Here is a 56,050-nt window from a genome sequence, read left to right on the forward strand (position 1 = left end):
CGCATCATGCGTGCCGGGCCCTCTCCGTTTTCCCGTGCTGTGTACGTGCTGTGTACGTGCTGTGTGCCGGCTGGATCAGCCGGCGGCCTTACCGGTGGAGACCCAAATGGTGATCTTGCCGGCGTCGCCCTTCTGCGTGGTGTTGTAGTCCGCCAGCGCCTTGGGATTCTGGTCGACGATGGCGCCCTTGCCCCACTGCTGCTCGTCCGTGTACTTCACCGTGTACTTCCAGCCGGCGGCCTTGAGGCACGCTTCGACGGAGTCCCGGTACTTGGTGTTGAACTGCGGGAACAGGACGACGTTCGGGTTCGACTCGGTGAAGCTCTGAGTGGCACCGGTGCACGCGGACGAGTCCAGGGTGCGGGTCTTGTCGCCCTCGACGACGCCGTTGCTGTTCGGCGCGTTCGAGGGCTGGTACGAGCCGCCGGTGGATCCGGACGGGGATGCGGACTGGCTCGTGGACGATCTCTGGCCGCCCCCGTCGGCGGTGTTGTTCTTCTTCGTGTTCATCGAGATGACCAGGCCGACGACCAGGGCGATGGCGGCCACCGCCACCGTGGCCCCGATCGCGATGGTCTTCGTCGACCGGCCGCCGCCGTTGCCCCCGCCACCGCGCCCACCGGTGTGGCCGGTGTTGTGCCCGCCGCCGGCGCCGGGCTGCATCGCGTACGAGGACGGCGGAGCCGGCGTCTGGTACTGCTGCTGCGGTGGCTGCTGCTGGAGCTGCTGCGGGTAGCCGTACGCGGCCGGGGCCGGGGTGGCGGGCGGCGGGGTGCCGGGACCGTAGGCGCTCTGCTGCGGCGTGGGCGTCTGGTACGGGCTGTGGACGTTCGGCGGCGGGGTGTGCAGGCCGCCCGATGCGGGCGGGAAGACCGTCGCCGAGACGCCCTCGCCTCGGCTGCGGGCGTGCGGGCCCTCGCCGATGATCAGCGGGGTGGTGCCGGGCTGAGTGGAGGCGCTGACGCGCTCCAGCTCGTCGTGCATGGCGTCGGCGGTCGGGAATCGCTCCGCCGGGTTCTTCTTCAGCGCCCGCGCGATCAGCGCGTCGACCCCGGGCGAGATCGCCCGGTTGAACTGCGACGGTGCGGGCGGGATCTCCTGCACGTGCTGGTACGCCATGCCCAGCGGCGAATCGGACTCGAACGGGATCCGGCCCGTCGTCAGCTCGAAGAGCATGCAGCCCACCGAGTACAGATCGGAGCGCTCGTCGACGCCGCGCCCCAGCGCCTGCTCGGGCGACAGGTACTGCGGAGTGCCGACGACCATGCCGGTCTGGGTCATCGAGGTGACGCCGGACTGCATGGCCCGCGCGATGCCGAAGTCCATGACCTTGACCACACCACGCTTGGTCACCATCACGTTGCCGGGCTTGATGTCGCGGTGCACCAGCCCCATCTCGTGGCTGACCGCGAGCGCCGCCAGCACATCGCCGGTGATCTTCAGTGCCTTCTCGGCCGGCATCGCGCCGAACTGGGCGACGTCCTCGGCCAGCACCACGTTCAGCGGCTTGCCCTCGACGTACTCCATGACGATGTACGGGACCATCGCGCCGTCGAGGGTGTCCTCGCCGGAGTCGAAGACCGAGACGATGTTCGTGTGGTTCAGTTTGGCCACAGCCTGCGCCTCGCGGCGGAACCGCTCGCGGAAGGACTGCTCGTTCCCCAGGCTCGTGTGGAGTGTCTTGATGGCCACCGGGCGGTCCAGGACCGTGTCGTGTCCCAGGTGCACTGAGGCCATGCCGCCCTCGCCGAGCAGATCGCGCAGCACATAGCGTCCGCCTCCGACCGAGCGCCCCGCGTAATCGGCCTGCGCGCCGTCCCCGCTGCTCATCTGTACCGCTTCCCCCTAGAGAAGACCCTCGTCCCGCAGCTTGCCCGCCAAGTCTGGCTTATCGCTCGGGCACGTCAAGTTCGTTGACCATCTCGTCACCTGATGCGCATGGAGCCCATACACGAGCGGCCCGGCACCGTCCCCGGAGACGGTAGCGTGGCCGACCAGAAAACATGTAAGGCGAGGAACAAGCGACGGCGAGGACTGATGGTCGACCCCCATGAGACGACCGCAGGCACTGGAGCGTCCGATTCGCCCGAACTGTGGGGCGCGCAAGGACTGGTCGGTGACGGCCGCTACCGGCTGACGTACCGGCTGGGCCGTGGCGGTATGGCCGAGGTGTTCGCGGCCGAGGACGTACGGCTGGGCCGGATCGTGGCGATCAAGCTGCTGCGCTCGGATCTGGCGGAGGATCCGGTCTCCAAGGCGCGCTTCACCCGCGAGGCGCAGTCGGTCGCCGGGCTGAACCACCATGCCGTCGTCGCCGTGTACGACTCGGGCGAGGACCGCACACCCACCGGCACGGTTCCGTACATCGTCATGGAGCTGGTCGACGGGCACACCATCCGCGACCTGCTGACCGGCGCCGAGGCGCCGCCCATCGACCAGGCGCTGATCATCATCTCCGGTGTGCTGGAGGCCCTGGCCTACAGCCACCAGCACGGCATCGTGCACCGTGACATCAAGCCGGCCAACGTCATCATCACCAACACCGGCGCCGTCAAGGTCATGGACTTCGGCATCGCCCGCGCCCTGCACGGCGCGGCCAGCACCATGACCCAGACCGGCATGGTCATGGGCACGCCCCAGTACCTCTCCCCCGAGCAGGCGCTCGGCAAGGCCGTCGACTACCGCTCCGACCTGTACGCGACCGGCTGCATGCTCTACGAGCTGCTGGCGCTGCGTCCGCCGTTCATGGGCGAGACCCCGCTGTCGGTCGTCTACCAGCACGTACAGGACGAGCCGCAGGTGCCGTCCACGGTCAGCGACCGGGTGCCGCCGGAACTCGACGGCCTGGTGCTCCGGGCGCTCGCCAAGCACCCGGACGACCGCTTCCAGAGCGCCGAGGAGATGCGCGGCGTGGTGCAGTACGCGCTGCGCATGCTGCAGGAGCAGGGCGGCTGGACCAACATGTGGGACACCGGCGTCGTGTCCCACACCGCCCCGATCCCCTCGCAGACGGGCGCGGGCCTGGGCATGGGCCCCGGCACGGGCGGCGGACGGCCGGGGAACTCCACCACCGCGGAGCTGAACCGGCCGATGCTGCTGGGCGCGTCCGGCCGCGGGGCCGACGACACCCACGGCTACGACGAGCGGCGGCACGGCGGCGGGCAGGACAACAAGTGGCTCAAGCCGGTGCTCTTCGTGCTGGCCGCGGTGCTGGCGATCTCGATGGGCGTGTACTTCGCGATCGGGCACCCGGGGCAGAAGAAGGATCCGAGCCAGAACGTAGCGCCGTCGACCTCGCAGAGCGCGTCGGCGCAGAGCACCGAGCCGAGCCAGGACACCTCGACGGATCCGGGCCAGGGCGGCGGGAACACGTCGGAGGCACCGAGCCGCACTCCCTCGCGCACCCCGTCGCACACCCCGTCCCGGACGCCGTCCGGGACGCCCAGCAACACGCCTTCGGACACGCCGTCGGACACACCGTCCGGCACCCCGTCGTCGTCGGCTCCGACACCAACGACGCCCACCACACCGCCGAGCGGCACTCCGTCCGGCGGTGGCACCGCGAAGCCGGGCCACTGACCCACGACGCGTTCACCGGCCCCGACGTGCCCCAGGGCCCGCCCTAGCCGGTGAACGCGTCGCTGACGGCCTCGTACTCGCGGGTCCACCACACCGCGAGCGCGGAGGAGGCCGGGAACAGCGGGTCGGAGCGCCGGTCGCGCTCCTGGTAGCGCCAGCGGAGCATCCAGAAGTCGTTCAGGCGCTCCCACCAGACCCGGTGCACGGCCGCCGCGAGCTCCTGGGCGGGTACCCCGGCCGCACGCCGGTAGGCGCACGCGTAGGGCCGTACCTTCGCCAGGTCGAGCTGTCCGTCGCCGGGCCGGACGAAGAAGATCGCGGCGGCCCGCACCGCCTCCTCGGCGCGCGGCTGCACCCCGAGGCGGTCCCAGTCGACGATGGCGACGGGTTCGTCGCCGCGGTAGAGCAGATTCAGCGGATGGAAGTCGCCGTGCACCCAGCCGGTGGCGGGCACGGCCGGGTCGGGCGGCCTGCGGTGGGCATGGCGCTCGAGCAGGGCGCGGCGTTCCAGCAGCCGGTGCTCGGCCAGCTCGTCGAAGGTCTCGCGCGGCTCGTTCGCGTGGGCCAGCCCCAGGAGCTCGTCGATGAGCGTGTACGTCCGCTCCGGGTCGGCGCTCGGGTGCCGGCTCCTGTCCGCCCCCGGCGGGGGCTGTACGCGCGCCAGTCCGGCGTGCACGCGGCCGAGGAGCGTGCCCAGCCGCCGTGACTGGGCGGCGGTCAGCTCGGTGCCCTCCCGGTGTACGCCCTCGACCCACGGGTAGAGCGCGTAGCAGCGCCCGCCGACGACGGCGACGGTCCGGCCGTCCGCGTCGGCGACGGGCGGCGCCACGGGCAGGCCGAGCCGGTCCAGGAGCAGCGTCGCGCGGTGCTGGCGGGCGATGGTGCCGGCGTCCGCGGTGTCCGGCGCGAGGTAGTGCTTGAGGAAGAACCGGCCTCGGGTGGTGGCCAGCCGGTAGCCGCGGTTCAGCAGTCCCTGGGGGACCGGATCGCAGGCCAACGGGGTGCCGGCGCCGTCGTAACGGCGCAGCAGTGTGCCGAGCGTGCGCTCAGCGAGCGGCTCCGTTGCCGTGCCCGTCACGCGGGAAAGCGTAGATCACGCGGCGTGCAGCTCCGGCCACCCTGCGACACCCTTCACGAACTGGACGTCCACGAACTGCGGGTCGATGCGCAGGTAAACGGGGTCAAAGGCCTGCTCGTCCACGAAGGAGGGCAGCGGTCCGAAAAGTTCCTCCGCGTCCTCCGGGCCGGGGATGACGCGTGCGGTGCCGGTCAGGTGCACGGCCCAGATGGAGTCCGTGGCCGTGTTGAGGTTGTCGGCCTGGTAGCCGACCACGGAGGCGCTAGCCGTCTGCGTGCAGCCTGGCGACATAGGCCGCCGCCTGGGTCCTGCGCTCCATGCCGAGCTTGGCGAGCAGCGAGGAGACGTAGTTCTTCACGGTCTTCTCCGCGAGATGCAGCCGCTCGCCGATCTGTCGGTTGGTGTGGCCCTCGCCGATCAGATCGAGGATCTTCTTCTCCTGCTCGGTGAGGTTCGCGAGCCGGTCGTCGCCCTTGTCCGCGCCGTGCCGCAGCCGTTCCAGGACGCGGGCGGTGGCGACGGGGTCCAGCAGCGACTTCCCGGCGGCGACGTCACGGACGGCGCTGAGCAGGTCGGTACCCCGGATGGCCTTGAGCACGTATCCGGCGGCGCCCGCCATGATGGCGTCGAAGAGCGCCTCGTCGTCCGCGAAGGAGGTCAGCATGAGGCACTTGATGTTCGGGTCGTTGGAACGGATCTCCCGGCAGACCTCGACGCCGCTGCCGTCGGGCAGCCGGACGTCCAGGACCGCGACATCGGGGCGGGTGGCGGGGATCCGGGTGAGGGCCTCGGCAGCCGTTCCGGCCTCGCCGACGACTTCGACGTCGTCCTCCACGGAGAGCAGCTCATGGACGCCCCGGCGGACCACTTCGTGGTCATCGAGGAGGAATACATGGATTTTTCCGTCTTCGCGCACGAATCGAGCATCGCACACGATTCGATCCCCAGACCTCTTACGCACATGCGATCCGCGAGATACCGTTCCTCTGTCCCGGTGGCCTGCGACAACGCCTATTTACTAGGTAATCCAAGCAAAACCGCAGGTCAGAAACCTGTCTCCGCGTCGGCGGAGAAGAGCCGCAGTAGGTAACGTCTTTCTTGCAGGCCACTCGCCGGGGCACTGTCACGCCTGGCTCGGCCATGCCGCACATACCCCGTGCGACGCGTCGGACCAGGTGAGCCGCAACTGGCCTTCCGGCGGATCCCGGGGGCCGGACAGACGGAGGAGCGAACGTGAGCGTGAAAAGCACTGCCGCGCGGAGGACCACCCGCGGCGGCGCGAAGCGCCGTGGGGGCGAGCCCGAGCTCGTACAGCTGTTGACCCCCGAGGGCAAGCGCGTCGAGCACAGCGAGTACTCCATCGATCTGACCCCGGAAGAGCTGCGTGGCCTGTACCGCGACATGGTGCTGACCCGCCGCTTCGACGCCGAGGCGATCACACTGCAGCGGCAGGGCGAGCTGGGCCTGTGGGCCTCGCTGCTCGGCCAGGAGGCGGCACAGATCGGATCGGGCCGGGCCACCCGTCCGGACGATTACGTCTTCCCGACCTACCGCGAGCACGGCGTGGCCTGGACCCGCGATGTGGACCCGTTGAACCTGCTGGGCATGTTCCGTGGGGTCAACCACGGCGGCTGGGACCCGAACGAGAACAATTTCCACCTCTACACGATCGTGATCGGCTCGCAGACGCTGCACGCGACCGGGTACGCGATGGGTGTCGCCAAGGACGGCGCGGACTCCGCCGTCATCGCCTATTTCGGTGACGGCGCCTCCAGCCAGGGCGATGTCGCGGAGGCCTTCACCTTCGCGGCCGTCTACAACGCCCCTGTGGTGTTCTTCTGCCAGAACAACCAGTGGGCGATCTCCGAGCCGACCGCGATGCAGAGCCGGGTGCCGATCTACCAGCGCTCGGCCGGTTACGGCTTCCCGGGCGTCCGGGTCGACGGCAATGACGTGCTGGCCGTACTGGCCGTCACCAAGGCCGCCCTGGAGCGGGCCCGCACCGGCCAGGGGCCGATGCTCGTCGAGGCGTTCACATACCGCATGGGCGCGCACACCACGACCGACGACCCCACCCGCTACCGCGCCGACGAGGAGCGCGAGCAGTGGGAGCTCAAGGACCCGATCCTGCGGCTGAAGACGTATCTGGAGGCCGAGGGGTTCGCCGACGAGGCGTACTACGCCTCGATCGAGAAGGAGAGCGACGCGCTCGCCAAGCGGGTACGGGACGGCGTACGGACCATGCCGAACCCCGACACCATGGCGATCTTCGAGAATGTCTACGCCGACGGGCACGCGCTCGTCGACGAGGAGCGCGCCCAGTTCGCCGAGTACCTCGCGTCGTTCGCCGACGAGACTGAGGAGCACTGACCATGACCACCATGACCATGGCCAAGGCCCTCAACGAGGCGCTGCGCCAGTCGCTGGACACCGATCCCAAGGTCCTGCTCATGGGCGAGGACATCGGGAAACTCGGCGGCGTCTTCCGCATCACCGACGGTCTGCAGAAGGACTTCGGCGAGGAGCGGGTCATCGACACGCCGCTGGCCGAGTCCGGCATCGTCGGCACCGCGATCGGCCTGGCGCTGCGCGGTTACCGTCCGGTCGTCGAGATCCAGTTCGACGGCTTCGTCTTCCCCGCGTACGACCAGATCGTCACGCAGCTCGCCAAGATGCACGCGCGGGCGCTGGGCAAGGTCAAGATGCCCGTCGTCATCCGCATCCCGTACGCCGGCGGCATCGGCGCGGTCGAGCACCACAGCGAGTCCCCCGAGACGCTCTTCGCCCACATCCCGGGCCTGAAGGTGGTCTCGCCGTCCAACGCGCAGGACGCCTACTGGATGCTGCGGCAGTCCATCGACTGCGACGACCCGGTGATCTTCTTCGAGCCGAAGCGCCGCTACTGGGACAAGGGCGAGGTCGACACCGAGGCCATTCCCGGCCCGCTGCACAAGGCCCGGGTGACCCGGGAGGGCACGGATCTCACTCTGGCGGCGTACGGTCCCATGGTGAAGGTGTGCCTGGAGGCCGCCGCGGCGGCCGAGAGCGAGGGCCGTAGCCTGGAAGTGGTTGACCTGCGGTCCCTGTCCCCGATGGACTTCGACACGATCCAGGCGTCGGTCGAGAAGACCCGCCGTCTGGTCGTCGTGCACGAGGCCCCCGTCTTCCTGGGGACCGGCGCGGAGATCGCCGCCCGGATCACCGAGCGGTGCTTCTATCACCTCGAGGCTCCCGTGCTGAGGGTCGGCGGCTTCCACGCCCCGTACCCGCCGGCCCGGCTCGAGGAGGAGTACCTGCCCGGCCTGGACCGCGTACTCGACGCCGTCGACCGCGCGCTGGCGTACTGAGAGGCGAGGAGAGCGTGACTGTGACCGACATTGCGCAGCGCTTCCGCGAGTTCAAGATGCCCGATGTGGGCGAGGGACTCACCGAGGCCGAGATCCTCAAGTGGTACGTCAAGCCGGGTGACACCGTCACCGACGGGCAGGTCGTGTGCGAGGTCGAGACGGCGAAGGCGGCCGTCGAGCTGCCGATCCCGTTCGACGGCGTCGTGCACGAGATCCGTTTCCCCGAGGGGGAGACGGTCGACGTGGGCACCGCCATCATCTCGGTGGACACCACACCGGGCGCCCCCGACGAGGCCCCCGCGGCGGCACCCGCCGCTGCAGTGGCAGAGCCCGCGCCGGAGCCGCCCGCCGAGCCGGTGAAGCGGCAGGCGGTGCTGGTGGGCTACGGCGTCTCGCAGTCGTCGACCGTCCGCCGCCCGCGCAAGGCGGCGGGCGCGGTCCCGGCCCAGCCCGAGGACCGGGCCGCCGGCCGGCCCAAGGCCCCGTCCAAGGGCCGGACGCAGCCGGAGCTGAACGGCCACGGCGCCGGCGGCGCCACCGGCCTCGCCGGTCTCACCGGGGACCGGCCGCTGGCCAAGCCGCCGGTGCGCAAACTCGCGAAGGACCTCGGCATCGATCTGAACGCCGTCGTCCCGAGCGGCCGTGACGGGACCATCACCCGCGAGGACGTGCACGCGGCCCTCGCTCCGGCTCCCGCGCCGGAGCCCGCCGTGGCCGCGGCACCCGCTGTGGTCCCCGTTGCGGGCGCCGTCGCTCCCGCCGTAGCCGAGCCGGGCGCCCGTGAGACCCGCACCCCGATCAAGGGCGTGCGCAAGGCCACCGCTCAGGCGATGGTCGCGAGCGCCTTCACCGCGCCGCACGTCACGGAGTTCGTGACGTTCGACATCACGCGGACGATGAAGCTGGTCCAGGAGCTCAAGCTGGACCCGGCGTTCGCCGGCCGCAAGGTCAGCCCGCTGCTCCTCGTCGCGAAGGCGCTGCTGGTGGCGATCCGGCGCAATCCGGAGGTCAACGCGGCCTGGGACGAGGCCGGCCAGGAGATCGTCCGCAAGGACTATGTGAACCTGGGCATCGCGGCGGCTACCCCGCGCGGGCTGATCGTGCCGAACATCAAGGACGCCGGGGCGAAGACACTGCCCGAACTGGCCACCGCGCTCGGTGAGCTGGTGGCGACCGCACGGGAGGGCAAGACCTCTCCCGCGCAGATGCAGGGCGGCACGGTGACCATCACCAACGTCGGCGTCTTCGGCGTCGACACCGGTACGCCGATCCTGAACCCGGGGGAGTCCGCGATCCTCGCCTTCGGCGCGGTCAAGGACCTGCCCTGGGTCCACAAGGGCAAGGTGAAGGCCCGCAAGGTCACCACCCTGGCACTGTCGTTCGACCACCGCGTGGTCGACGGAGAGCTGGGCTCGAAGGTCCTCGCGGATGTCGCGGCGATCCTGGAGCAGCCGAAGCGGCTTCTGACCTGGGCGTAGTCCCGTTGGTGCGACAAGGTGGCCCGGACGCACAAAAGTCCGGGCCACTTTGCTGCGCGTCGCCAGTCATGAAAAGCCTGATGTGTGGCGATATATAGGGAGAAACTCAGTCTCCAGCCCGGAGGGACAGCCGTGGCCGTTTCCGTTTCTGCGATCCTGATTCTCCTGATCATGGCAGTGGTCTTCCTGCGCAGCGGGTCGCTGAAGGTCTCGCACGCGCTGGTCTGCGTCATCCTCGGCTTCTATCTCGCGAGTTCGAGCGTCGCCCCGACCATCCAGAGCGGGCTCACCGCGACCGCCAACGTCGTGAGCAGCCTGCGCCCCTGACCCCGGCCGGTCCGGATCGCGGACGCGGGTTTCTCGTGGATACATGATGTATCTATGATGCGTGCATCATGAATCCCGTCTCCGCGGTGGTCACCGCCACCAAGTCGCCGCCCGCCGCCGAGCGGGTCTACATCCACGTCAAACAGGGCGTCCTCGAACGCAGTTACGAGGGCGGCACGCTGCTCACCGAGGGCGATCTCGCCGAGGCCGTCGGGGTGTCCCGCACTCCGGTGCGCGAGGCGCTGCTCCGCCTGGAGGCGGAAGGGCTGATCAAGCTCTATCCGAAGAAGGGCGCGCTCGTCCTGTCGGTCTCCGCACAGGAGATCGCCGATGTCGTCGAGACCCGGCTGCTCGTCGAGCAGCACGCGGTGGCCCGCCTGGTGCCGGCCCCGCCGCCCGCGCTGCTGGCCCGGCTCGAGGAGCTGCTCGCGGAGCAGCGGGGCCACGCGGAGGCCGGTGACCTGGCGGCGTTCGCGGTCGCCGACCGCTGCTTCCACGCCGAGATCGTCCGCGCGGCGGGCAACCGCATCCTCGCCCACCTCTACGACCAGCTGCGCGACCGGCAGTTGCGGATGGGCGTGGCCACCATGCACGCCGAGCCCAGCCGTGTCGCCAAGAACCTGGCGGAGCACGGCGAGATCCTGGCGGCGCTCAGAGCCGGCGACGGTGAACGCGCCGCCGCCCTGGTGCACCGCCATGTCTCCTGGGTCAAGGTCATGGCCAGGGGGGACGCGTGAACGGCGAACCACCCGGTGGCAGGCGTGCCGCCGCGGTGTGGGGGATCGGCACGCTCGTCTACCTGGTCGCCGTGGTGCACCGCACCAGCCTCGGTGTGGCCGGCATCGACGCCGCGGAGCGCTTCCACATCGGGGCGTCCGCGCTGTCCACGTTCTCGATCCTCCAAGTGCTGGTCTATGCGGGGCTGCAGATACCCGTCGGCCTGATGGTCGACCGGCTCGGCACCAAGAAGGTGCTGACCATCGGCATCGTGCTGTTCACCGCCGGGCAGCTCGCGTTCGCGCTCTCGCACTCGTACGGGATGGCGCTCGCCGCCCGCGCGGTGCTCGGCTGCGGCGACGCGATGACGTTCGTCAGCGTGCTGCGGCTCGGCTCGCGCTGGTTCCCGGCCCGCCGGGGCCCGATGATCGCGCAGGCCGCCGCGCTCTTCGGCGTCGCGGGCAACCTGATCAGTACGGTCGCGCTCTCCCGGATCCTGCACTCGGCCGGCTGGACGGCCACGTTCACCGGCACCGCGATCGGCGGCGCGTTCGTCCTCGTCCTGGTGCTGCTGTTCCTCAAGGACCACCCCGACGGATTCGAGCCCGCCCCCGCCGAGCACGCCGGATTCGGCTATGTGCGCCACCAGATCGTCTCCGCCTGGCGCGAGCCGGGGACCAGGCTCGGCATGTGGGTGCACTTCACGACGCAGTTCTCCGGAATGGTCTTCCTGCTGCTGTGGGGGCTGCCGTACCTGGTGGAGGACCAGGGCATGTCGCGCGGGGCGGCCGGGTCGATGCTCACCCTCGTGGTGCTCGCCAACATGGTGTTCGGCACGCTCTTCGGGCAGTTGATCGCCCGTCACCACGGCGCGCGGATGCCGATCACGCTCACCGCGATCGGGACGAGCACCGTGGCCTGGGCGGCCGTGCTGTCCTGGCCCGGCGGGCACGTCCCGCTGTGGCTGCTGATCGGCCTGTGCGTCGCGCTCGGCGCCTGCGGGCCCGCGTCGATGATCGGCTTCGACTTCGCGCGCCCGGCCAATCCGCCGGAGCGCTTCGGCACCGCCTCAGGCATCGTCAACGTGGGCGGCTTCACCGCCTCGATGATCACGCTGCTGGCGATCGGCGTGCTGCTGGACGCGACGGGTGACAACTACCGGATCGCCTGGTGCAGCGTCTTCGTGCTCCAGGCGATCGGTACCGTCCAGATCCTGCGGCTGCGCGGCCGCGCGACCCGGCTGGAGAAGGACCGGATCGCGGTCAGCCGCGTCGAGAGCGTGCACGTGCCGGCGTAGCCGAACCGGCGGACCGGCCCGGCTAACCCGTCCGCCGGGCTCACGGAGTGAGAGCGATGCGCGCCAGGATCGCGCGCGCGAGGTCCTGGTCGCCCTCCACCTTCACCCGGTCCGCAACGGCCGCATGGCGCACCCGCCCGCTGACCAGCCGCAGGAACGTCTCCCAGTCGGTGCCGAAGGTCACGGCCGGACCCAGGGAGACCGCGGAGTCGATCGACCCGTTCCCCTCCTGGTCGACGCGGACCGTCCGCATGAACTCCAGCGGGCCGTGGATATCGAAGACCACCGCGGAACCGGGCTTCGCGCCCGCGTCCTTGGCGACCAGCTTCGGCAGCCCGCGGAGCAGGAAGTCCCGCGCGTACAAGGCCGCGGGGGACGCCAGATTCCCCGGTGCGTTCAGCGCCCGCCGCAGATCCTGCTCATGGACCCAGACGTCGAACGTCCGCATCCACAGCAGGTGTTCGAGGGTCATCTCCTGGCCCATCGGACCCCGCATGGGCTGCTCGGGACCGCGCGACTCGTTCCGCAGCTGCCGCGACCGCCGGATGATGGTGTATTCGAGCTCGGAGGTCATCTCCGGAGCCGTGTGGTGGCGCCGGGTGTCCACCGGCACCTCGATGTAGCGGGCGAACTCACTGGTGATGTGCCGCAGATCACTCGGCAACGTGTGGATCGGGCGCGGATCCCCGAGCATCTCGCACTCGTAGCCGATGACGTGTGACACGACGTCGCGCACCGACCAGTAGGGGCATTCGGTCGGCCGGTTCCATTCACCCTCGACGAGGGGGGCGACCAATTCGTTTATGGATTCTATGGAGTGGGTCCAGGCGTCGATGTACGGCTGGATCTTACTGTGGACGGTCACGGGACCCCTCGACGGATCGATGCGCGGTCGTAGTGGTGTGCGCCTAAGTTACGCTCCGCGCGGGTACCCACGCAGTGCTTTCGAGTGACGATGGTAGGCCCGACATGACGACCAAACGTATGGGCGGTGGGTGTATGCGCGCTTCTTTGCTGCAGATCGACGTTGACCTGAGCGAAACGGTCGCCGACCGGCGGGACCGGGTGGCCGCGCTGGTGCGCGCCCAAGCCGGTACGGATCTGGTCGTACTGCCGGAACTGTGGCCCGTCGGCGCCTTCGCCTCGGACACCTTCGCGGCGGAGGCCGAGCCGCTCGACGGGCCGACGGCCGACGCGATGTCGGCGGCGGCGCGCGACGCCGGCGTCTGGCTGCACGCCGGCTCCATCGTCGAGCGCGCTGCGGCGGACAGCGGCTCCGCCGCGGGTGACGGCCCGCTCTACAACACCTCGCTGGTCTTCGGACCCGACGGGGAACTGCGGCACACCTATCGCAAGATCCACCGCTTCGGCTTCGACCAGGGCGAGGCGGCCCTGATGGCTCCGGGCGAGGAGATCGTCACGGTGGCGCTCCCGGACACCGTGCTGGGCCTGGCCACCTGCTACGACCTGCGCTTCCCCGAGCAGTTCCGGTTGCTCATCGACGCCGGCGCCCAGATGCTCGTCATCTCGGCCGGCTGGCCGGCGAAGCGGCTGGAGCACTGGCGGCTGCTCGCGCGGGCCCGCGCGGTCGAGTCCCAGACGTACGTCCTGGCCTGCGGCACGGCCGGCACCCACGCGGGCGTCGAACTCGCCGGCCACAGCCTCGTCATCGACCCCTGGGGCGACATCATCGCCGAGGCCGGTCCCGACGCGCAGACCCTCACCGCCGACCTCGACCCGGCGCTCGTCACCAAGACCCGGCACGACTTCCCCGTACTCCGCGACCGCCGGCTGGGCTGAGCAGCGGGCCGATCCTCGGGCCGGGCCGGGCCGGAGCCTTGGCCGAACCGGCGCGCGGTGGGCGGCCCGGTACTTGACTGGTACGCGGAGCGACAACACGATCACGCACAGTAGTGATCGTCGTCTCTGCGTCAGGAAGTCCATCGTGCCCCGCATCGCCACTGTTCTCGCCGCCCTCGTGGCCGCCGTGCTGCTCAGCACCCCCACGGCCGGAGCGTCGGCTCCTCCGCCGCCCGTCCGCTACGCCGCCCTCGGCGACTCGGCCGCCGCCGCGCCCGGCGTTCCCGAGGAGGAGAAGGCGAGCGGGCTCTGTCAGCGCTCCACGCACAACTACCCGCACCTGGTGGCGGAACGGCTCGCGCCGGCCGCGTTCAAGGACGTGACGTGCACCGGCGCCGACACCGCCACCCTGGCCTCGGACGGCCAGTTCGACGCGCTCACCAAGGACACCACCCTGGTGACGCTCACCATCGGCGGCAACGACATCGGCTTCACGGAGATCATCGTCAAGTGCAGCGCCCTGGGCCTGCTCAACCCGCTCGGCCGGCCCTGCGCCGACAGCTACGGCAGCGGGCTCGACGACCGGGTCAAGGCAGCGGAGCCGAAGGTCGCCGCCGCGCTCCGGACGATCCATCAGCGCTCCCCGGGCGCCCGGGTGCTGCTCGTCGGCTACCTCAACCTCATCCCGGACGACGGCAGGACCTGCCGGCCGCGTGTCATGTTCACCAGCGGGGACATGGTCTTCCTCAACACCTTCGAGAACAGCCTCAACGTCATGTTCGCCCGCGTCGCCGCCGCCGAGGGCGCGGTCTTCGTCGACAACCACCCGGCGAGCGCGGACCGCGACGTATGCCGCGCCGATGACACCCGCTGGTCGGAGGGGCTGATCCCGACCAACCCGGCGATTCCCTTCCACCCCAACGCCCGGGGTGAGCGGGCCATGGCCGACGCGGTGCTCGCGGCCGCTCGCGCGTAATCCCGGAACGGGGCAGCGGGCTTCCGCCGCGCTGCCCCGTTCCGGCTCAGTCCTCGCCGTGCTCCCTCTCGTGCTCCTTGTCGACCAGCCGGTCCACGCACACCGCGATGGCGATGAGCATCCCCGCGTCCGCGTCCTCGCGTTCCACATCGATGGAGTAGGTGTCCCGCATCCGGAACCACTTCCGGGAGATCCGCGCGAGCCGCTCCCCCTCGTACTCGATGTCGAATTCCTTGTCGACGATGTCTCCGCGGACCTCCAGCTCCTCACCGGAGGCCAGCTCCGCCCGGAACACGTCCCGCAGCAGCGTCAGCCGCTTCTTCCGCACGGTGACCAGCACGTCCCCGCCGCGCTCCACCGTCATCGCGTCCCGCAGACTCACGAGCTTCTTCCGGATGACCGCGACCTCGGCCCCCCGCGCGTCCCGCAGCTCCAGCGTGTCCCGGATCCGCAGGACCTTCCCGTCCACATAGAACGCCCGCTCACCGCGCTCGTCCTCGATCCAGTAGTCGTCACCGATCGCGAACAGCTTCTCCCGCACCAGGTATTTCATGGGGGAATGTCTACCCACGGACATGCTGTTGGATGGGGATATGACTGCACGTGCGCGCGTCCGGGCCCCCGAGCTGGTCGGCAAGGGCGGCTGGCTCAACACCGGCGAAAACCAACTGACCCTCGCTGACCTGCGAGGACGCATCGTGATTGTTGATTTTTGGACATTTTGCTGTGTCAACTGCCTCCATGTTCTGGATGAGCTGCGCGAGCTGGAGGAGAAGCACCGCGACACCGTCGTGATCGTCGGCGTGCACTCGCCGAAGTTCGTGCATGAGGCGGAGCATCAGGCGGTCGTGGACGCGGTCGAGCGGTATGAGGTGCACCATCCGGTGCTCGACGATCCCGAGCTGACCACCTGGAAGCAGTACGCGGTGCGGGCGTGGCCGACGCTGGTGGTGATCGATCCGGAGGGCTACATCGTCGCGCAGCACGCGGGCGAGGGGCATGCCCACGCGCTGGAGACGCTGGTCACGGAGCTGGAGGCGGAGCACGCCGGCAAGGGGACGCTGCGGCGGGGCGCGGGGCCGTATGTGGCGCCGGAGCCGGTGGCGACCGATCTGCGGTTCCCGGGCAAGGCGGTGGTGCTGCCGGGCGGCGGCTTCCTGGTCTCGGACTCGACGCGGCACGCGCTGGTGGAGCTGGCGCCGGACGGCGAGACGGTCGTCCGGCGGTTCGGCGACGGCGAGCGCGGGATGATGGACGGCGGTCCTGACGAGGCGCGGTTCAGCGAGCCGCAGGGGCTGGCGCTGCTGGCGGACGGTTCGGTCGTCGTCGCGGACACCGTGAACCACGCGCTGCGCCGCGTCGACCTCGCCGACGGCAAGGTGACGACGATCGCCGGGACCGGCCGCCAGTGGTGGCAAGGGTCCCCGACGTCGGGCCGCGCGCTTGAGGTGGCCCTGTCGTCGCCCTGGGACGTGGCCTGGTTCGCCGGCCGGGTGTGGATCGCGATGGCTGGCGTGCACCAGCTGTGGACGTACGACCCGGAGACCGGGACCGTAGGGGTCGCGGCCGGCACCACGAACGAGGGGCTGGTCGACGGGCCCGCCGCCGAAGCGTGGTTCGCCCAGCCGTCGGGCCTGGCGGCCGCCGGGGAGCGGCTGTGGATCGCGGACTCGGAATCGTCCGCCGTGCGGTACGTGGAGCGAGCATCGGACGCGACCGGCGGATTCGTCGTGCGGACCGCAGTCGGCACCGGCCTCTTCGACTTCGGGCACCGGGACGGCGCCGCGGAACAGGCGCTGCTGCAGCACCCGTTGGGCGTCACCGCGCTCCCCGACGGCTCGGTCGCGATCAGCGATACGTACAACAACGCGCTGCGCCGCTTCGACCCGGCGACCGGTGAGGTGACCACGCTCGCGACCGATCTGCGGGAGCCGTCGGACGCCGTGCTGGTGGGCGGGGACGTGGTGGTGGTCGAGTCGGCCCGGCACCGGCTCACCCGGCTGCGGCTGCCCGAGGAGGCGGTGCGGGTCGAGTCGGCCGCGCACCGGACCCAGCGGCCGGCCACCGAGGTGGCCGCGGGACCGTTCCGCCTCGAAGTGGTCTTCACCGCGCCCGCGGGCCAGAAGCGCGACGAGCGCTACGGCCCCTCGACCCGGCTGCTGGTCAGCTCCACGCCGCCGGATCTCCTGGCGGAGGGCGCGGGCAAGGGGACGGATCTGGGGCGGGATCTCGTGCTGAATCCGGAGATCGCCGAGGGTGTTCTGCATGTGTCGGCGATGGCCGCGTCCTGCGACGACGATCCCGAGAACGAGTACCCGGCCTGCCATGTGCACCAGCAGGACTGGGGCGTCCCGGTCCTGCTGACCGCCGGTGGCACGGGCCGGCTGGCGCTGGTGCTGGCCGGGATGGACGAGTGAGACGAGTGAGACGAGCGAGCTAGTGAGCTGAGTGAGCTGACGGGCTGAGTGGCGCTACCGGGGCCGGGTGACGGCCTCGGCGCTGCCATCACTCGTAGTAGCGGCGCTCCTCGACGAGCGGGTCGCCGCCGCGGAGGCCGGGCTGCAGCCGCCGCCGCTTGAAGATGCTGACGTAGGCCGCGACGCCGATCGCTCCGACGGCCATCATGATCAGGCCCACCAGGTCGAGGTTGACGCCGGACATGTGCCAGTCGGTCGCGAAAGTGAGGATCGCGCCGACCGCGATCAGTGCGATGCAGCCGCCGATGCCCATAATGTCTGCCTCCGTGGTGCCTCTTGGCCGTTCCGGGTTGCTGTGGGGGCGCCTACCCCGGTTCGGAACGGCCATGCGGCATATGGGAGTTGGTACCTCAGCTCTCGATGAAGGACTTCAGCGCGCTCGCCAGCAGGTGCGGGTCGTCCGCGCCGCACAGTTCGCGGGCGGAGTGCATCGACAGGATCGGCACACCGACGTCCACCGTGGTGATGCCGTGCCGTGCCGCGGTGATCGGGCCGATCGTCGTGCCGCACGGCATGGCGTTGTTGGACACGAAGTGCTGGAACGGAACCCCGACCCGCTCGCAGGCGGCGGTGAAGATGCCGCGCCCCGAACCGTCCGTGGCGTACCGCTGGTTGACGTTGGTCTTGAGGATCGGACCGCCGTTGGCGCGCGGGTGGTGGGTGGGGTCGTGCCGCTCCACGTAGTTGGGGTGCACCGCGTGCCCGGAGTCGGACGAGACGCACACCGTGCCGGCCAGCGCGCGCTGCCGGTGCTCGAAGTCGCCGCCGCGCGCATGCACGGACCGCTCCAGGACGTTGCCGAGCAGCGGGCCCTGCGCTCCGGTGTCGGACTCGCTGCCGTTCTCCTCGTGGTCGAAGGCGGCGAGGACGGGGATGTACGCGAGCTCCTGCCCGGCGACGGCCGCCAGCGCGGACGTGGCGGCGTGCACCGACAGCAGGTTGTCCATCCGGGGTGCGGCCAGCAGCTCGCGGTCGCGGCCCAGGTGGGCGGGCGGCTGTACGTCGTGCGCCATCACATCCCAGCCGACGACATCGGACGCGGTCACCCCGGCCTCATCGGCCAGGAAGTCGATGAGGTCGCCGTCATTGACCTCGCCGAGGCCCCAGATCGGCTGCATGTGCCGCTGCTTGTCCAGCGTGAGGCCGTTGTCGTTGACGCCCCGGTCCAGGTGGATGGCCAGTTGGGCGACGCGCAGCAGCGGCCGGTCGACGTTCACCAGCCGCGAGCCGCCGTCGCGCAGCGTCAGCCGGCCCGAGAGTCCCAGGTCCCGGTCGAGCCAGCTGTTCAGCAGCGGCCCGCCGTACAGCTCCACGGCGATCTGCCGCCAGCCGGCCGAGCCCATGTCGGGGCGCGGCTTCACCCGCAGGTTCGGCGAGTCGGTGTGCGCGCCCATGATCCGGAACGGCGTCTCGGGACGGGCGCCCTCGGGGACGTACCAGGCGATGATCGCGCCGCCGCGCAGCACGTACTTCCCGCCCGTCTCGCCGTCCCACGCCTCGGTCTCCTCGACCCGCCGGAATCCGGCCTTCTCCAGCCGTTCCGCGGCGCTCGCCACCGCGTGGTAGGGCGACGGGCTGGCTTGTATGAAGGCCATCAGGTCATCGGTGTGGGCGCGGGTGAAGTGAGGGTGGACGCTCATGGGGCCAGCATACGAAGTCCCCGGATGCCGGGCGCCTCCGGCGGGGGGCCCGGGGACTACTCGGGGGTTCCCCCCCACCGAGCGGTACGACCACCGGGTAGGCGACGATCCGGGTCCGTGGCCGGGACGCGTCGCCCAAGTTCTGCCTGTCGGCCCGCTGTTGCCTCCCTGTGACAGAACCGGGAGGGCGGCGTCGCACAAGATCCGTAGATTTCGTTCTGCAGCCGGACTCCTTGGTCCCTACGAGGCGAACAGCGGCACATCTGCCCCACGTCATTCCTTTTGCTATTTGCCGGTCAGGCCAGGAGTCCGCCATGTCCGTACGTTTCGCACGCCGCCGTACCGCCTTCCGCGCCGCGCTCACCGCTGCCGCCGTCACCGGCGCCGTCCTCATCCCGGCCTCCGGCGCCTTCGCCGACACGGCTAAGCCGACCGCGACGAAGTCCGCCGCCGCGCAGGACGCCGGCAGCTCCAAGGGCTGCACCGTCACCAAGACCATCAAGTCTGTCTTCGGGGGCTGGACGGTCGAGCTCAGCGACGGTCCGGCCGGCCCCAAGGCGGTCCTGAAGGACGAGAAGGGAAAGACCGTCGCGACGGTGGACAAGCACAACAGCACCGACTCCAGGAACGGCCTGGAGATCATCGGCGCCGAGGGTCTCTCACCGGTCTTCCGGGACCGGAACCAGGGCGGTCCGACTCCCTGGCGCAAGACCGCGTTCCCGAAGCCCCCGAAGGGCTGCTTCGGCGAGCCCGGTGTGCCGGGAACCGTTACCCACGACGGTTGCACGGTCACCAGGACCATCAACTCGGTCTTCGGCGAGCTCACGGTCGACCTCAGCAACAGCCCCGCCGCCGGGCCCAAGGCCGTCCTGAAGGGCGGTCGCGGCGAGATCGTCGCGACGGTGGACCGCAAGCACCCGGAGAACCCGGCGATGGGACTCAAGATCACCGGCGCGTACAGCTCCTCGCCGAAGTTCCTCGACCGGACCCAGGGCGGTACCGCGTCCGCCTACCGCCAGACGGCCTTCCCGGCGCTCTCCAAGGGCTGCGCCACGACCGGTACCACCGGCACCACCCCCACGGGCGGCCAGACCAAGACCCTGCCCAAGGGCAGCGTCGCCGCGGGTGCGGAAGGGGTGACCCAGAACGACAAATCCGCCCTCGTCATCGCGGGCGGTGCGGCCGCCGCGGCGGCCGTGGCGGGTCTCGGGTTCGTGGTGCTGCGCCGCCGCTCGGCCGCCGCCACCGCCTGATCCGCGTTCAGCCAAGCGGAGAAGCCTTAGGCAGGAACCGCAGGAACTGAACGAACTGAACGAACCGCAGGAACTGAAGGAGCGAGCTGTCCGATGTCCATGCCCACCGGGTCCCGGCCGCGCTGGATCGTGGTCGCCTGTCTTCTGGCGCTGGTCGCCGGTGGCTGGATGCTCGTCTCCGGTATTCGCGGCGGCGGCCACACCGCCGCCGCGAACGCCAACATCTCCGCCACCACCCCGGCCGGTCCCGCCGGACACCCCAGCGCGGGCAATGCGGCGGGTACGGGCAAGCCGCCCGCCACCGCCCCCGCGCCGATGGCCGCTTCGAAGCCGGTCCGGGTACGGATCCCGTCCGCGGGTGTCGACACCGGTCCGCTGCTGGACCTGGGGCTGGCCGCCGACGGAACGGTCGAGGTCCCCTCGGTCCAGCAGGCGGACCGCATCGGCTGGTACAAGGAGGGCGTCACGCCCGGTGAACTAGGGCCCGCGGTCCTCATCGGTCACTTCGATACGGTCGATGGCCCCGCTGTCCTGAAGGACATCGCGAAGGTCAAAGCCGGTGACCGGATCACGGTGGACCGCGCGGACGGTTCGACCGCCGTCTTCACCGTCCGAGCGCTGGAACAGGTGGGCAAGGACACCTTCCCCACCCAGAAGGTGTACGGCGACACCGCCCGCCCCGAGCTGCGGCTGATCACCTGCGGTGGCGAACTGCGCGGCGGCCACCGCCCGGACAACATCATCGTCTACGCCGATCTGACGTCCTGACGGATCCGGTACAGCACGCTGGGGCGCAGCGGCCCCTCGGGGACCTCCGGGTCGTCGAAGTCGTCGGCGGGGTCGTAGGTCATGCCGATCCGGCGCATCACCGCCTGGGAGCGCACGTTGGTGGCGGTGGTCACCGCGAGGATCTCCGGCAGGGCGAGGGCCTCGAAGCCGAAGGCCAGGACGGCTCGGGCCGCCTCAGTCGCGTAGCCGTGGCCCCAGGCGGAGCGGGCCAGCCGCCAGCCGATCTCCACTCCGGTGAAGGGGAAGCCGTCGTCGACCTGGTCCAGCCCGGCGAAGCCGATGAACTCGCCGGTGGCGGACACCTCGACCGCCCACCAGCCGAAGCCCCGCTGATCGAAGTCGGTCTGGAAGCGGGCCACCGAGGCCGCGGCCTGTTCGGGTGTGAGCAGTCCGGTCGGGGCCCTTGTGCGGATTCAACTGCGGCTGCGGCTACGGCTTGGTGAAGTAACCGAACACGTCCGCCACCACATGCGTCCTGCCGTTGGAGTTGTACACGTCGAACATGCCGTTCGCACCCAGGGGGGTGGTGACGTGGTTCGGTACGGTCTGCCCGGCGGTGAAGTTGACGTTGGACGTGGCGGGCCGCTGGTTGCCGTCCGCCCACACCGTCAGGTAGCCGCCGGTCGGCGACCCGGTACTGGTCACGTTGAGCACGGCCCCGGACGCTCCGGCCGGCGCGCCGGACGGCACGCGCAGGGTGGCCCCGGAGCCGACCGGCTGACCGCTGCCGGTGCGGGTGTCCGTCACGCGGGTCGGGGTCACCGGGGTGAACAGCGCCTCGCCGTCCGGGCTGTAGTAGCCGAACAGATCGACAATGACGTCCGTGCTGCCCGTGTGGTTGTAGATCTTCACCATGCCGCTGCCGAGCTTTGTCGCACACCTGGATCAGGCTGCGGAGCAGGCCGCCGCGCAGAGCACGATCGCCCGGCTCCAGGGGTTCCTGCAGTGGTGGGGGGAGTACGTCGCCATCCACCGTTACCCGGCCCGGGCCGTCAGGCTGGATACGCTGGAAGCGATGGCGGAAGCCACGACCGACCGGGACGCGCTGCGCCCGGTGCTCGCTGCAATCCGGGAAATCGTCGAGGCCGCGCAGCGCGAGGCTTCCGTGTGAACGGCCGCGGGCTCCCCCGCCGGGTGGCGGGGGAGCCCGTAGCGCGATGGTGCCGTGCGGCTTAGAACGCGGCTTCCGGCAGGTCCATCAGGTCGAGGGTGACGGCCTCGGCCAGCGACCGCTGGACGCCGACGTTCGGCAGGATGTTGGCGGCGAAGAACTTCGCGGCCGCGATCTTGCCGGTGTAGAAGGCGGTGTCCTTCGGGCCGGCGGTCGGCAGCTTGTCCGCGGCCACGGCCGCGCCGCGCAGCAGCAGGTAGCCGATGACGACGTCGCCGGAGGCGAGCAGCAGGCGGGTGGAGTTCAGGCCGACCTTGTAGATGGACCGGACGTCCTTCTCGGTGCCGGCCAGGTCGGTCAGCATGGTGCCGACGATGGCCTCCAGGTCCACGGCGGACTTGGCGAGCTGCTCGCGGGCGGCGGCCAGCTCCTCGCCGCCGACGGCCTCGGCGAGGAACTTCTTGATCTCCTCGGACAGGGTGGTCAGTGCCTGGCCCTGGTCGCGGACGATCTTGCGGAAGAAGAAGTCCTGACCCTGGATCGCCGTGGTGCCCTCATAGAGGGTGTCGATCTTGGCGTCCCGGATGTACTGCTCGACCGGGTACTCCTGCAGGTAGCCGGAGCCACCGAAGGTCTGCAGGGACTGGGCGAGCTGCTCGTACGACTTCTCCGAGCCGTAGCCCTTGACGATCGGGAGGAGAAGATCGTTGAGGCTGATCAGGGACTTGGCGTCCTCGCCCGCGGCCTCCTGGACCACGATCTGGTCCTGGACCGAAGCGGTGTAGAGGACCAGGGCGCGCATGCCCTCGGCGTACGCCTTCTGCGTCATCAGCGAGCGGCGCACGTCCGGGTGGTGGGTGATGGTGACCTTCGGCGCGGACTTGTCCATGAACTGCGCGAGGTCCGGGCCCTGCAAGCGCTCCTTGGCGTACTCCAGCGCGTTCAGGTAGCCGGTGGAGAGGGTGGCGATGGCCTTCGTGCCGACCATCATCCGGGCGAACTCGATGATGCGGAACATCTGGCGGATGCCGTCGTGCTTGTCGCCGAGCAGCCAGCCCTTGGCGGGGTGCTGGTCGCCGAACGTCATCTCGCAGGTGTTGGAGGCCTTGAGGCCCATCTTGTGCTCGACGTTCGTGGCGTAGGCGCCGTTGCGCTCGCCCAGCTCGCCGGTCTCCCAGTCGAAGTCGTACTTCGGCACGATGAAGAGCGACAGGCCCTTGGTGCCGGGGCCGGCGCCCTCGGGGCGGGCCAGCACCAGGTGGATGATGTTCTCGGACATGTCGTGCTCGCCCGAGGTGATGAAGCGCTTGACGCCCTCGATGTGCCAGGAGCCGTCCTCCTGCTGCACGGCCTTGGTGCGGCCGGCGCCCACGTCGGAACCCGCGTCGGGCTCGGTCAGCACCATCGTGGCGCCCCACTGGCGGTCGACCATGAGCTTGGCGACCTTCGCCTGCTCCTCGGTGCCCTCCTCGAAGACGACGCCGGCGAAGGCCGGGCCGGAGGAGTACATCCAGATGGCCGGGTTGGAGCCGAGGATCAGCTCCGCGTACGACCAGATGAGGGAGGCGGGGGTCTTCGTGCCACCGATCTCCTCGGGGATGCCCAGACGCCAGTACTCGGAGTCCATGTAGGCCTGGTAGCTCTTCTTGAACGTGTCCGGCACCGGGGCGGTGTTGTCCGCCGGGTCGAAGACCGGCGGGTTGCGGTCGGCGTCGGTGAAGGACGCGGCCAGCTCGTTCTCGGCGAGGCGCGTGACCTCGCTGAGGATGCTCTTGGCGGTCTCCACGTCCATCTCGGCGAACGGGCCGGTGCCGTAGAGCTTGTCGCGGCCGAGTACCTCGAAGAGGTTGAACTCGATGTCGCGGAGGTTGGACTTGTAGTGGCCCATGACGACGGCTCCGTATCGCACTCGATCAGTTACGTGGCAGTAGTACAGAATGATGCTACCCGTCGGTAATAAGAAGCAACCCCTTACGGCCCGGATGTGACCCGACACTCGCTAGTCTTGGGTCTGTGTACGGCTACGACCAGACCTCGCATCCCGGCCCGCCGCCCGGCCATCCGCCCGACGCTGCCCCGATGCCGGGGGTGTACCCCGAGCCGTCCCCACCCTCCCTCGCGGACGCTGTGCGCGCATTCACCACCGGTTCTCTGTCGGCGGAGGACTTCCAGGCGGTCTTCTCGACGTCGAAGGTCTACTGCCCGCGCGGCGAGAACCCCGGCTTCCTGGCGCTGCACGACACGCAGCAGCCCGTGATCCCGATGTTCACCTCGCTCAAGGAGCTGCGCCGGTACGCGGGCAAGGAGTCCAAGTACTTCGTCATCACCGGCGCCGAGGTGCTCGATCTGCTGCCGACCGGCTACGGCTTCGTGCTCGACATCGACGGCCAGCACCGGATGGTGTTCGACGCCAAGGCTGTGGAACAGATGGTCGAATTCACGATGCGCCGGATGTATGGCTAGCCGCCACCACTGCGTGTACGGCTAGAGGACGGAACACCACCCCACTGACCTGCGGGAATATGTCACGCCTTGCCGACTGTTCACTATTCAACTAAGTTGGATGCAGAACATGAGGAGGACCGCCATGCCTGCCGTGACCGTCGAGAACCCGTTGACCCTGCCGCGCGTCTCCGCGCCCGCCGACGCGGTGCCACGCCAGGCGCTGGCCGTGTCCACCGCGCCGAGCGGTTTCGAGGGCGAGGGCTTCCCCGTCCGCCGCGCGTTCGCGGGCATCGACTACAAGCACCTCGATCCGTTCATCATGATGGACCAGATGGGTGAGGTGGAGTACGCGCCGGGCGAGCCCAAGGGCACCCCCTGGCACCCGCACCGCGGCTTCGAGACCGTGACGTACCTGATCGACGGCACCTTCGTGCACCAGGACTCCAACGGTGGCGGCGGCGTGATCAACGGCGGCGACACCCAGTGGATGACGGCGGGCAGCGGCCTGCTGCACATCGAGGCGCCGCCGGAGGAGCTGGTCGTGAGCGGCGGGCTCTTCCACGGCTTCCAGCTGTGGGTGAACCTGCCGAAGAGCGACAAGATGATGCTGCCCAAGTACCAGGACATCGGCGGCGCCCAGGTCAGGATGCTGACATCCGCGGACGGCGGGGCGCTCATCCGGCTGATCGCGGGCGACCTCGGCGGCCATGAGGGCCCGGGGGCGACCCACACCCCGATCACGATGATCCACGTCTCGCTCAACCCGGGCGCCGAACTGACGCTGCCCTGGCGGCCGGACTTCAACGCCCTCGCGTACGGTATGGCCGGGCGCGGCACGGCAGGCCTGACGGCCCGTCCGTTCCGCACCGGGCAGACGGTCGTCTTCGGGAAGGGCGACTCGCTCACCATCAAGGCGGACGAGACGCAGGAATCGCGCAGCCCGAACTTCGAGGTCGTGCTGCTCGGCGGCCGGCCGATCCGCGAGCCGATGATGCAGTACGGGCCGTTCGTGATGAACACCCACGCCGAGCTGGCGCAGGCCTTCGAGGACTTCCAGGCCGGTCTCCTCGGCCGGATCCCGGCGGGACAGGCCTCATCAAGCCTCATCAAAGCCTGATCAAGGCCTGATCAAGGCCTGATCAGGCACGGAACCGGCGGTCATCCGACGGCGGCGGCCTCGTAGATCTCGAACCAGATCGTCTTCCCGTCGCCCCGGGGATCGACGCCCCAGGCGTCGGCCAGTTCCTCGATCAGCAGCAGCCCACGCCCCGACGAGGCCATCTCGCCGGGGCTTCGGCGATGCGGCATGTCGTCGCTGCGGTCGCCGACGTCGATCCGCAGCCGCCGGGTGCCGGGCATGCCCATCAGGCGGGCGGTCAGCACCGCGTCCTCGTCGGTGTGCACCAGCACATTGGTGATCAGCTCGGACACCAGCAGCACCGCCGCGTCCACCTGGTCGGGGGCGGCCCAGTCGTGCAGCAGGGCGCGGATCTCGTGACGCGACTCGCGGATCTGCCGGGGCGCGCTCTGCGAGACGGTCAGCACCGTCCTGCGGACGGGCACCGCGCAGCTCGGCCCGTCGGGGTCGCGGCGCAGCAGCATCAGCGCGATGTCGTCCTCGCGGCGGTCGGCCAGCGGCCCGGTTGTGTGGTGCGAGGCGGGTCCGTGCACGGCCCCCACCAGATGGTCGGCGAGTGCCTCCAGATCGTCCGAGGGCCCGGTCTCCAGGGCGGCGCGCAGCCGCTTCCAGCCGGTGCCCAGATCGTGGCCGCCGGTCTCGATCAGCCCGTCCGTGCAGATCAGCAGTGTTTCGCCGGGCTCCAGCACCAGCCGGGTGGTCGGGTAGTCGCTGTCGGGGGCGATGCCCAGCGGCATGCCGCCCGCGGTACGCCGGACGATCGTCGTGCCGTCGCCCAGCCGGATGGCGGGTTCCGGATGCCCGGCCCGTACGACGTCGAGGGTGCCGGTCGCCGGGTCGGCCTCCAGATACAGACAGGTCGCAAACCGGTCGTCGTCGCGGTGGTCGGGGTCGGTGAGTCCGGCGAGGAAGCGCGAGGTGCGGGAGAGCACCGCGTCGGGATGGTGCCCCTCGGCGGCGTAGGCGCGCAGCGCGATCCGCAGCTGGCCCATCAGGCCGGCGGCGCGTACGTCATGTCCCTGGACGTCGCCGATGACCAGCGCGGTGCGGCCGGACGGCAGGCCGATCACGTCGTACCAGTCGCCGCCGACCTGCAGCCCGCCGCCGGTGGGGACATAGCGCGCGGCGACCGCCATGCCGTCGATGTCGGGACCGCGGGTGGGCAGCATGGTGCGCTGCAGGCCGTCGGAGAGTTCCCTCTCGGATTCGTGCAGATGGGCGCGGGACAGCGCCTGGGCGAGCATCCGGGCGACGGTGGTGAGGACGGAGCGCTCGTCCGGGGTGAAGCCGACCGGTTCGCGGAAGGCCGCCATCCAGGCGCCGATGGTGCTGCCCGCGACCACCAGCGGCAGAAAGGCCCAGGAGGAGCGGCCGAACGGTTCGGCGAGCGGCCAGGTGACCGGGAAGCGCTGCTCGTACGCCTCGGCGGTGGGCAGATAGATCGCCCGCCCGGTGCGGACCACCAGCGCGGCCGGGTAGTCGGTGGCCATCGGCATGTCCATGAACGGTCCGTCGGCGCCGACGGCGTGGCCGTGGTGCCCGATGACCGACAGCCGGTCTCCCTGGACCCCGAAGACGGCCAGGCCGTCGGGCGAGAACCCGGGCATGGACAGCGTCGCGGCGACCCGCAGCACCTCGGCGGTGCTGTCCGCTTCGGCCAGCGCCCGCCCGGCGTCCAGCAGGAAGGCCTCCCGGGCGCGGCGCCAGTCCCCGGCGGGGGCCGGGCCGCCCGGCGCCGCTCCGCGCGCCTCGTGCAGCGTCCCCGCCATGGTGTGCCGGCCGCTCGGCCGCATCCTCAGCCGGATGGTCCGCGTGATGCTGCCGTCGTCGCCCACCACCCGCATCTGGGACTCCAGCACGGTGCCCTCGGCGCGGGCGAGGGCCAGCGCGCCGTTCAGCGCCACGAAGTCCTCGGCGTGCAGACAGGCGCGTACGGCGGAGGACCGGGAGGTGCCGGGCTCCGCGGGCAGCCCCAGCAGCCGGGCCGCCGTCGCGTCGAGCGCCACGGTGCCGGCGGTCTCGTCCCAGTGCCACAGCCCCGTGCCGACGGCTGCCAGAACGTCCTCGGTGCGCATTGGATCAGTTTAGGAGGGTTTGGCCGACTCATACGAATGGGGGTGCACGTCCTGGCGCCGGTACGCTGTGACGGGCCCCTTCTGGGCTCCTTCACCGAAATCCGACGACTTGGATGAACGATGCATCGGTACCGGTCCCACACCTGCGGCGAGCTGCGCGCCACTGACGTCGACACCGACGTCCGCCTGTCCGGGTGGCTGCACAATCGCCGCGATCTGGGCGGCGTCCTCTTCGTCGACCTCCGGGACCACTACGGCTTCGTCCAGCTGGTCGTGCGGCCGGGCTCGCCCGCGTACGAGGAGCTCAGCAGCCAGTCCAAGGAATCCGTCGTCCGCATCGACGGCCGGGTGCTCGCGCGCAGCGCCGAGAACGTGAACCCCGAGCTCCCGACGGGTGAGGTCGAGATCGACGTCACCGCCTTCGAGGTGCTCGGCGCCGCCGACCCGCTGCCCTTCCCGGTCTTCCCCGAGGACAACGCCAACGAGGAGTCGCGGCTCACCAACCGCTTCCTGGACCTGCGCCGCCAGCGCATGCACAAGAACATCATGCTGCGCTCGGACGTCATCTCCTTCCTCCGCAAGGAGATGACCGCGCTCGGCTTCAACGAGCTGGCAACCCCGATCCTGTCGGCCACCTCCCCCGAGGGCGCCCGCGACTTCCTGGTGCCCTCCCGGGTGCACCCCGGCAAGTTCTACGCGCTGCCGCAGGCCCCGCAGCAGTTCAAGCAGCTGCTGATGATCGCGGGCTTCGACCGTTACTTCCAGATCGCGCCGTGCTTCCGCGACGAGGACTCCCGGGCCGACCGCTCGCCCGGCGAGTTCTACCAGCTCGACATGGAGATGAGCTTCGTCGAGCAGGAGGACGTCTTCGGCGTCATCGAGAAGGTCATGACCGACCTCTTCACGGAGTTCGGTGGTGACCGCCACGTCACCTCCCCGTTCCCGCGTATCCCGTTCCGCGAGTCGATGCTCAAGTACGGCAACGACAAGCCGGACCTGCGCGCCAAGCTCGAACTGGTCGACGTCTCGGACGTCTTCGCCGGCTCCGGCTTCAAGGCATTCGCCGACAAGCACGTGCGCGCGCTGGCCGTGCCGGACACCGCGGCCCAGCCCCGCAAGTTCTTCGACCAAATGGGCGAGTACGCGGTCGAGCAGGGCGCCAAGGGCCTGGCCTGGGTCCGGGTCGGCGAGGACAACGCCCTCACCGGTCCGATCGCGAAGTTCCTCACCGAGGACGACGTCAAGGCCCTGCTGGCCGCCGTCGACGCCAAGCCCGGCCACGCCATCTTCTTCGGCGCGGGCGAGTTCGACGAGGTTTCCAAGATCATGGCGCCGGTCCGCGTCGAGGCCGCCAAGCGCGCCGGGCACTTCGAGGAGAACGTCTTCCGATTCTGCTGGATCGTCGACTTCCCGATGTTCGATACGGACGAGGACACCGGCGCGATCGGCTTCTCCCACAACCCGTTCTCCATGCCGCAGGGCGGCCTGGAAGCGCTGGAGACCAAGGACCCGCTGGATATCCTGGCCTGGCAGTACGACATCGTCTGCAACGGCACCGAGCTGTCGTCGGGCGCCATCCGCAACCACGAGCCCGCCGTCATGTACAAGGCGTTCGAGATCGCCGGCTACGACCGGGCGACCGTCGAGAAGGAATTCGGCGGCATGCTCCGCGCCTTCCACTTCGGTGCCCCGCCGCACGGCGGCATCGCCCCGGGCGTCGACCGCATGGTGATGCTCCTGGCGGACGAGCCGAACATCCGCGAGACCATCGCCTTCCCGCTCAACCAGCACGCCCAGGATCTGATGATGGGCGCGCCGAGCGAGGTGGACGACGTCCGGCTGCGCGAACTGAACATCGCGCCGCGCAAGCCGGCACCGAAGGTCTGACCTGAGCCGCTGAGCCGCAGGAGCGGCCCGCAGGCACCCGGTACCCGGACATGGCGAAGGCCGCCCCGATCAATGGGGCGGCCTTCGCCATGTCCAGAGGTCCGGGCTAGACGGCGGTGTCCGGGTTGCCGCCGAAGCGCTCGCGGTAGGTCTCGAGGTCCTCTTCGGTGATCTTGGCGAAGAGGACCGGGGGGACGGTGAACGGGGTGCCGGGCGGCAGGAAGGAGAGCGACCTGGCCTCGTCGGGCGTGACCCAGGTGCGGGTGTCGTCGGCGAGGGCGAAGGCGCTGCGCATCGCGGCGGACGAGGAAGGGATGAACGGCTCGGAGACCACCGCGTACAGATGGATGAGGTTCATCGCGGTGCGCAGGGTGAGCGCGGCTCCGTCGGGGTCGGTCTTGATCTCCATCCAGGGGGCCTTCTCCTCCAGATAGGAGTTGCCCGCGCTCCACAGGGCGCGCAGCGCGGCCGCGGCCTTGCGGAACTGGAGGGTGTCCAGGTGGCCCTCGTACTCGGCCAGGAGCCCGGAGATCTGCTCGCCGAGCTTCGCCTCGGCCTCTCCTGCCGCGCTGCCGGCCGGCACATCGTCGCCGAAGCGCTTGCGGGAGAAGGACAGGACGCGGTTGACGAAGTTGCCGAGGGTGTCGGCGAGGTCCTTGTTCACGGAGGAGGAGAAGACCTCCCAGGTGAAGGAAGTGTCGTCGGACTCCGGGGCGTTCGCGATCAGGAAGTAGCGCCAGTAGTCGGCCGGCAGCAGTTCGAGCGCGGCGTCGGTGAAGATGCCGCGGCGCTGGCTGGTGGAGAACTTCCCGCCGTAGTACGTGAGCCAGTTGAAGGCCTTGACGTAGTCGACCTTCTTCCACGGCTCGCGGGTGCCGAGCTCGGTGGCCGGGAACATCACCGTGTGGAACGGGACGTTGTCCTTGGCCATGAACTCCGTGTAGCGGACATCGTCGGCCTCGTACCACCAGGACTTCCAGTCCCGGGTCTCGCCGTCGGGGGCGGCGTCCGCCCACTCCTTGGTGGAACCGATGTACTCGATCGGCGCGTCGAACCAGACGTAGAAGACCTTGCCCTCGGCGGCCAGCTCCGGCCAGGTGTCGGCCGGGACCGGAACGCCCCACTCCAGATCGCGGGTGATTGCGCGGTCCTGGAGGCCCTCGGTGAGCCACTTGCGGGCGATGGAGGACGCGAGGGTCGGCCATTCGCCGCCCACCTCGTCGATCCACGACTCGACCTCGTCGGCCAGCTTCGACTGCAGGAGGAACAGGTGCTTGGTCTCACGGACCTCCAGCGCGCTGCTGCCGCTGATCGCGGAGCGCGGCTCGATCAGGTCGGTGGGGTCCAGGACGCGGGTGCAGTTCTCGCACTGGTCGCCGCGGGCCTTGTCGTAGCCGCAGTGCGGGCACGTGCCGACGATGTAGCGGTCCGGGAGGAAGCGCTCGTCGGCGAGCGAGTAGACCTGGCGGATCGCGCGTTCCTCGATGAAGCCGTTCGCCTTGAGGCGGCGCGCGAAGTGCTGGGTCAGCTCGCTGTTCTCCGGGGACGAGCTGCGGCCGAAGTGGTCGAAGCGCAGCGCGAAACCGTCGTAGACCGCCTTCTGCGCGAGGTGCTGCTCGGCGCAGAAGGTGTCGACGGGCAGCCCGGCTTCCTTGGCGGCCAGTTCGGCGGGGGTGCCGTGCTCGTCCGTGGCGCAGATGTAGAGGACGTCGTGCCCGGTCTGGCGCAGGTAGCGGGCGTAGACGTCGGCCGGGAGCATCGACCCCACCATGTTGCCCAGGTGCTTGATCCCGTTGATATAGGGCAGGGCGCTGGTGATGAGGTGTCGAGCCATTGCAGGCTGCTCCCAATTCGTTACGCGGGGTGAGTGATTGATCTACGGACCGTCAATATCGTATCCGACCCCCCGGGCACCCCTTCTTGTTTCCCGGTGGAGGGAGCCGGGGCCGGGTCCTGAGCCCTCGTTGTTGATCACAGTGGGTGACTGCACGTGCGCATGCACGTGCACATGCACGTGCTGGGGCAACCGGTTATCATCTGCCTTACTCGGCAAGGCAGTTACGGGGATTACGGGGAGAGTCTTATGCGCCGTACACACAATGGCATGGCCGCGACAGATCTCCAGGGAGTCGTCTGGCAGAAGAGCTTGCACAGCAACGCGAACGGTACGTGCGTGGAACTGGCACAGCTGCCCGGCGGGGATGTGGCGGTACGCAATTCACGCTTTCCGGACGGGCCGGCCCTGATATATACGCGTGCCGAGATCGAATCGCTGATTCTCGGCGTCAAGGACGGTGAGTTCGACCACCTCATGTGACCGGATGTGAACTTATAGCGACGGGTCTTCGTTCATTCCGATCGGCGAATGGAAGAGGGCCCAGACGACTTTTCCCGCCCCGGTGAGCGGATGCCAGCCCCAGGTCTCGCTGTAGGACTCCACCAGGTGCAGCCCCCGTCCGGACTCCGCGACGAAATCGGGCGTCCTGGCCACCGGACCGATGGCACTGGGGTCCCGTACGGCACAGACCACGCGTGAGGTCCACCGCACCAGGCTGAGGTGAACGGGCGCGCCGGCGGTGCCCGGCGGTACGGCATAGCGCAGCGCGTTGGTGACGAGTTCCGAGGCGACCAGTTCGATGCTGTCGAACAGCGGTGCCAGATCCCAGCGCTGAAGTGTCGCCCGGGTGAACCGACGGGCGTCGCGGACCGCTTCGAAGCGGCCTGGCAGCTCACATGTGGCGCCGCTGGAGGCAACGAGGCCCTCAGGGGCGAGCACTTCATCCCATAACGGCTCAAGCACAGTTGCGGCCTCAGTCCTCATGCGCGCCACCGGGGTATCTGCACGGACACCATGGTCCCCAACGCCCACACGGTATGCAAGAGCGGATGCACGTGCAGATGCAAGGATTGATGCACGTGATGGTGCTGTGTGACCGGATGAGTACTCAACGCAGCGCGGAAGTGGCAGACTGCTCACGACCTAGGGGCGGAGCGTGACGTAAATGACCACAGGGCAGCCGGGAGGCGGGTCCATCGTGCGACGCATTCTGCTGGGAGCGCAGTTGCGGAGACTTCGCGAAGCGGGAGGAATCACCCGTGAGGCGGCCGGTTACTCGATCCGCGCGTCCGAATCGAAGATCAGCCGCATGGAGTTGGGGCGAGTGAGCTTCAAGGAACGTGACGTGGCCGACCTCCTCACCCTCTACAACGTGGTCGACGAGGACGATCGTGCCGCGCTCCTCGGGCTCGTGCGCGAGGCGAATGTGCCCGGTTGGTGGCACGGCTACGGGGATGTGCTCCCCGTCTGGTTCCAGACATATGTGGGGCTCGAGGAGTCCGCCTCGCTCATTCGGACCTTCGAAGTCCAGTTCATCCACGGGCTGTTGCAGACCGAGGACTACATCCGGGCGGTCGTCAGGCTCGGACACCCCGGTGCGGCGAAGTCCGAGATCGAGCGCCGGGTCGGGCTGCGCATGGAACGCCAGAAGCTGCTGGTGTCCGAGCGCGGCCCGCGTTTCGTCGCGGTCATGGATGAGGGCGCGCTGCTCCGGCCGTTCGGCGGACGCGACGTCATGCGAGGCCAGTTGCAGCATCTGATGGAGATCGCCCAGCAGCCGAATGTGTCCGTCCACATCCTGCCGTTCGAAATCGGCGGCCATGCGGCGGGCGGCGGCGCATTCACCCTGCTCCGTTTTCCCGAGTCGGATCTGTCCGATCTGGTCTATCTGGAGCAGCTCACCAGCGCGCTGTATATCGACAAGCGTGAGGAAGTGGACTTCTACGACAGGACCATGGAAAGGCTGTGTGCGGACAGTCTTTCCACCGAGCGTTCGCTCGAGCGGCTCCGGACGATCCATCAAGAGGCCTGATTCGCATCAACAGGCTTGATACGTAGGTAATATGACACAGCATCACCAACGCGCGCCTCGCCGGTCACCGCGAAAGGGATAAAGTGTCGTACTTCTCCGAGTTGGCTCTCCAGTACATCGACGGGGAGTGGCGCTCCGGCTCTGGCTCCTGGGACATCGTCGACTTCAATCCCTTCAACGGGGACAAGCTGGCCTCCATCACCGTGGCGACCACCGCCGAGGTCGACCAGGCCTACCGGGCCGCTGAGCGCGCTCAGCGGCTCTGGGCCGAGGTGAATCCGTACGAGCGCCGGCTGGTCTTCGAGCGGGCGCTGAAGGTGGTCGAGGACCGCGAGCAGGAGATCACCGAGACGATCATCGCCGAACTGGGCGGCACCTACCTCAAGGCCGGCTTCGAACTCGCCCTCACCAAGGACATGTTGCGCCAGGCGATGCAGTTCGCGCTGCATCCGGAGGGCCGCATCCTGCCGTCCCCGGTGGACGGCAAGGAGAACCGCCTCTACCGGCGGCCGGTCGGCGTCGTCGGGGTGATCAGCCCGTTCAACTTCCCGCTCTTCCTGGGTCTGAAGTCGATCGCCCCCGCGCTGGCGCTCGGCAACGCCGTGGTGCTCAAGCCGCACCAGAACACCCCGGTGGTCGGCGGCACGCTGATCGCGAAGATATTCGAGGAGGCGGGGCTGCCCGCCGGTCTGTTCAACGTCGTCATCACCGACATAGCCGAGATCGGTGACGCCTTCATCGAGCACCCGGTGCCCAAGGTGATCTCGTTCACCGGTTCCGACCATGTGGGCCGGCATGTGGCCACGGTCGCCGCCTCGCACTTCAAGCGGACGGTGCTGGAGATGGGCGGCAACAGCGCGCTCGTCGTCCTGGACGACGCCGACCTCGACTACGCGGTCGACGCCGCGGTCTTCAGCCGCTTCGCCCACCAGGGCCAGGTCTGCATGGCGGCCAACCGCGTCCTGGTGGACCGCTCGGTGGAGGAGGAGTTCACCCGGAAATTCGTCGCCAAGGTCGCCTCGCTGCGGGTCGGCGACCCGGCCGACCCGGCCACCCAGATCGGCCCGCTGATCAACGCCACCCAGGCCGAGCGCATCACGACGGAGATCGCCCAGGCCATCGAGGCGGGCGCCACGGCGCTGCTGCTCGGCGAGGCCGACGGCACGTTGGTGTCACCGACGGTGCTCGGCGATCTCCCCGCGGACGCCCCGATCCTGCGACGCGAGCTGTTCGGCCCCGTCGTCCTTGTGGTGCCCTTCGACGGTGAGGACGAGGCGGTGCGGATCGCCAACGACACCCCGTTCGGGCTCAGCGGCGCCGTTCACACCGGTGACATCGAGCGCGGGGTGCGTTTCGCCCAGCGCATCGACACCGGCATGATGCACATCAATGACGGCACCATCGCCGACGAGCCGATCGTGCCCTTCGGCGGCGAGAAGTCCTCGGGACTGGGCCGGCTCAACGGCGATGCCACGGTGGACGCGTTCACCACGGTGAAGTGGATCTCGGTCCAGCACGGGCGCAGCCGCTTCCCGTTCTGACCGGCCTCCGACTGGCCGGCCACCGATGTTCCTACCGATGTCCCCGTTCCGGCCGATCGACGGTCCGTCATATTGATCTTCACTCGAACGGGTGAAGATGGGCATCTGTTCCGGGCTGTGGTCTCCCCTGCGCCAATTCCCCGAGGCTACGGTTACGGTAGGTCACCCCAGGCCCCGGTGGTCGCTCGGACGGCCGACCGCGGGAGGGGGACATCGGTGCAGGACGGTGACCGTGACGACACACCGCCCGGTTCGCCGCATCTGATCCCGCCGCCCAATCCGTATGCCCGCACCTACCGGATCGTCGAGTTCACCGTCGTGGAGCTGTGCGGCGAGCTGGACATCGACACCGGGAGGTTCGTGGCCCCGCATCTGGACCTGGTCTCCGGCGGGCCGCCGCCCCTGCTGGTCATCGTCGATCTGCGACGGCTGGAGTTCCTCGACTGCTACGGCCTGTCCCTGCTCTGCCGTGCCCGCCGCCGTGTCATGGCGAGCGGGGGACGGCTGCGGCTGGTCTGCGACCGCCCGGCGACGCTGAAGCTGCTGCGCCTCACCGGTCTGAACGAGGTCTTCCAGCCGGTCCCCACCCTCGCGCGGGCCCTCGCCGGCGGGTAGCGGGTCCGGATGATTGGTGTTTGCCTGATGGTGTCCGAATCGGACACCTTTCAGGAGGAAATGGCCATGGCCAAGCACGCAGCCCGTAGCGCCCATTCCAAGGGCATGAGGCATGCCGAGCAAGTGGATGCCGCTCAGGCGAAGCACCGCGCGACCGAGGTGAGGGAGAACCTGGACGCTTTCGAGCACAACGAGAGCCCCAAGGCGGAGAGGCGGGCCGGGCGAACGCCTCACGAGTAGCGGTGAACGGGTGAGGGGCGGGCCCGGACGAGGGCCCGCCCCTCACCCGCGCGACGGCGTCCGCCGCCTGGTCCGGTCCCGGATGCGGCAATGGACAAACCGGGTGATCCCATGGCGGACAGCTCAGGGGACAATCGGAGGTCGTCTACATGGCGTCGATGACATCTACGGGCGCGGGTCCGGCGGGGTGTTCAGCTGCCGGGCGAACGGCTCCTCGTGGGCGATGACGTATCCCACGCTGATGCCGATCGTGACGACGGTGAAGAAGACGGTCAGCCAGGTCAGCAGGACGAACAGCGAACCGAACGGCCCGAACTCCTGCAGGCTGCGTTCGACGGCCCCCGGCATGTAGATCTTCGACCACACGGCGACGCCCAGAACGCCGGCCGCCACGACGAGCGAACCCGGCAGCAGCGGCATCCACGGGATCCGGGCGCCGAGCAGCATTCGCTGGGTCCACCACCACAGGAGCGTTCCGGAGATCAGCTGCAACGGGGCGCCGAGCTTCAGCTGAGGCCGAAGCCGTCGTGGAGCAGGCCCTGGAAGAGCAGCGAGGCGAACCAGACCGCCAGTCAGGCGACCCAGCGCCAGGCGATCACCCGGACGCCTGCCCTGGGCATCCGCCAGGCCCGTTCGCACATCCGTTGCAGGGCGCGGCTGCAGGCCGTCGCCGAGAGCAGCGTGACGAGGATGCCGAGGATGCCGACGATGCCGACGATGCCGGTCGAGCTCTTGTCAGCGGTGTCGTCGGCGGTGTAGACCGCTCTGACCTGGTCCAGCGCGCCGTTCTGCAGTCCGAGGACGGTGCGCAGCGAGGAGACGAGCTGGTCGCGGACCGCCTGGGGCGCGAACGCCGCGATGACGAACAGGGCGGGCAGGGCGGTGAGGAACGCCTGAGCGGCGAGCCGGGTGGCACAGTCCAGGACGTTCACCGCGGTGAGCTGGTGGACGAGGCGCCCGAGGAAGGGCGCCCCGCGCAGGACCCGCTTGATGATCACGGGCGCGGGGGGTCCTCGTAATACCGCTGCTCGTAGACGCGCTCGGTGTCGTAACGGTGCTGGGAGGGGCGCCGGCGGCGGGTGAACGCCAGCAGCACGCCGATGAGGAGCCCGGCGGCTCCGCCGAGCATGCAGATGTTGCCGAGGATCCCGAGGTCGATCCCCCGGGGATGCCAGGTGATCGCGTATCTCAGGATCGCCCCGATGATGATGAGGGCGAGCCCACCGGCTGCGGTCATGACGGGTCCCTTCCGGGCGTATGGCGGGCGGCAGCGGTAGTTCGCGGCTCCTCGCACCAGCCTGTGGGGCCCGGGTCCCGCTGTCCTGCCGGGAGCCGCCGCGTTGGGCCGTTGGAGGCCGGACGCAGCACGGCCCGAGTGCGGTCTGAGTGCGGTCTGAGTGCGGACAAATCTTCTCAAAGTTATGCTGGCGACCCAGACCCGGAACCAGGCTTGTCGGGTTGACCGGCCGGAACCGCGACGCCCGGGAGCATGAACATGCCCGAACAGGACCGGCCGCGGGACCGCGGTGAGCCTCCGGACACCGCCACGCCCCGGAGCGGTCCGGCCGAACGCCTCGCCCTCAACCACATGGGCAGTTTCGACTGGAACCTCAGGCTCGGCACCCTGGAGCTGGACGCGGCAGGGCTGGAGGTCTTCGACCTGCTGCCCGAGGAGTTCACCGGCCGGCCCGAATGCCTGTCCAGCCGGGTGACCACCGAGGACGCCGCCCGGCTCGACGCCGCCGTCAGCCGCGCCGTGCACGCCCGGGACTCCTCGTACGGCATGTACTTCCAGGTGCACTGCCGGGACGGCACACCGCGCTGGACCCACACCCAGGGCCGCATCCTGCGCGACGACCAGGGCAGGCCCGAGCGCGTCATCGGCATCGTCCGCGACGCCACCTCGGAACTGGCGCACTCCACCTTGCTGCGCACCCGGGAGGAGGACCGCAAGCGCCAGACCTCCATGGTGGAACGGACCACCCAGGCCCTGTCGCGGGCCGTCACCGTGGACGACGTCACCGCTGTCCTGACCGGCAGCGGCGGGCTGGAACGGTTCGGCGCCGACGGCCTCGTACTGAGCATGGTCGAGGGCAGCATGCTGCGGGTCCTCGCGCTGACCGGCCGTTCGATGGAGGTCCTGGACGCCCTGCCGCGGGACCGGATCGACGACAACATGCCGACGGCGGAAGTCGTCGTGACCCAGCGCCCGCGCTTCTTCGCCTCCCTGAAGGAACTCGCCGACCGCTACCCCCGGCTGCGCCCCCTCGTCAAGGACCTGCGCATCGAGGCGGCGGCCTTCCTCCCGCTCGTCGCCCAGGCGCACTCGATCGGTGCGCTCGGCCTGTTCTACCGGGACCGCACCCACTTCACCGCCGAGGACCGCAATCTGTGCCTGGCCCTGGCGGGCATCGTCGCCCAGTCACTGCAGCGCGCCATGCTCTTCGACCAGGAGCGCGAGTTCGCCACCGGCCTGCAGGCCTCCATGCTGCCGCGCCGGATCCCCGAGGTCACCGGCGGTGAGATCGCCGTGCGCTACCACGCGGCCTGGAGCGGCCGGGAGGTCGGCGGCGACTGGTACGACGTCATCCCGCTGCCGCAGGGCCGCATCGGCGTCGTCGTCGGCGATGTCGAGGGCCACGACACCCACGCGGCGGCCATGATGGGCCAGCTCCGTATCGTGCTGCGCGCCTACGCCGCCGAGGGCCACGCCCCGTCCACCGTGCTCGCCCGCGCCTCGCAGTTCCTCGCGGAACTCGACACCGAACGCTTCGCGACCTGCATCTACGCCCAGGCCGACCTGGTCACCGGCGATGTACGGGTGGTACGCGCCGGCCATCTCGGTCCGCTGATCCGCCACACCGACGGACGCACCGGCTGGCCCAACGTCCGCGGCGGTCTCCCGCTGGGGCTTGCGACCCACTTCAACGACCACGAGTACCCGGAGACCCGGCTGGACCTGGTGCCAGGGGAGACCCTCCTGCTCTGCACCGACGGGCTCGTCGAACAGCCGGGCAAGGACATCGGCGAGGGCATGGACGAACTCGCTGACGCCGTACGGCGCGGACCGCACGGCGCCGCCGCGCTCGCCGACCACCTGTCCGACGGGCTGTGGGCCCGGCCCGGCGCGGAGGACGACATGGCGCTGCTCCTGCTGCGCCGCGCGCCCGACCCCGGCACCGCCCACGCCCCGCGCATCCACCAGTACATCCACCAGGCGGACCCCGAAGGGCTGGCCGAGGCGCGCGCCGTGCTGCGCCAGGCGCTTTACGACTGGGGAGCGTCGGGGCTGGTCGACGATGTGGAACTGGTGGCCGGGGAGCTGCTCACCAACGTGCTGCTGCACACCGAGGGCGGCGCCGTGATGACCTTGGAGATCCTTCCCGCGCCGCAGCGGCAGGACCCGCGCCAGGTCCGGCTAGCCGTCCAGGACCGCTCCAGCGTCTGGCCCCGGCGCAGGACCCCGGGCGAGTCGGCGACCTCCGGCCGCGGTCTGCTGCTCATCGACTCCCTCGCCACCCGCTGGGGTGTAGAGCCGCGCGGGGAGGGCAAGTCCGTCTGGGCCGAGTTCCGTTGGCCTCCGAGGAGCGGGGATCAGCCGGAGGCGGGGACGGGCGGGACGGCGTCGTCCTGATCCTTCGAGCCGTTCCGGTCGTTCCGGTCGTTCCGGTCGTCGAGGAACTCGATGACGGCCAGGACGCCGACGACCGCCAGCGCCAGCCACCAGACCACCATGCCGGTGGGGCGGTTCCACAGCAGCAGCGCGACCGCCGCGGCTGCGACGACACCCCAGTTGAGCCAGGTCTTGAGACGGTGCACCCCGTCGCCGACCGGTCCGGTGCGCAGCCCCGTCACGTCGCGAGCGGCGCCGATGCCCGACGTCCACATGGAGCGGGCGCGCACCGCCCAGCGGCCTGGCCCGCAGATCCAGCTGCCGAGGGCGACCACGACGCCGAGGACGAGGACCATCCGGACGGTGCTTCGCAGGAACCGGATCAACGCCTCGTAGACCGCCCTTGCGGCGGCCGGGGAGACGGAGGAGGGCAGCGCGTCGAGATAGACCGCACGGAAGACCGTGAGGCCGATGCCCAGGACGACGGCCGCGGCCGCGAAGCCGAGTGCCGCGCCGATCAGCGCGCGGCGCCTGCGGCCGGCGAGCAGCACGCCGGCGGCGGCCGGCAGGACGGCGGCGAGCGGCAGCCATCCGCCCATGATCTGGAGCACCCGGAAGCCGGTCCTCGCCCTGCCGATGTCGTCGGACTCCAGCACCGTGAAGTCGGTGTGCACCGCCGGGATACTGCCCGCGACGGTCAGTCCCCGGTCGACCAGCCGCTGTTTGACCTGCTCTACCACCGGGGCCATATCGATCGTCACGGTGCCGCCCGTGAGCTGTACGGCGCCGCCGCCGCTGCCGGTGAGCGCCTTGTTCATCGTGGCGTGCGACGTGCGGTTCACCTCGGTCCAGACCGTTTCGAAGGCGTCGCTCGCCACGAACCTCTGCACGACATCGCGCACGAGGTCCTTGAGCCCGCTGGTGAGCGGGCCGCTCAGGGCGCCCAGCGCGAACTCGAGCCGGGGGCGGTCGCCCGGGGCCACCTGCTGCAGGAGGGTGCCGATGTCGAGGTGCTCGACGACGGCGTCGGTGACCCGGTTGGTGACCGCGGCCCGGACATCGGGGTTCGCGGCGAGCGGCGCCACCGTCGCGAGGTACCGGTCGGTGTCGCCGATCGTGGCGCTCGTCCACACCGCCAGCGCGGCCGGTGGCACCAGCACACAGCCGAGCACGATCAGCAGCGCCGAGCAGAACGATCGCAGCCGGTGCCGCCGTCCGCCCGGCACGGACCGCCCGGCTCCCTGTGTGTCCTGCAGGTTCGCGACCCGCGACCGCAGCGCGGCCAGTTCGGCGCGCTCGTCGGCTCCGAGATCCATGCCTCACGCCTCCTACGCCGAACAGCCGGTCCTGTTCCCCCAGGGAAGACCAGCCCAGGGCAGGCGGCGCGCTGTGCGGGCGTACGAGTGACGGCGTCAGAGCCAGTTGCGGCGCTTGAAGACCATGTACAGCCCCACGCAGACCACGCCCATCAGCCCGACGGCGAAGGGATACCCGAACATCCATTTCAGCTCGGGCATTCTCTCGAAGTTCATGCCGTAGACCGTGCCGATGAGGGTCGGCGCGAAGAGGATGGCGGCCCACGACGAGATCTTCTTGATCTCGTCGTTCTGGGCGTTGCTCGCCTCGGCCAGCTGCTTCATCTCCTCGTTCTGGGCCTGGGTCACCAAGGTGGCGTTGACGGCGAGGATGTCGGCGATCATCTGCCGGAAGCCGTCCACGCGCTCGACGACGGTCGTGGCGTGGTCGTCGACGTCGCGCAGATAGCGCCGCAGCTCCTGGTCGATGCCGTACTTCTCGAACCCTGCGGCCAGGGCGCTGAGGATGGTCAGCAGCGGGCGGGTGGCGCGCTGGAACTCGACGACCTCGCGGGACAGCTCGTAGATGCGCCGCGAGACCTTGGGGTCGCCGCCGAAGACCTCGGTCTCGATCTCGTCGATGTCGTTCTGCAGGCCCGCGATGACGGGTGCGTAGCCGTCGACGACCGAGTCGAGCACGGCGTAGAGCACGGCCTCAGGACCCAGCCGCAGCAGCTCGGGATCGGCTTCGAGGCGGGCCCGTACGGCCGAGAGGTCCGGGGACTGGCTGTGCCGGACGGTGAGGACGAAGTCGGGGCCGACGAAGAGGTGGATCTCGCCGAAGTCGACCTCCTCCGAGTCGTCGAGGTAGCGGGCGGCGCGCAGGACGACGAAGAGCGTGTCGCCGTAACGCTCCAGCTTGGGCCGCTGATGGGCGACGACGGCGTCCTCGACGGCCAGTTCGTGCAGCCCGAACGCCGCCGCCGCGGCCAGCAGTTGGTCCTCAGCCGGACGGTAGAGGCCGATCCAGGCCATGGCGTCCGGTGTGTCGGGCAGCTTCCGGTAGGCCTCGGTGAGGGTTGCCGGGGTGTCGATACGACGGCCGTCACGGTAGAGCGCCGCGTCGATGACGCTGCTCTCCACGGACGACGGGTCCGTCCCCTCTCCCGCCGGGTGCCGGGGCTCCATCGAGTGCTCCGGTGCCGTCTCCGCGGCCGGGTGGTGCTGGTCTCGCTTGTGCGGGCGCAGTGCGCGGGGACGCCGGTCCGACATGACGGGCTCTTTCCTGGCGGAACGGGATCTGCTCGGGCCGGCATCACGCTACGGCCACTTCCTGCGGTTACACGGTAGCTGGCGGATGCGGGTCCAGGCGGGTCCCGGAGCGGGTCGGGGACTGGGTCTTCCGCCGGCTCCAGGTGGCGATGGCCGTCGGATCCTGTGCCACGGAGCCGGTTCGTCGGAGCCCCGTGGACGCCCTGAATTCTTGTGACTGACCCGTCCGAGTGGTGTTCATACGAAAAACGGCGCGGGTCCCTCGATCTCTGCGGCCCGTCCACATGATGAGGGACATACGCAGCCGAACCGATCGAAAGCGAGGGGCCGTGACCACCACAGCAAGCACCGTAAGCAACACCATCACCGCAACCACCAGGGTCGCGAAGATGTGGGCCGTCTTCATCACCGTTCTCGCCCGGCTCCTCACCTCGCTGCGGCTCATCGGCCCGGCCCAGGTCCCGGCCGCGCGGCGCCCGGCCGACGAGCCCGTGCGACCGGCGGGTGCCGCACGGACCGCACCGCTCGCGGGCGGCGCGCCGCCGCGTGAGCGGTCCCTGCCGCCCACGATCAAGCAGCGCATCCGCGCCGAGGCCCACGGCGCCTCGCCCGTATCCCGGCAGCGGACCGCCGACATCGGCGACATGAGGCTCGCCTCCCCCGCCGGCGATCTCCTCTCCGCCGCCGCGCTGGTGCCGACGGCCGATCGTTTCAACCGCGTTCCGTGCGCGGTCTGAACCACCGCCTGAACCGAACCGCCTGAACCGAACCGCCTGAACCATCGCCCGAACCAGCGACGTTCTCAGCCCCCTATTCTTCTGCGGCGCCCGCCCGTTCCCGCTCAGGGAACCCGCGTGTGGCGCGCAGCACGCACGCCTGGTAGGCATGGGCCGTGCGCTTTGAGACAGTCCCGATGCCGTCGACCGTCCGGGCCAGGCCGCGTGACAGCCGCGGCTATCCCGTTCCGGCCATCACCCCGTGGGCAGGGGACGAGCCGCAGTTCGCGCTCACCGACTACGGGCGCAGCGCCGACTGCGCGCGCATGCGCCGGTGTTCGGTCTGCGACACGGTGATGCCCCAGGGCACGGTGTGGCGGGTGGTGGGAGCCGCGGAGAGTGCCGCGATCGGTGAGGCACTGGCCGCCGGGCGGCCGTACCGCAATCTCGCCGCGACCCTGGAGGGTCCTGGACACCGGGCCTGCATGCTGTACGCCTCGATGGTCTGCCCGTACCTGGCCCGTCCGAACGCGCGCCGCGGTCTGTCTGCGCAGCAGCCGGACGACATGACGGAGCACGTCGTCCGGGGCGCTGTCCGGGGCGCGATGGGCGCGGTGGTGGGCTTCGGCGACTACGAGTTCGCGATCACCGGTACGCAGGTGCTGTTCCGGTTCCTCGACGTGGTGGAGTTCCTGCCGCACGACACGTCCGACGCGCACTTCGACGAGCTGCGCGCCGAACTCGCCGGGCGGGATCAGCCCCGGTAGGCCGGCAGGCCGTGGTACGTGGAGACCAGCTTCGGCGCGGCGGAGCCCTTGGTGAAGAGCGTGACGATGCCGGCGGGGGTCCTGGCGGCGATGGTGGTGCCGTCGGGGGACCAGGCGGGCTCGGTGTAGTCGGTGGTGGCGTTCGGGGTCAGATCCTTGATGACGGGCCCGCTGTTGGACCTGTCCTCCAGGAACAGGTGGTCGTGTCCGCCGACCGAGCGGACGAAGGCGATCTCCTGGTTGTCGGTCTGCGACATCGCGGGCTCGGAGCCGGGGGCGAGCATGAAGCCCATCTGACGGAGGTAGTCGTCGCGGATGTAGACCTCACCGTTGTCGGCGTTCGCGTAGACGGAACTGCCGTGGGTGCCGCCCGCACTCGGCCATACGTTGCCGGTCTGGGGGATGGGGTCCGTGTTGTCGCCGGGCTCCCCTCCCAGGTGCAGCGTCTTCGGTGTCCCGTTGACGGCGGTGGCGGGCACGGTGTCCAGCTGGGAGACGCCGTGCTTGCGGACGGCGAACTGGAGGTTGTTCCGCTCGGACATCTCCTTGATGGAGTTGTACCCCGTCACCTGCCAGGTGGGGTGCGACCAGGTCTGTCCGCCCGGGTTCCTGGCGATGGTGACGCGGCCGGTGCCGTTGGGGTTGGAGACGGCGAGGTTGCCCGCCCCGTCGATGAACGCCGCCTTGCGGCCGTCCGGTGACCAGGCCAGGTCGCTGACGGCGGTGCCGAAGTCGACCGAGCCGCCGTTCATCAGCACGTACCGGGTGCCGTTGCTGATGGTCAGCCTGCTGTTCGCGGTGCCGTTCAGGGCCGCGGCCGGCGCGCTGCCGTCCGGAGTGGCCGTGCCGGCCGGGGTGGATCCGCCGGTCGGAGCGGCGGAGGCGCTGGTGGTCGGAGCGGCGGTCGGCGTCGCGCCACCGGTCGGGGTGGCGGAAGCGCTGCTGCCCGGAGTGCCGGTCGTGGTGGGCGGTGTGGTGACGGCCGCATGGCCGGACGTAGGGCCGCATCCGGTGAGCAGCGCCGCGGTGCCGGCGGTGAGAGTGGCGGTGAGGGCGATGGCGGCGGCGGTGCTTCTGCGGGTGCGAGCGGACATAGTTGGTTCCCCCCAGGGATGTTGACGATGGCGTGCTACGCGACGGTTCGCGTTCGCGGAGCCGCGCCGCCGTCCCCTGGGTCTTCACCCGTTCGACTGGTTGCCGCTCTATGCGATGGGAGGAGGATGCCCACCCAACGTCCGCGCCCTGTGTGACGGCTGTCACGGACGTGCAACAGCTGTCGGTAGCCCGCGCGAAGCCCGCGGGAGGGTGTGGGTTCGATGTGCCGGGGAAGGCGGGTGCTATTGCCGGTTGCTCCTGGGAGAATGAGGAACATGACAGCTCTTGTGAACTCGACCCGCCTGGCTGTGGTTGATGTCCCGAAGGCGGCTGGTTGTGAATCGTCGGTCGGAGAGCTGCCCTGGATCGAGGACGCGGGCAAGGTCGCGCCGAAGGACGCGCGGGCGGTGTCGAAGCTCTTCTTCGACCGGCTCCGGGTTCTGGACGAGGGGTCGAGCGAGTACCAGTACGCGCGGAACACCCTGATCGAACTGAACCTGTCTCTGGTCAGGTTCGCCGCCGGCCGGTTCCGCAACCGGTCGGAGGACATGGAGGACATCGTTCAGGTGGGGACGATCGGCCTGATCAAGGCGATCGACCGGTTCGACCTGTCGCGCGAGGTGGAGTTCACCACCTTCGCCATCCCGTACATCACCGGTGAGATCAAGCGGTTCTTCCGGGACACCAGCTGGGCCGTGCATGTACCGCGGAGCCTCCAGGAGCGACGGATCGCGCTGGCGCAGGCCAGGGACGCGCTGGCCCAGCGCATGGACCGGTCCCCGACGACCGGGGAACTGGCCGATTACCTGGACCTGACCCCGGAAGAGGTGAACGAGGGGCTGGTGGCCAGCAACGGCTACACCGCCGGATCCCTGGACATCCCCGCCGGTGAGAACAGCGAGGAGCCCGCGGGCAGCTCGTTCGCCGACCGTCTCGGCGCGGACGACCCGGGCATGGAGGCCGTGGAGAACCTGCAGGCCCTCAAGCCGCTGATGAACGAACTCGACGAACGTGACCGCCGGATCCTGCGGATGCGCTTCGGGCAGGAGATGACGCAGTCGGAGATCGGCGCTGAACTCGGGGTCTCGCAGATGCACGTCTCCCGGCTTTTGACCCGGACGCTCAGCCGCCTGCGCGCCGGGCTGCTCACCCAGACGTGATGCACCAGACGTGATGCACCAGGCGTGATGGACCGGGCGTGATGCACGGGCGTGATGGACCGGGCGTGATGCACGGGCGTGATGCACCGGGCGTCATGACCCGCGCCCCGGTGCCGCACGCGTGAAGGCGCGGCGGCACCGGGGCGCGGTCGTGGTCACGCCTTGAGGGACCCGACGGGCAGGAAGCAGTGGGCGGAGGTGGTCAGCATCGCTTCGTCCCCGGCGAAGGCCTTGAGCTCTTCCTCGCTGATCGCCTTCCCCGGTGTCGCCTGCGGCCACGGCCGGGTGGCGAACATGAAATACACCATGCCGCGCTCGCGGGCTGCGTCCACCCACTGGTCGGGAGCGGGGCACGACGCATGCAGATACGGCATGGTCAACACGGCCTGGCCGCCCTCGACAAGGAGCTTCACCGGAACCCGGGGCACCTGGGCGATGTCGAGGATGGTCCCGCCGATCGGCAGCCCGACCTCCTCGAGCACCGTCCTGATGGCCTCCTCCGCCGCCTCCGGTCCGTCCTCCCCGTCACCGAGGGAATAGGCTAGGAGGAACGCGATGTCCTTTTCGTCCTCGAGGTGTTCGCCGGCCCAGGGGATCACCGCGAGGGTGCCCATCTGGCGCTGCCGGGTGATGTCGGGAGCGGTGCTGGTCTGACTCATGGCAACGGACTGTAACGGCGGGCCGCGCCCGGCCGCGCCCGCGTGTCACCTGTGAGGGCGAGTTCCGCTCTCTAAACCCGCCGAACGGTGCCAACTGCCCGTGACCGGCCGAACCGGTGGTCGTTGGACAGGGCGCATCACCCCCGCGCGAAGGCTCCGGAGCGTCATCGCTTCGGAGCCTTCGGTGTATTCGGTGTAGGGGCCGCCTCGCCCGCTGAAAGTTCACCAGTTCAGCTCAACCTGCGTGACCATGCGACCCGCATACGCGTTGCGCAGGGCGTCAATGCCGCAGGCTCTGCGGCTGGATTTCATCATCAAGGAGATTTCGATGTCGCGTATCGCCAAGGCAGCAGCCATCACCGCCGCGGCCGGTGCCGTCCTGGCCGGCGGCGCCGGCATGGCCGTCGCCGACGCCACCGCCCATGGTGCGGCTGTCGGTTCCCCCGGCGTCCTGTCCGGCAACCTGGTCCAGGTGCCCGTCCACGTGCCCGTCAACGTCTGCGGCAACTCCGTCAACGTGATCGGGCTCCTGAACCCGGCGTTCGGCAACCACTGCGAGAACGTCTCGGGCCACGACGGCTGGTAATCCCGGTTCCTCCGGTACGGGGAGAACACCCCTATGAGTGGTGCGGCCTCCCGCGATGCCTTCGCGGGAGGCCGCACTCGTACGTCCGCCCTACGGCGCGTCAGTTCTCCTCGTACCGGTAGACGCCCCGGGTGTCGAGGTGGTCGGACGGCTTCGCGTTCCACGGCGGCATGGGCTCATGGAGGCTGACGACCCGTCCGTGCTCCTGGTCGGAGTGGGCCAGCGGCTTGGCCGGCAGATAGCCCGACTTCGGATGCTTGCGCTGCCAGCGGATCCAGATGAGGTCGACGAAGGCGTGGTGGAGCCAGAAGACCGGGTCGTTGGGCGAGGTGGCGCCCGTCATGTGGCCGCCGACCCACTGATGGACCCGGTTGTGGATATAGCCGCCCTGCCGCTCGCTGACCGTCCAGCCCTCGAACTTGTTGCGAAAGCCCGCGGTGGAGGCGGTGGAATTCCAGGGGGAGGCGTCGTAGACCGGGTTCTCGATGGCCTTGGCCAGTTCGCTCTTCGTGGGCAGCGCGATGGGGCGGTCGGGGCGGCCGAACTGCCGGGTCAGATACTTCTCATCCGTGACTCCGTTGGTGATCGGCCAGTATCCGTTGGAATACGCGAAGGGGCCGGTCAGGACCTGTCCATCGCTCGAACGGCCGTTGCCGCCCATGAAATCCTTCGCCCACAGCGAGGAGGACGGTGAGCTGTCCCGCGTCCAGTCCCAGTAGGGCACGGTGACCCCCGGATCCACGGATTGCAATGAGCGTTCGAATTCCAGGAGCAGCCGGCGGTGCCATGGGAAGAACGAAGGCGCCATATGGCCGACCCGGAGCCCGGTGTCTCCGTCGGAGACGTAGTACTGACCGTGCAGGCGGACGAAATCGTCGTAGGCGCCGTTCGATTTGAGTGCCAGCACCGCATTGACGAATCTCTTCTTCTGGGAGCTGGTGAGGTTCTTCTGGTTCTTGCGGATGTACACCGGTATCGGTCCTTCTCCGGTCAGTGGTGGTAGGAAGTGGCCAGTGACAGCTGAGCGCCGCCGATCACATCGACCGCGCCGCGGGCTGTGGCGAGCGGTGTGGCGAACGACTGGTAGTGGTTCGCCACGCTCACATAGCTGCCGTCCGCGCGGCGCATGACATGGAGGGGCCTGCCGTCGATGAGGATGTCGACACCGGGTTTCGCGGTGGCGCCATCGGCGGTCGCGTCCGTGCCCGTGGGAAGGCCCCGAATACGACGGCCCCGGTAGATCTCGTCGAACGCTCCGGCGGACGGATCCGACGGGGGGCGGTCGTCCCCGGTACCCCCGGCCGTCCCCTGCGTCCCGGTGGCCTCGGTCCGTTTGGCCGTGAGGATCGGATAGAGCGCCGCGGTCGTACCCGTGACGGTGACGGCGGCGGTGATCGCCGCCTTGAGCATCCTCCGCCGAGTGACGGAGGACGGCGCTTTCCCGCCGCTGCTTTCCTTGGCCTCGCTCATGCTCAGCTCCCCTCGATATCGGCCGCGAGGGCCGGACCGTGCCGTCGGATATATCTGACTATGCGCCATATAACGCGGCTCGGCGCGCTCGATACCGCCACTTCAGGGGCGGCCGCATTGTTCGGCTGCTACCCCGGCGCGCGGCCCTGAACGTCCGTCACCTCCGGCCCATCATCCCGCTCCCGCCGCGAGGCACCGGCAATTCCCGGCAGCCGGAGTACGGAACTCCTCCGTGCGGGTGGCGTTTGCCCCCGACCCGTAACGAAGGCGGATTCGCCCCAATACCGCGCGGCGGTCAACCGGATCCAGGACATCACTCGATCTGACGGTCCGAAGGATTCTCCGGCGGTCCGGACCTGCACAGGTTTCCTAATGGACTATCAGAAGGCGCTGTACTGCCCGGCTGGCAATACTTTCTGAATTACCGTCCGGGGAGCGTGCTTCGGTTCGGTAACGTCGCAGGAGGAGCAGAGATGGCCCACCGACGCCAGAGGCTGACCGGTACATGTGTCGGAGCGGTCACCGCCGTCCTGCTCATGTTCGGAATGACCCATGCCGCCGAGGTCGAGATCCGCAATACGTCGGACAGCACCGATCCGACGCCGAAGCCGGCATTCCCCGGACCCGACAGGACGGGCGGCTCCGCGGGGTACGCACCCATGGGGGCGTTCACGTCCTCCGGCGCCGATGGCGTGCAGCGCATCTCCGACCTGGAGAACTGGCTGGGCGGCACCAACCTCAAGGTGGGCCACACCTATCTCCCCGGTGAGAGCTGGTCCAACATCGAGGGCGATCCCGAGCTGCTGCAGCCGTGGGCCAAGTGGAAGCGCGCCGACGCGGACCGGCAGTTCGTCCTCAACGTGCCGATGCAGGAGCGCAACGAGCAGCATGTCTCCGACGACGAGGTGCGGGATCTGCTGCACTCGGGAGCGTCTGGCGCGTTCGACGGCCACTTCACCAAGCTGGCCGAGCGGCTGGTCGCTCTGAACGTGCCCGACACCGTCATCGTCCTGGGCTGGGAGATGAACGGCACCACGTACACCCACCGCTGCGGTCCCGATCCCACGTCCTGGAAGGCGTACTGGAACCGCATCGTGGCCGCCATGCGCGCCGTCCCCGGACAGCGGTTCCGGTTCGACTTCACACCGAACCGCGGCGAGGACGCGATCGGATGGACGGCGTGCTATCCCGGTGACTCCGTCGTGGACATCATCGGCATGGACTCGTACGACCAGCCGCCGGGCGACTCGTTCTACGACCAGGTCGAGCAGCCGTTCGGTCTCCAGGCGCACGTGGATTTCGCGGCGGAGCACAAGAAGCCGGTCTCCTATCCGGAGTGGGGGCTCTTCCGGAACGGCGACAACCCGGACTACATGCGGATGATGCTCCAGTGGATCACTGATCACCGGCCGGTCTACCAGACCCTGACGGACTACTGCCCGCACGGTGTGTGGCAGTGCACGGAGAACCCGAAATCGTCGAAGGTGTTCCGCGCGCTGAACTTCAACCGCATCGAACCGAAGCCGGAGCCTACGCCGAAGCCGGTCCCGACGCCGATGCCGGTCCCCACGACGCCGACCCCGACGGCGTCCCCGGGCGCGACGCCGGGCGCGACGCCGAATCCAGCCGTCACGCCGACGCCGACGGGCAGTGCTATGCCGACGGTCTCTCCGACGCCCACGGTGTCCCCGATGCCGACGGTGGCACCCACGGTGACACCGACCGTCGCGCCGGTGCCCGCCGTCACCCCGGCGCCCGCTCCGGGCCTGAGTCCGGCGCCGGGCACGAGTCCCGCCCCGGCGGTGAAGCCGGTGCCGGTGCCGGTGCCGGTGGCCGTCCCGGCGGTCGGTCCGACCTGCGCACCGGTGCAAGCAGCCGGCTTCACCTGCACCGTGGTGCCGTCCGGGGCCTTCAGCGCCGCCCCGACGCTCGCCACATCCCTGGCCGCCGCTCCCGCGGAAGCCTGTCTCCCTCTCGACATGAGCGAGGAATTCAAGCGTCAGTTCGGCAGCGGCCGGATGTGCTTCCGCATCGAGTGGAAGGCGCCCAAGAAGGTCTGACCGGACACGCGGTACGCCCGGCGGCAGGCCGCCGGGCGTACCGCGTGGGTCACCGGTTGGGCCAGTGGGGTGAAATCGCGGAACCAAACCAGAATTGGACAGTTGATCAGTTCGCTATCAGTGACAGGAACATAGCTTTCAAGAAGGGCGAACCGTGCTTAAGAAGTTCATGGCCAGTGCAGCAGTTGCCGTTTCCATCGTCGGTCTCTCCGCCGTGGCTTCCCCGCAGGCGCTGGCCATCGGTAACGACAAAGGAACCTCCACGCACGACGGCAACGGCTCCGAGCAGAACTACGGCAACACCTACACCGGCGGCGAGATGAGCCCCCAGGTCGGCCTGGTGCAGGGCACGCTCAACAAGCCGTGTGTGGGCCTGCCCGTCAAGGCGAACGTCGGCTCGCTCGTCGGCGTGGTTCCGATCACGGTCCAGGACATCAATGTCCTGTCGTCGCCGCAGAACCAGCAGTGCACGGAGAACTCCGCCCAGATCAAGGGTGACGAGCCGCTCTCGCACATCCTGAGCCAGATCCCGGTGGCGTCCGGGAACGGCCAGAACAACAACTGACAGCCGACCCTTCACCGCATGCTGTGGCCGCGTACCGAGTACGCGGCCACAGTCATGTTCCCTGACACCTTCAGGCTTCCCGTTCACCCTTCCCGGGCACCCGGTTGGCTCACACGGCGGCTGTCAATCGCCCCGTACCGGCCGCACGAGTCCAATTTGCTGTGCACAGCGGCGGTTCGCCGCCGGGCAGCACCCTAACGGCCCTCTGGAATCCGGCTGCGGCACATCCCCGTGGGAACGGAAAACCCCAGTTCACAGAGGGAGCAGCACGCACGGGTCTCTCCACTTGACAAGTTGCGGCCGAGTCGCCGGCTTTCGACGGTAGTGGAGTACCCGTCTGCTCACTGAAGGGAATTCATTTTCATGCGCACCCACCGGATCACCGGCGTGCTCGTCTCGTCCGCCCTCATCGGCACCCTCGCGTTCGGCGCCGCCGGACCGGCATTCTCCGCCCCCGAGGTCCCCCCCGCAGGAAATTCCGCCCAGGCGGCGCCCGACGTCGCGGCTCTCCTGGCCCAGGTCATATCTCTCGGCCAGATCGCCGGTGTCCTCACACCGGTGACGGAAGCGGTCAAGCACGTGCTCGCCGTCCCCGACGCCAAGCTGTCGCCGGATACAGCCGCGAAGGACGCCGCCGCGGTCAAGACCGCGATCGACGCGGCCAAGGTGGCGCCGGCTCTTCCCGCGACGCCGGCTCTTCCTGCGACGCCGGCTCTTCCTGCGACGCCTGCCCTTCCGGCGACGTCGGCTCTTCCTGCGACGCCTGCCCTTCCGGCGACGCCCGCCCTGCCCGCACTCCCGCTGCGCGGGGTCAGTGCCACTGACTCCTCGGCACCGCGGGCGGCCGACGTCAAGGCCGACGCGTTGGCCGCTCTGCAGACGGCCGTCAACGACCTGCTGAAGGCCGCCACGTCCGGCGACCCGACGGCGCTTGTCGGCGCCGCGCTGAAGGTCGTGACGGGGCTGGTCAACGTCGTGGTCGCCACGGTGCTGTCCGGTGGGCTGCCCGTGCCGGACCTGCCCGGTCTCCCGAAGCTCCCGGCGCTCCCGGTTCCCCTCCCGGCGCTCCCGGTTCCCCTCCCGCCGCTCCCGGTTCCCCTCCCGGTCCCGGTCCCCGGCCTCCCCGGCTGACGCGATCGAGCCCTCAACGACCCGCGGCGCGCAGATGGATGCGCGCCGCGGGTCGTGGTGTTCAGATCCGCTCCGCCCGCCAGATGTTCAGCCGCGACCGCCAGGTACGCACCACCGGCAGGTGGCGGAGCACCACCCGGACGAGCCAGGCCCGGCCCGCGGTCCGAGCCACCTGGAGCTGCAGGGCCGGCGCGAGCATGGGCCCCGCCATCAGCAGGCGCTGGTTGGCGGTGATGTCGGGGCACCAGGGGAGCTTGTCCGGGTGGTTGCCGCGCAGCAGGCTCAGCGTGCCGATGCCGGCACCGGCCGCGTGGCCGGCACCGTGCCGGAGCAGCATGGTGGTGACGTCGACCCTGGTGGTACGCAGCCGCGGATCGGCGCCGACGAGATAGCCGCCGACCAGCTGGGGCGAGAGCATCTTGAGGTCCGCGGCCACCACCTCGCCGTTCATCCGGTACTCGGTGACGAGGGCGTCGCCGCTGGCCACCATGTGCTGCGCGGCACGCTTGAGATGGTCGGCGAAACGGGGTCTGACATGCTCGGTGGTCACCCCGCGCCCCGCCCATTGCAGCTTGTGGAGCCGCAGCAGGTTCTCGACGGCCGCGGGCACCTCGTGCTCGGGAACGGCGTGCTCCTCGATGCCCATGGAGTCCAGCTTGCGCACCTTGGCGCGGGTGCGCTGCGCCCGGGATGTGGACATCCGGGTGATCAGCTCATCGATGGGGGCACCCGGCAGCTCCATGCAGACGGAGTCGGCCAGGCGTCGTTTCGGACCCTGCCAGCAGTCGTAGAGGAGGTCGGCCGCGGCGCCGGGTCGTACCTCGCGCAGGTCCAGTACCGCGCCGCGGGCCGCGCGGCGCAGCCCGCGGGCCATCGCGGTGGCGGCGATCGCGGCGGCGCCGTCGTCGAGCAGCACATCGGAGAAGTCCGTGATGCGGCCGCCCAGCGGCACCAGGACCGGCAGTGGCCGGTGGGCCAGCATCAGCGGGGCGGCGCCGATCAGTTCACCGGCCTGCCGGACGAGGAGCACACGGAGCCGGCGGGGCCTGCCGTACGACGTCCACCAGGAGTGCAGCCAGGAATGGGTCTGGAAGGAAGTGGCGGTCCGGCAGCGCCGGTACAGGCGCCCCCATTCCTCCGCCAGGCCGGCGAACTGCAGCGGATCGCGGCACATCGTCACGGACAGGCCGGAGCCGCGGTCGCCGGAAGGACCACCGTCGGAAGCGGCGTCGCCCCCGGTCATCAGGCCATTTCCTTGACCGTCGGGTGGATTCCCTGGGCCGGGGCGGGAACGGCCGCGTGGCCGGCCTCCCGGCGTCCGCGGCCACCGGGACGGACGAGGAGGATCAGCGCGCCGAGCAGCCCGCCGGCGCTGGCACCGACGGCGGCGGAGAGCGATGTGGAGGGCGAGACGGGGGTGGACGGCGTGGCGGCCGGGGAGAACAGCAGCAGCCGCACACCGGTGTTGGCGGCGTTCTGATTACCGGTCGCGGCCAGCGAGTTCGCCACGGCGTTGGCGATGCGGGCGGCGGTCCCGGCCTGCGAACCGGTGCCGGTGATCGCGATCATCGGTGCGTCGGGCGAGGTGGCCGCCTGCACGCTGGTGCGCAGCGCGGAGACCGGCACCCCCGCCGCTTCCTGGGCGCCGGTCAGCACCGCCGAGCCGGTGATGACGCGCCCGTACGCCTGCGCGAAGCCCAGGGCGGTGGACGAGTCGGAGTGCTGCGGCACGACGATGACGTAGCTCGTCGCGGAGTACTGCGGCGGGGTGACCACGCCGTATCCCGCGCCGCCGGCCAGTCCGAGGCCGATGCACAGCGGCAGCGGCCACCAGCGGGGCAGGCGCCGTGACGCGTCCCGCAGGCGGGTCGGCGCGCTGTGGGCGTGGGTTCGGGTCTCGTCCATGGGATCGCTCTTTCTCTGGGTCAGGGCCGGGCGGCGGCGAGTGCGTACAGGGCCGCCAGGCGGTCGGCGGTGCCGGCGATGTCGTAGTGGCCCACGGCGGCGGGCACCGGCAGCCGGTGCGGTCCGGCCTCCTGGTGCTGCCGCAGGGCGGATCCGAGGGCGCCGGTGTCGGCGTTGACGCGGCGCGCGCCGGGTGCGTGCGAGGGGGGCAGGTCGTCGAGCGCCGGGCAGGCGGCGTACAGGACGGGCAGTCCGGCGGCGAGGGCCTCGAGGACGGCAAGCCCGAAGGTCTCCTCATTGGAGGGGGAGACGAAGAGGTCCATGGCCGCGAGCAGGGCGGCGATGCCCGGCGTGCCGTCTCCGTCGCCCCGCTCGCAGGCGCCGCTCTGCGCGCGGGTGTCGCCCGGGCCTTCGGCCGCGCCCGGCAGATGGATCCGGTCGGCCGCGCCGAGCGTGCCGGCCAGGCGCAGCAGGGCGTCGTGCTCGGGACCCGTACCGGCCAGCAGCAGCCGGGCTCCTGGGCGGTCGGCGACCGCGCGGACCAGCAGGTCGAAGCGCTTGCCGGGCACGAGCCGGCCGACGCCGCCCACCACGAAGGCGTCCGGGGGAAGGCCGAGCCGGGCTCGGGTGGCGGCCCGGACCGCGGCGTCGAAGCGGAAGGCTCCGGCGTCGATGCCGTTGGGCACCGTATGGATACGCGGCCCGGGGATGCCCCAGGCGCGCAGGCGTTGGGCGACGGTGCCGGAGACGGCGACGGTCGCGGTGCCCAGTTTCTCCGTGCCCCGGTAGAGGGCGCGGGTGCCGCGAGTGAGGGGGCGGCCTTCGATGAGGGTGTCGCCGAGGGAGTGTTCGGTGGCGACCACGGTGCGCACCCCGGCCAGCCGGGCGGCGATACGGCCGTAGACGCAGGCCCGGTAGAGATGGGTGTGCACGATGTCGTAGCGTCCGGCGCGGATCAGCCGGGTCAGCCGGGGCAGCGCGGTGAGGTCCCGGTTGCCGGTCATGCCCAGATGGGTGACGGGGGTGCCGTCGGCGCGGATGCCGTCGGCGACCGGGCCCGGATGGGTGAGGGTGATGACCTCGCAGGACAGCGGCAGATGCCGCAGCAGCAGGCGCAACTGCTGTTCGGCTCCGCCGACGCCGAGCCCCGTGATGATGTGCAGGACTTTCACCGGCTGTCCTGACGGTCCGGCTCGCCGTGCGCGTCGTGCGCTGTGTCGGCGTCACGGGCGTCCGGCACTTCGACCTGCTCGACGGGACCGGCCGCGGGGGAGAGCCGGCGGCGGGGCAGCCGGTGCAGCAGGTGCTTGAGGTGGAGTCGCCCCGCGGTGTCGCGCTCCCCGATGTAGGCGCGGGGCAGCGCGTGCGGCCCGTTCAGCGGGCCCGGGCCGACGGCGCAGCCGTACTGGTAACCGGCCGCGCGAACGGCGTCGACGGTGCGGGCGTCCAGCTTGCCGTACGGGTAGCAGAAGCCCGCGGGAGCGCTGCCGGTGATCTCGTGGAGCAGGTCGCGGCTGCCGCGCACCTCGGCTGCCAGCGCGTCGTCATCGTCGAGGGCCGTCAGGTCCTGGTGGACCAGGCCGTGGGAGCCGATCTCCATGCCGGCGGCGGCCACGGCGCGGATAGCGCACTCGGTCAGCAGCGGTTTGCGCGGCCCCAGCACGTCCCAGGCGTTGACTCCGCCGAGGCGGCCGGGCAGGACGAAGACCGTGGCGGTGTGGGCGTGGCGGCGCAGCAGCGGTACCGCGTGCTCCAGGAAATCGGTGTAGCCGTCGTCGAAGGTCAGCCCGACCAGCCGGTGTCCGCGTCCGGCCGCGCGGGCGCGCAGCAGTTCGGACATGCTCACCCCGGTCAGGTCGCGGCGGTCCAGCCAGCTCAGCTGGTGGTCGAGCCGGTCGGGGGTGACGGTGACCTGGTACGGATCGTCGGTGCAGTCCCCGACCGAGTGGTACATCAGCACCCAGGGCGGCGCCTGCAGGCTCCGACCGGAAAGTGCGCGGCGCACGGAAGCGCGGTGCGAAGGGACGCGGGCAGGCGCGATATCAGCGGACATGGGGGAGCTTTCGTTTCACGGTGG

General features: G+C 69.9%; 55 protein-coding genes and 1 pseudogene (1 of these 56 running past the window's edge). 28 read left to right on the forward strand and 28 right to left on the reverse strand.

Annotated elements, in window-relative coordinates:
- Nucleotides 1-75 precede the first annotated feature (75 nt).
- A complete protein-coding gene (locus QMK24_RS01790; RefSeq protein ID WP_283463224.1) occupies nt 76-1,830 on the reverse strand; it encodes a protein kinase domain-containing protein in 1,755 nt (584 codons plus the stop codon).
- Between the two features lie 207 nt (nt 1,831-2,037).
- Here QMK24_RS01790 and QMK24_RS01795 point away from each other — a divergent pair, with 207 nt between their 5' ends.
- Nucleotides 2,038-3,579, forward strand: coding sequence for a protein kinase domain-containing protein (locus QMK24_RS01795; protein WP_283463225.1), 1,542 nt, complete (start codon nt 2,038-2,040; stop codon nt 3,577-3,579).
- Between the two features lie 43 nt (nt 3,580-3,622).
- On the opposite strand, the gene QMK24_RS01800 is transcribed toward QMK24_RS01795, so the two are convergent.
- The 3 genes from QMK24_RS01800 to QMK24_RS01810 are packed head-to-tail and all read right to left on the reverse strand — an operon-like array spanning nt 3,623 to nt 5,573.
- Complete coding sequence (locus QMK24_RS01800) at nt 3,623-4,657, reverse strand: phosphotransferase (protein WP_283463226.1); 1,035 nt, start codon at nt 4,655-4,657, stop codon at nt 3,623-3,625.
- A gap of 15 nt (nt 4,658-4,672) precedes the next feature.
- On the reverse strand, nt 4,673-4,912 hold the full coding sequence (locus tag QMK24_RS01805; protein WP_283463227.1) for a hypothetical protein: 240 nt from the start codon (nt 4,910-4,912) through the stop codon (nt 4,673-4,675).
- Nucleotides 4,913-4,919: 7 nt separating this feature from the next.
- Nucleotides 4,920-5,573, reverse strand: coding sequence for a response regulator (locus tag QMK24_RS01810; RefSeq protein ID WP_283463228.1), 654 nt, complete (start codon nt 5,571-5,573; stop codon nt 4,920-4,922).
- Nucleotides 5,574-5,890: 317 nt separating this feature from the next.
- On the opposite strand from QMK24_RS01810, the gene pdhA reads away from it, so the two are divergent.
- The 6 genes from pdhA (at nt 5,891) to QMK24_RS01840 (ending at nt 11,823) form a co-directional block, all read left to right on the forward strand.
- On the forward strand, nt 5,891-7,027 hold the full coding sequence (gene pdhA, locus QMK24_RS01815; RefSeq protein WP_283463229.1) for a pyruvate dehydrogenase (acetyl-transferring) E1 component subunit alpha: 1,137 nt from the start codon (nt 5,891-5,893) through the stop codon (nt 7,025-7,027).
- A gap of 11 nt (nt 7,028-7,038) precedes the next feature.
- A complete protein-coding gene (locus QMK24_RS01820) occupies nt 7,039-8,004 on the forward strand; it encodes an alpha-ketoacid dehydrogenase subunit beta (RefSeq protein WP_283463390.1) in 966 nt (321 codons plus the stop codon).
- 56 nt (nt 8,005-8,060) lie between these two features.
- On the forward strand, nt 8,061-9,482 hold the full coding sequence (locus tag QMK24_RS01825; protein WP_283463391.1) for a dihydrolipoamide acetyltransferase family protein: 1,422 nt from the start codon (nt 8,061-8,063) through the stop codon (nt 9,480-9,482).
- A gap of 132 nt (nt 9,483-9,614) precedes the next feature.
- Nucleotides 9,615-9,809, forward strand: a complete 195-nt coding sequence (locus QMK24_RS01830; RefSeq protein WP_283463230.1) for a hypothetical protein — start codon at nt 9,615-9,617, stop codon at nt 9,807-9,809.
- Between the two features lie 68 nt (nt 9,810-9,877).
- Complete coding sequence (locus QMK24_RS01835) at nt 9,878-10,546, forward strand: GntR family transcriptional regulator (RefSeq protein WP_283463231.1); 669 nt, start codon at nt 9,878-9,880, stop codon at nt 10,544-10,546.
- Nucleotides 10,543-11,823: an MFS transporter gene (locus tag QMK24_RS01840; RefSeq protein ID WP_283463232.1), complete on the forward strand. Its 1,281-nt coding sequence runs from the start codon at nt 10,543-10,545 to the stop codon at nt 11,821-11,823. Before QMK24_RS01835 ends, QMK24_RS01840 begins: the two co-directional genes overlap by 4 nt.
- Before the next feature lie 40 nt (nt 11,824-11,863).
- Here the strand turns inward: QMK24_RS01840 and QMK24_RS01845 are convergent, their stop codons facing one another.
- Nucleotides 11,864-12,688, reverse strand: coding sequence for a maleylpyruvate isomerase family mycothiol-dependent enzyme (locus QMK24_RS01845; RefSeq protein WP_283463233.1), 825 nt, complete (start codon nt 12,686-12,688; stop codon nt 11,864-11,866).
- A 134-nt stretch (nt 12,689-12,822) separates the two neighbouring features.
- Between QMK24_RS01845 and QMK24_RS01850 the strand changes: the two genes are divergently transcribed.
- Entirely contained in the window at nt 12,823-13,623 is an 801-nt protein-coding gene (locus tag QMK24_RS01850; protein WP_283463234.1) for a carbon-nitrogen family hydrolase, read from the forward strand.
- A 145-nt stretch (nt 13,624-13,768) separates the two neighbouring features.
- Nucleotides 13,769-14,599 carry an SGNH/GDSL hydrolase family protein gene (locus tag QMK24_RS01855; RefSeq protein WP_283463235.1) on the forward strand — a complete coding sequence of 277 codons (831 nt, stop codon included), beginning with the start codon at nt 13,769-13,771 and terminating at the stop codon, nt 14,597-14,599.
- A 46-nt stretch (nt 14,600-14,645) separates the two neighbouring features.
- Here QMK24_RS01855 and QMK24_RS01860 read toward each other — a convergent pair whose 3' ends face one another.
- Nucleotides 14,646-15,152, reverse strand: coding sequence for an LURP-one-related/scramblase family protein (locus QMK24_RS01860; protein WP_283463236.1), 507 nt, complete (start codon nt 15,150-15,152; stop codon nt 14,646-14,648).
- 40 nt (nt 15,153-15,192) lie between these two features.
- On the opposite strand from QMK24_RS01860, the gene QMK24_RS01865 reads away from it, so the two are divergent.
- Complete coding sequence (locus QMK24_RS01865; protein WP_283463237.1) at nt 15,193-17,016, forward strand: NHL domain-containing thioredoxin family protein; 1,824 nt, start codon at nt 15,193-15,195, stop codon at nt 17,014-17,016.
- Nucleotides 17,017-17,104: 88 nt separating this feature from the next.
- On the opposite strand, the gene QMK24_RS01870 is transcribed toward QMK24_RS01865, so the two are convergent.
- Together QMK24_RS01870 and QMK24_RS01875 are read right to left on the reverse strand one after the other, a co-directional pair.
- Nucleotides 17,105-17,329 (reverse strand): DUF6458 family protein, encoded by a 225-nt coding sequence (locus QMK24_RS01870; protein WP_283463238.1) that lies wholly within the window; start codon nt 17,327-17,329, stop codon nt 17,105-17,107.
- 97 nt (nt 17,330-17,426) lie between these two features.
- Nucleotides 17,427-18,716: a M18 family aminopeptidase gene (locus tag QMK24_RS01875; RefSeq protein WP_283463239.1), complete on the reverse strand. Its 1,290-nt coding sequence runs from the start codon at nt 18,714-18,716 to the stop codon at nt 17,427-17,429.
- A 314-nt stretch (nt 18,717-19,030) separates the two neighbouring features.
- Here QMK24_RS01875 and QMK24_RS01880 point away from each other — a divergent pair, with 314 nt between their 5' ends.
- A complete protein-coding gene (locus QMK24_RS01880; RefSeq protein ID WP_283463240.1) occupies nt 19,031-19,969 on the forward strand; it encodes a hypothetical protein in 939 nt (312 codons plus the stop codon).
- A gap of 99 nt (nt 19,970-20,068) precedes the next feature.
- The gene (locus QMK24_RS01885; protein WP_502962439.1) at nt 20,069-20,737 is read left to right on the forward strand and encodes a class F sortase; all 669 of its coding nucleotides are present in this window, start codon (nt 20,069-20,071) and stop codon (nt 20,735-20,737) included.
- Here the strand turns inward: QMK24_RS01885 and QMK24_RS01890 are convergent.
- Together QMK24_RS01890 and QMK24_RS01895 are read right to left on the reverse strand one after the other, a co-directional pair.
- Nucleotides 20,716-21,171, reverse strand: a complete 456-nt coding sequence (locus tag QMK24_RS01890) for a GNAT family N-acetyltransferase (RefSeq protein WP_283463392.1) — start codon at nt 21,169-21,171, stop codon at nt 20,716-20,718. The genes QMK24_RS01885 and QMK24_RS01890 overlap by 22 nt on opposite strands.
- A gap of 16 nt (nt 21,172-21,187) precedes the next feature.
- A complete protein-coding gene (locus tag QMK24_RS01895) occupies nt 21,188-21,613 on the reverse strand; it encodes a hypothetical protein (protein WP_283463242.1) in 426 nt (141 codons plus the stop codon).
- Between QMK24_RS01895 and QMK24_RS01900 the strand changes: the two genes are divergently transcribed.
- Nucleotides 21,612-21,869, forward strand: a complete 258-nt coding sequence (locus QMK24_RS01900) for a hypothetical protein (RefSeq protein WP_283463243.1) — start codon at nt 21,612-21,614, stop codon at nt 21,867-21,869. The genes QMK24_RS01895 and QMK24_RS01900 overlap by 2 nt on opposite strands.
- 61 nt (nt 21,870-21,930) lie before the next feature.
- Here QMK24_RS01900 and QMK24_RS01905 read toward each other — a convergent pair whose 3' ends face one another.
- The gene (locus QMK24_RS01905; RefSeq protein WP_283463244.1) at nt 21,931-23,757 is read right to left on the reverse strand and encodes an acyl-CoA dehydrogenase; all 1,827 of its coding nucleotides are present in this window, start codon (nt 23,755-23,757) and stop codon (nt 21,931-21,933) included.
- Nucleotides 23,758-23,882: 125 nt separating this feature from the next.
- On the opposite strand from QMK24_RS01905, the gene QMK24_RS01910 reads away from it, so the two are divergent.
- Together QMK24_RS01910 and QMK24_RS01915 are read left to right on the forward strand one after the other, a co-directional pair.
- Nucleotides 23,883-24,332 (forward strand): SseB family protein, encoded by a 450-nt coding sequence (locus QMK24_RS01910; protein WP_502962429.1) that lies wholly within the window; start codon nt 23,883-23,885, stop codon nt 24,330-24,332.
- Nucleotides 24,333-24,456: 124 nt separating this feature from the next.
- Nucleotides 24,457-25,431, forward strand: coding sequence for a pirin family protein (locus QMK24_RS01915; protein WP_283463245.1), 975 nt, complete (start codon nt 24,457-24,459; stop codon nt 25,429-25,431).
- Nucleotides 25,432-25,472: 41 nt separating this feature from the next.
- Here the strand turns inward: QMK24_RS01915 and QMK24_RS01920 are convergent, their stop codons facing one another.
- Nucleotides 25,473-27,527: an ATP-binding SpoIIE family protein phosphatase gene (locus QMK24_RS01920; RefSeq protein WP_283463246.1), complete on the reverse strand. Its 2,055-nt coding sequence runs from the start codon at nt 27,525-27,527 to the stop codon at nt 25,473-25,475.
- Nucleotides 27,528-27,647: 120 nt separating this feature from the next.
- Here QMK24_RS01920 and aspS point away from each other — a divergent pair, with 120 nt between their 5' ends.
- Nucleotides 27,648-29,414: an aspartate--tRNA ligase gene (gene aspS, locus QMK24_RS01925; RefSeq protein ID WP_283463247.1), complete on the forward strand. Its 1,767-nt coding sequence runs from the start codon at nt 27,648-27,650 to the stop codon at nt 29,412-29,414.
- Between the two features lie 106 nt (nt 29,415-29,520).
- Here the strand turns inward: aspS and metG are convergent, their stop codons facing one another.
- Complete coding sequence (gene metG, locus QMK24_RS01930; RefSeq protein ID WP_283463248.1) at nt 29,521-31,248, reverse strand: methionine--tRNA ligase; 1,728 nt, start codon at nt 31,246-31,248, stop codon at nt 29,521-29,523.
- A gap of 249 nt (nt 31,249-31,497) precedes the next feature.
- Here metG and QMK24_RS01935 point away from each other — a divergent pair, with 249 nt between their 5' ends.
- Entirely contained in the window at nt 31,498-31,731 is a 234-nt protein-coding gene (locus QMK24_RS01935) for a DUF397 domain-containing protein (RefSeq protein ID WP_283463249.1), read from the forward strand.
- 12 nt (nt 31,732-31,743) lie between these two features.
- Here the strand turns inward: QMK24_RS01935 and QMK24_RS01940 are convergent, their stop codons facing one another.
- Nucleotides 31,744-32,235, reverse strand: a complete 492-nt coding sequence (locus tag QMK24_RS01940) for an ATP-binding protein (RefSeq protein WP_283463250.1) — start codon at nt 32,233-32,235, stop codon at nt 31,744-31,746.
- Between the two features lie 181 nt (nt 32,236-32,416).
- Between QMK24_RS01940 and QMK24_RS01945 the strand changes: the two genes are divergently transcribed.
- The 3 genes from QMK24_RS01945 (at nt 32,417) to QMK24_RS01955 (ending at nt 35,439) form a co-directional block, all read left to right on the forward strand.
- The gene (locus QMK24_RS01945; RefSeq protein WP_283463251.1) at nt 32,417-33,283 is read left to right on the forward strand and encodes a Sco1979 family transcriptional regulator; all 867 of its coding nucleotides are present in this window, start codon (nt 32,417-32,419) and stop codon (nt 33,281-33,283) included.
- Between the two features lie 83 nt (nt 33,284-33,366).
- Complete coding sequence (locus QMK24_RS01950; RefSeq protein ID WP_283463252.1) at nt 33,367-34,824, forward strand: aldehyde dehydrogenase family protein; 1,458 nt, start codon at nt 33,367-33,369, stop codon at nt 34,822-34,824.
- A gap of 216 nt (nt 34,825-35,040) precedes the next feature.
- Complete coding sequence (locus QMK24_RS01955; protein WP_283463253.1) at nt 35,041-35,439, forward strand: anti-sigma factor antagonist; 399 nt, start codon at nt 35,041-35,043, stop codon at nt 35,437-35,439.
- A 405-nt stretch (nt 35,440-35,844) separates the two neighbouring features.
- Here QMK24_RS01955 and QMK24_RS01960 read toward each other — a convergent pair whose 3' ends face one another.
- The 3 genes from QMK24_RS01960 to QMK24_RS01970 are packed head-to-tail and all read right to left on the reverse strand — an operon-like array spanning nt 35,845 to nt 36,916.
- Nucleotides 35,845-36,318 carry a YhjD/YihY/BrkB family envelope integrity protein gene (locus QMK24_RS01960; protein ID WP_502962428.1) on the reverse strand — a complete coding sequence of 158 codons (474 nt, stop codon included), beginning with the start codon at nt 36,316-36,318 and terminating at the stop codon, nt 35,845-35,847.
- On the reverse strand, nt 36,252-36,677 hold the full coding sequence (locus tag QMK24_RS01965; protein WP_283463255.1) for a hypothetical protein: 426 nt from the start codon (nt 36,675-36,677) through the stop codon (nt 36,252-36,254). Before QMK24_RS01965 ends, QMK24_RS01960 begins: the two co-directional genes overlap by 67 nt.
- Entirely contained in the window at nt 36,674-36,916 is a 243-nt protein-coding gene (locus tag QMK24_RS01970; RefSeq protein WP_283463256.1) for a hypothetical protein, read from the reverse strand. Before QMK24_RS01970 ends, QMK24_RS01965 begins: the two co-directional genes overlap by 4 nt.
- 258 nt (nt 36,917-37,174) lie before the next feature.
- Between QMK24_RS01970 and QMK24_RS01975 the strand changes: the two genes are divergently transcribed.
- Complete coding sequence (locus tag QMK24_RS01975; protein WP_283463394.1) at nt 37,175-39,313, forward strand: SpoIIE family protein phosphatase; 2,139 nt, start codon at nt 37,175-37,177, stop codon at nt 39,311-39,313.
- Here QMK24_RS01975 and QMK24_RS01980 read toward each other — a convergent pair.
- On the reverse strand, nt 39,274-40,608 hold the full coding sequence (locus tag QMK24_RS01980; protein WP_283463257.1) for a hypothetical protein: 1,335 nt from the start codon (nt 40,606-40,608) through the stop codon (nt 39,274-39,276). The genes QMK24_RS01975 and QMK24_RS01980 overlap by 40 nt on opposite strands.
- Nucleotides 40,609-40,704: 96 nt before the next feature.
- Complete coding sequence (locus QMK24_RS01985) at nt 40,705-41,859, reverse strand: magnesium and cobalt transport protein CorA (RefSeq protein ID WP_283463258.1); 1,155 nt, start codon at nt 41,857-41,859, stop codon at nt 40,705-40,707.
- Between the two features lie 329 nt (nt 41,860-42,188).
- Here QMK24_RS01985 and QMK24_RS01990 point away from each other — a divergent pair, with 329 nt between their 5' ends.
- The gene (locus QMK24_RS01990) at nt 42,189-42,596 is read left to right on the forward strand and encodes a DUF6344 domain-containing protein (RefSeq protein ID WP_283463259.1); all 408 of its coding nucleotides are present in this window, start codon (nt 42,189-42,191) and stop codon (nt 42,594-42,596) included.
- Nucleotides 42,597-42,772: 176 nt separating this feature from the next.
- On the forward strand, nt 42,773-43,342 hold the full coding sequence (locus tag QMK24_RS01995; RefSeq protein ID WP_283463260.1) for a hypothetical protein: 570 nt from the start codon (nt 42,773-42,775) through the stop codon (nt 43,340-43,342).
- Here QMK24_RS01995 and QMK24_RS02000 read toward each other — a convergent pair.
- Entirely contained in the window at nt 43,330-44,436 is a 1,107-nt protein-coding gene (locus QMK24_RS02000) for a TolB family protein (RefSeq protein WP_283463261.1), read from the reverse strand. The two genes, QMK24_RS01995 and QMK24_RS02000, sit on opposite strands and share 13 nt — an antisense overlap.
- Nucleotides 44,437-44,703: 267 nt before the next feature.
- On the opposite strand from QMK24_RS02000, the gene QMK24_RS02005 reads away from it, so the two are divergent.
- Nucleotides 44,704-45,597 carry an RNA polymerase sigma factor SigF gene (locus tag QMK24_RS02005; protein WP_502962427.1) on the forward strand — a complete coding sequence of 298 codons (894 nt, stop codon included), beginning with the start codon at nt 44,704-44,706 and terminating at the stop codon, nt 45,595-45,597.
- A 155-nt stretch (nt 45,598-45,752) separates the two neighbouring features.
- On the opposite strand, the gene QMK24_RS02010 is transcribed toward QMK24_RS02005, so the two are convergent.
- Nucleotides 45,753-46,256, reverse strand: coding sequence for a DUF5949 family protein (locus tag QMK24_RS02010; RefSeq protein WP_283463263.1), 504 nt, complete (start codon nt 46,254-46,256; stop codon nt 45,753-45,755).
- 328 nt (nt 46,257-46,584) lie between these two features.
- On the opposite strand from QMK24_RS02010, the gene QMK24_RS02015 reads away from it, so the two are divergent.
- A complete protein-coding gene (locus QMK24_RS02015) occupies nt 46,585-46,842 on the forward strand; it encodes a chaplin (protein WP_283463264.1) in 258 nt (85 codons plus the stop codon).
- A 100-nt stretch (nt 46,843-46,942) separates the two neighbouring features.
- Here the strand turns inward: QMK24_RS02015 and QMK24_RS02020 are convergent, their stop codons facing one another.
- A complete protein-coding gene (locus QMK24_RS02020) occupies nt 46,943-47,812 on the reverse strand; it encodes a tyrosinase family protein (protein WP_283463265.1) in 870 nt (289 codons plus the stop codon).
- Nucleotides 47,813-47,832: 20 nt separating this feature from the next.
- Nucleotides 47,833-48,312, reverse strand: a complete 480-nt coding sequence (locus QMK24_RS02025; protein ID WP_283463266.1) for a tyrosinase family oxidase copper chaperone — start codon at nt 48,310-48,312, stop codon at nt 47,833-47,835.
- Between the two features lie 473 nt (nt 48,313-48,785).
- Between QMK24_RS02025 and QMK24_RS02030 the strand changes: the two are divergent.
- The 3 genes and pseudogenes from QMK24_RS02030 to QMK24_RS02040 all read left to right on the forward strand — a co-directional run.
- Nucleotides 48,786-49,979, forward strand: a pseudogene (locus QMK24_RS02030) (glycoside hydrolase family 26 protein); the annotation flags it as partial.
- A 547-nt stretch (nt 49,980-50,526) separates the two neighbouring features.
- Nucleotides 50,527-50,937, forward strand: coding sequence for a rodlin (locus QMK24_RS02035; RefSeq protein WP_283463268.1), 411 nt, complete (start codon nt 50,527-50,529; stop codon nt 50,935-50,937).
- 363 nt (nt 50,938-51,300) lie between these two features.
- A complete protein-coding gene (locus QMK24_RS02040) occupies nt 51,301-52,068 on the forward strand; it encodes a hypothetical protein (RefSeq protein WP_283463269.1) in 768 nt (255 codons plus the stop codon).
- 61 nt (nt 52,069-52,129) lie between these two features.
- Here the strand turns inward: QMK24_RS02040 and QMK24_RS02045 are convergent, their stop codons facing one another.
- The 5 genes in view from QMK24_RS02045 to QMK24_RS02065 are tightly spaced (at most 20 nt apart) and all read right to left on the reverse strand, a layout consistent with a single transcriptional unit that may run on beyond the window.
- Nucleotides 52,130-53,311, reverse strand: coding sequence for a GNAT family N-acetyltransferase (locus QMK24_RS02045; protein ID WP_283463270.1), 1,182 nt, complete (start codon nt 53,309-53,311; stop codon nt 52,130-52,132).
- Nucleotides 53,311-53,973, reverse strand: coding sequence for a YveK family protein (locus QMK24_RS02050; RefSeq protein ID WP_283463271.1), 663 nt, complete (start codon nt 53,971-53,973; stop codon nt 53,311-53,313). Before QMK24_RS02050 ends, QMK24_RS02045 begins: the two co-directional genes overlap by 1 nt.
- Before the next feature lie 20 nt (nt 53,974-53,993).
- Entirely contained in the window at nt 53,994-55,145 is a 1,152-nt protein-coding gene (locus tag QMK24_RS02055; RefSeq protein WP_283463272.1) for a glycosyltransferase, read from the reverse strand.
- Complete coding sequence (locus tag QMK24_RS02060; RefSeq protein ID WP_502962426.1) at nt 55,142-56,026, reverse strand: polysaccharide deacetylase family protein; 885 nt, start codon at nt 56,024-56,026, stop codon at nt 55,142-55,144. Before QMK24_RS02060 ends, QMK24_RS02055 begins: the two co-directional genes overlap by 4 nt.
- Nucleotides 56,016-56,050 carry the 3' end of a lipid II flippase MurJ gene (locus tag QMK24_RS02065; protein ID WP_283463273.1) on the reverse strand. It continues 1,711 nt past the right edge of the window, so 35 of the gene's 1,746 nt are visible here — the last part of the coding sequence; its start codon lies beyond the right edge, outside the window; it ends in the stop codon at nt 56,016-56,018. The genes QMK24_RS02060 and QMK24_RS02065 overlap by 11 nt, the downstream gene beginning before the upstream one ends.

The organism is Streptomyces sp. PH10-H1 (genome assembly GCF_030063355.1).
GTDB lineage: Bacteria > Actinomycetota > Actinomycetes > Streptomycetales > Streptomycetaceae > Actinacidiphila.

Excerpts from the sequence above, each read along its gene's own strand:
- QMK24_RS01835 (WP_283463231.1), top strand. The coding sequence starts at position 9,878 with ATGAATCCCGTCTCCGCGGTGGTCACCGCCACCAAGTCGCCGCCCGCC.
- QMK24_RS02000 (WP_283463261.1), bottom strand. The coding sequence starts at position 44,436 with ATGTCCGCTCGCACCCGCAGAAGCACCGCCGCCGCCATCGCCCTCACC.
- QMK24_RS02050 (WP_283463271.1), bottom strand. The coding sequence starts at position 53,973 with ATGGACGAGACCCGAACCCACGCCCACAGCGCGCCGACCCGCCTGCGG.
- QMK24_RS02040 (WP_283463269.1), top strand. The coding sequence starts at position 51,301 with ATGCGCACCCACCGGATCACCGGCGTGCTCGTCTCGTCCGCCCTCATC.
- QMK24_RS01895 (WP_283463242.1), bottom strand. The coding sequence starts at position 21,613 with ATGGTGAAGATCTACAACCACACGGGCAGCACGGACGTCATTGTCGAT.
- QMK24_RS01970 (WP_283463256.1), bottom strand. The coding sequence starts at position 36,916 with ATGACCGCAGCCGGTGGGCTCGCCCTCATCATCATCGGGGCGATCCTG.
- QMK24_RS01975 (WP_283463394.1), top strand. The coding sequence starts at position 37,175 with ATGCCCGAACAGGACCGGCCGCGGGACCGCGGTGAGCCTCCGGACACC.
- QMK24_RS01820 (WP_283463390.1), top strand. The coding sequence starts at position 7,039 with ATGACCATGGCCAAGGCCCTCAACGAGGCGCTGCGCCAGTCGCTGGAC.
- QMK24_RS02010 (WP_283463263.1), bottom strand. The coding sequence starts at position 46,256 with ATGAGTCAGACCAGCACCGCTCCCGACATCACCCGGCAGCGCCAGATG.
- QMK24_RS01900 (WP_283463243.1), top strand. The coding sequence starts at position 21,612 with ATGCCGCTGCCGAGCTTTGTCGCACACCTGGATCAGGCTGCGGAGCAG.
- QMK24_RS01920 (WP_283463246.1), bottom strand. The coding sequence starts at position 27,527 with ATGCGCACCGAGGACGTTCTGGCAGCCGTCGGCACGGGGCTGTGGCAC.
- QMK24_RS01915 (WP_283463245.1), top strand. The coding sequence starts at position 24,457 with ATGCCTGCCGTGACCGTCGAGAACCCGTTGACCCTGCCGCGCGTCTCC.
- QMK24_RS01980 (WP_283463257.1), bottom strand. The coding sequence starts at position 40,608 with ATGGATCTCGGAGCCGACGAGCGCGCCGAACTGGCCGCGCTGCGGTCG.
- QMK24_RS01880 (WP_283463240.1), top strand. The coding sequence starts at position 19,031 with ATGTCCGTACGTTTCGCACGCCGCCGTACCGCCTTCCGCGCCGCGCTC.
- QMK24_RS01995 (WP_283463260.1), top strand. The coding sequence starts at position 42,773 with ATGCCGTCGACCGTCCGGGCCAGGCCGCGTGACAGCCGCGGCTATCCC.
- QMK24_RS01860 (WP_283463236.1), bottom strand. The coding sequence starts at position 15,152 with ATGAAATACCTGGTGCGGGAGAAGCTGTTCGCGATCGGTGACGACTAC.
- QMK24_RS01985 (WP_283463258.1), bottom strand. The coding sequence starts at position 41,859 with ATGTCGGACCGGCGTCCCCGCGCACTGCGCCCGCACAAGCGAGACCAG.
- QMK24_RS01825 (WP_283463391.1), top strand. The coding sequence starts at position 8,061 with ATGCCCGATGTGGGCGAGGGACTCACCGAGGCCGAGATCCTCAAGTGG.
- QMK24_RS01940 (WP_283463250.1), bottom strand. The coding sequence starts at position 32,235 with ATGAGGACTGAGGCCGCAACTGTGCTTGAGCCGTTATGGGATGAAGTG.
- QMK24_RS02005 (WP_502962427.1), top strand. The coding sequence starts at position 44,704 with ATGAGGAACATGACAGCTCTTGTGAACTCGACCCGCCTGGCTGTGGTT.
- metG (WP_283463248.1), bottom strand. The coding sequence starts at position 31,248 with ATGGCTCGACACCTCATCACCAGCGCCCTGCCCTATATCAACGGGATC.
- QMK24_RS01850 (WP_283463234.1), top strand. The coding sequence starts at position 12,823 with ATGCGCGCTTCTTTGCTGCAGATCGACGTTGACCTGAGCGAAACGGTC.
- QMK24_RS01865 (WP_283463237.1), top strand. The coding sequence starts at position 15,193 with ATGACTGCACGTGCGCGCGTCCGGGCCCCCGAGCTGGTCGGCAAGGGC.
- QMK24_RS01870 (WP_283463238.1), bottom strand. The coding sequence starts at position 17,329 with ATGGGCATCGGCGGCTGCATCGCACTGATCGCGGTCGGCGCGATCCTC.
- QMK24_RS01795 (WP_283463225.1), top strand. The coding sequence starts at position 2,038 with ATGGTCGACCCCCATGAGACGACCGCAGGCACTGGAGCGTCCGATTCG.
- QMK24_RS02025 (WP_283463266.1), bottom strand. The coding sequence starts at position 48,312 with ATGAGCGAGGCCAAGGAAAGCAGCGGCGGGAAAGCGCCGTCCTCCGTC.
- aspS (WP_283463247.1), top strand. The coding sequence starts at position 27,648 with ATGCATCGGTACCGGTCCCACACCTGCGGCGAGCTGCGCGCCACTGAC.
- QMK24_RS01935 (WP_283463249.1), top strand. The coding sequence starts at position 31,498 with ATGCGCCGTACACACAATGGCATGGCCGCGACAGATCTCCAGGGAGTC.
- QMK24_RS01905 (WP_283463244.1), bottom strand. The coding sequence starts at position 23,757 with ATGGGCCACTACAAGTCCAACCTCCGCGACATCGAGTTCAACCTCTTC.
- QMK24_RS02045 (WP_283463270.1), bottom strand. The coding sequence starts at position 53,311 with ATGACCGGGGGCGACGCCGCTTCCGACGGTGGTCCTTCCGGCGACCGC.
- QMK24_RS01945 (WP_283463251.1), top strand. The coding sequence starts at position 32,417 with ATGACCACAGGGCAGCCGGGAGGCGGGTCCATCGTGCGACGCATTCTG.
- QMK24_RS02015 (WP_283463264.1), top strand. The coding sequence starts at position 46,585 with ATGTCGCGTATCGCCAAGGCAGCAGCCATCACCGCCGCGGCCGGTGCC.
- QMK24_RS01885 (WP_502962439.1), top strand. The coding sequence starts at position 20,069 with ATGCCCACCGGGTCCCGGCCGCGCTGGATCGTGGTCGCCTGTCTTCTG.
- QMK24_RS01790 (WP_283463224.1), bottom strand. The coding sequence starts at position 1,830 with ATGAGCAGCGGGGACGGCGCGCAGGCCGATTACGCGGGGCGCTCGGTC.
- QMK24_RS01875 (WP_283463239.1), bottom strand. The coding sequence starts at position 18,716 with ATGAGCGTCCACCCTCACTTCACCCGCGCCCACACCGATGACCTGATG.
- QMK24_RS02060 (WP_502962426.1), bottom strand. The coding sequence starts at position 56,026 with ATGTCCGCTGATATCGCGCCTGCCCGCGTCCCTTCGCACCGCGCTTCC.